The sequence below is a fragment of the Streptomyces sp. NBC_00029 genome (genome assembly GCF_045160505.1).
Taxonomy (GTDB): Bacteria; Actinomycetota; Actinomycetes; order Streptomycetales; family Streptomycetaceae; genus Streptomyces.
Genome location: NZ_CP108292.1, coordinates 3,602,981 through 3,658,810 on the forward strand (window position 1 = coordinate 3,602,981; position 55,830 = coordinate 3,658,810).

A 55,830-nucleotide genomic window follows, 5' to 3' on the forward strand; every position below is an offset into this window, starting at 1 on the left:
GGCGACCCAGCTGTTCGGCGAGCCGCTGCTGTTCAACGGCGGGGCGGGCGCGACGGGCGGCTCGGACCACCAGTTCCAGACGCTCGGGCTGTACCTGTACGAGCAGGGCTGGGTGAACCTGCACCTGGGGCGGGCCTCGGCGATCGCGTGGGCGATGTTCCTGATCCTGCTGCTGATCGCGGGTGCGGCGCGGCTGCTGCGCGGACGGAAGGACTCCCGATGAGAGCACTGCGCGCGGGCCGGCTCACGTACGTGGTGCTCGCCCTGTTCACGGCCGGCTCGCTCTTCCCGCTCGTGTGGACGGCGATCGCGGCCTCCCGGAACAGTACGCGGCTGGCCCAGACCCCGCCGCCGTTCTGGTTCGGCGGGAACCTGGGGCGCAATCTCCGGGTCGCGTGGACCGACGCCAACATGGGGGAGGCCCTGCTGAACACGGTGATCGTGGCGGGCACGGTCGCCGCGGGCACCGTGTTCTTCTCCACGCTCGCCGGATTCGCCTTCGCCAAACTCCGCTTCCGCGGCAGCCGGCCGCTGCTGGCGCTGGTGATCGGGACGATGCTGATCCCGCCGCAGCTGAGCGTGGTGCCGCTCTACATGCTGATCGCGAAGCTGTCGTGGACCGACCGGCTCCAGGCGGTGATCCTGCCGACGCTGGTGGGCGCGTTCGGGGTGTTCTTCATGCGCCAGTACCTGGTGCACGCGCTGCCGATGGAGCTGATCGAGGCGGCGCGTACGGACGGGGCGAGTTCGCTGCGGGTCCTGTGGCACGTGGTGTTCCCGGCGGCCCGGCCCGCCATGGCGGTGCTGGGGATGCTGACCTTCGTCATGGCCTGGAACGACTTCTTCTGGCCGATCGTCGCGCTGACCCAGAACGGCAGCCCGACGGTGCAGGTGGCCCTGACCGGGCTGGGCCGGGGCTACATCCCCGACCAGTCGGTGATCATGGCGGGCGCGCTGCTGGGCACGCTCCCGCTCTTGGCTGTGTTCCTCGTCTTCGGCCGCCAGATCGTCGGCGGCATCATGCAAGGAGCGGTGAAGGGATGACACGAATCCCGACGAACACGAACACGAACGCGACGGCGGACCCGGTCGTGGACCCGGTCGCGGACCCGGTCGCGGACACGGTCGCGGACACGAACGCCGTCCCGGACACGGACACCGGAGCGCGGGAACTCCGGTTCCCCGACGGGTTCCTGTGGGGCACGGCCACGGCGGCCTTCCAGATCGAGGGCGCCGCCGCCCTGCGCGGCCCGTCCATCTGGGACACCTTCTGCCGTACTCCGGGCAAGGTGCACGCCGGCGACACGGGCGACGTGGCCGCCGACCACCACCGGCTGTGGCGGGAGGACGTCCGCCTGATGGCCTCGCTCGGGCTGGGCGCCTACCGGTTCTCGGTGTCCTGGCCGAGGGTGCTCGCCGGCGGGATCGGCTTCTACGACGCGCTGGTCGACGAGCTGCTCTCGTACGGGATCAAGCCCTGCGTGACCCTCTACCACTGGGACCTGCCGCAGGAGCTGGAGACCGCGGGCGGCTGGCCCGAGCGGGAGACGGCGTACGCCTTCGCCCGGTACGCCGAACAGGTCGCGGGGGCGCTGGCCGACCGGGTGGAGCTCTGGACCACCCTCAACGAGCCCTGGTGCAGCGCCTTCCTCGGCTATGCCTCGGGGGTGCACGCCCCCGGCCGCACCTCCCCCGCCGACTCCCTGCGCGCCGCCCACCACCTCAACCTGGCCCACGGGCTGGCCGCGGCGGCCCTGCCCGCCGGGACCAGGGCGGGCATCGCCCTCAACCCCAGCGCGGTACGGCCGCTGACCGGCTCGGCGGCGGACCTGGACGCGGCCCGCCGGATCGACGCCCTGGCCAACCGGGTGTTCACCGGACCGCTGCTGCACGGGGCCTACCCGCAGGACCTGTTCGAGGACACCGCCGCGGTGACGGACTGGTCGTTCGTCCGCCATGGCGACGAGGCGCTGATCCACCAGCCGCTGGACTTCCTCGGGGTGAACTACTACACCCCGGCGGTGGTCTCGGCCGCCCCCGACGGCAACGGCCCGCGCGCCGACGGGCACGGGGCCGCGGCGCACTCCCCCTGGCCGGCCGCGGACACCGTCGCCTTCCACCAACCCCCCGGCGAGCGGACCGACATGGGCTGGTCGGTCGACCCGACCGGCCTGCACGACCTGCTGATGCGCTTCACCCGCGAGGCGCCCGGACTGCCACTGATGATCACCGAGAACGGCGCGGCGTACGCCACCGGTCTGCACGACCCGGAGCGCATCGGCTACCTGGAGGGCCACCTCGCGGCCGTGCACCGCGCCCTGGCGGACGGCGCCCCGGTCGAGGGCTACTTCCTCTGGTCGCTGATGGACAACTTCGAGTGGTCCTACGGCTACGGCAAGCGCTTCGGCATCGTGCACGTCGACTACGAGACCCAGGTCCGCACCCCGCGTTCCAGCGCCCACTGGTACGCCCGCCTGGCCCGGAAGGGAGGCTTCCTCACCTACGGGGACGAGGTGCTCTAGGTCCTGTCGTCAAAGTAGCGCCGGTCGGGCCCTCGGTGTCCGGCGCCGTGCATCGCAAGGCGGAGGGGCGCCCGAGTACTGGACGTACTCGGGCGCCCCGACAACGCGGCGAGGTGCGGTGCCGGGCGCCGCGGGCCAGGCGGGACTTCGACGACAGGACCTGGGCCGGGTGGCCGGGCGGGCTCAGCGGAAGGCCGGGGCCGAGCGGGCCGCCCAGTCCGCGAAGGGGCGGGGCGCCCGGCCGAGGATCTGCCGCACGGCCGGGCTCGGTTCCCTTTCGGCAGGCAGGGGTTCGCCGAGGATCCCGAGCGTGCCCTCCACGACCGGCTCGGGCATGAAGGCCAGCATCTGGGCGCGGGCCTCCTCCCGGGTCTGTTCGACGAAGCGGACGGGCTCGCCCAGGGCGGCGCCGATCGCCCCGGCGCGCTCCCTCGGGGTGACCGGGGCGGGCCCGGTGAGCTCGTAGGTCCGGCCCGCGTGGCCCGGCTCCCGCAGAACGGCGGCCGCCACTTCGGCGACGTCCGCCGGATCGACGACCGGGAGCCCGACGTCCGCGAAGGGTGCGGCGGCCGTGCGCGTCGTACGGATGCTCTCGGCCCAGGCGTAGGCGTTGGAGCCGAGGCCGCCGGAGCGCAGGACCGTCCACTCCAGGCCGCTGCGGCGGACGGCGTCCTCGAACCGCGCGGGGTGGGCGTAGACCTCCGGGCGGGTTCCGGCGCCCTGGGAGGAGAGCAGGACGACCCGGCGGATCCCGGCGGCGGCCGCGCGTTCGAGGATGCTCTGCGGGTCCTCTCCGGCGACGAGCAGGAACAGTGCGCCGGCCCCGTCCAGCGCGGGGGCGATGCTCTGCGGCTCGGCGAGGTCGCCGAGGTGGTGGCGGATCCCTTCGGGCAGCAGCCCCGGCCGCCGGGAGACGGCGGTGACCGCATCACCGCCGTCGGCGAGGATCCGGATGAGTTCCCGTCCCACGTTCCCGGTCGCACCCGTCACTACGATCACGACGACCCCCCTTGATCGACTCCCTCACCTGAGGGCCACCGGAGATGACGATGCACACAGGTGACGGGACATCCCCCGGCCGCACCACGCCCCCGCGCCCCCTGAATGTGGAGTCCCTCTTCCCCGGGCTCGCCGCGCACCGCCGCACCGCGACCCGGCTCCACCCGCGCCCCGGGACGCCCGGTCCGCACGACAGCCACGTCGGCGGGCCGCTGCTGTGGCCGGCCGGCGAACCGTGGCCGGTGTGCACGACCCCGCACCGCCGCGCCCCCGGACCGGAACCACTGCCGCTGCTCGCCCTGGCCCAGCTCCGCACGCAGGACGTGCCCGACCTGCCGGCCGGGCCGGACGGCTGCGATCTGCTCCAGGTCTTCTGGTGCCCCTTCGACGCCCACGGGCCCACCGGATACGGCATGTACGTGCACCTGCGGTGGCGCCGGGCGGCGGAGGTCCGCTCGGTGGCGGCGGACCAGCCGAGGCCCCCGGCCGTCGGCTTCGACGGGTATCTGCCCGAGCCGTGCGTCCTGCACCCGGAGCAGGTCACCGAGTACCCGTACATCGAACTGCTCACCGGGGAGCTGGGGGCGGCGGTCGAGGAGTGGGAGGACGCCCAGGAGGAGGCCGCCTACGAGACCGAGGAGGAAGCCCGGGAAGAGGACGAGGAGGACGGCGGGGAGGACCGGCCGCCGACCTACCAGAGCGATCTGTCCGTCGCCCCGGGCTGGAAGGCCGGCGGGCACGCCGCCTGGAACCTCACCGGGCCGGGCGCCATGGACTGCGACGCCTGCGGGAGCCCGATGGAGCTGCTGCTGACCGTCGCGACGAACGAGTGGCACGCCGACAGCAGGAGCTGGATCCCGCTGGAGGACGGGCCGCGGAACCCGACCGGCGTGGTCGTCGGCAACCACGGCAGGCTCAACGTCTTCGCCTGCCCCGGCGATCCGGCCCACCCGCACGGCTTCAGCGTGCAGTAGGACTTCCGGGGCGCGGGTCCCCGTACTAGCGTCCCCGGGCAACGGGCAACGCAGTGCGCCGGAGACACGGGTGGGTCGGCGTGCGGATGGAGGCTGTCCGTGACCCTGCCCGTTTCCGCGCCCCCGCGCCCGCCCGCCGGTTTCCGCGCCGTGCTCGCACTCGGCGGTACCGCGCTGCCCCTCTACGCGTTCCTCGCCCGGCTCCCCGCCGCTCTGTGCCCCATCGGAACGCTCCTGCTCATCAACGCCCGCGACGGCATCGGGGACGCCGGCACGGTGGCCGCCGCGCTCTGGCTCGGCCAGGCCCTCGGCGGCCCCGTCATCGGCCGGCTCGCCGACCGGCGCGGCCACCGCCCGGTGCTGCTCCTCGCCTGCGGTGCGAACGCCGCCGTGCTGTGCGCCCTCGTCGCGGCCGTCCTCGGCGGTCTGCCGCTGACCGCCCGCATCGCGCTCGCCGTCGCGGCCGGCCTCACCGTCCCGCAGGTCGGCCCGCTGGCCAGGGCCCGTTGGGCGCGGCTGGCCGGCGCGGACCGCAAGCTGCTCGGCTCGGCCCTGTCCTTCGACACCACCCTGGACGAGGTCGGGTTCATGGTCGGCCCCGCACTGGCCGGCATCCTGGCCGTCACCGTGCACCCGGCCTCGGCGCTCGTCCTCGCCGCCGCGCTCATCCTGGTGTTCGGCACCCTCTTCGCGGTGCATCCGACCGCTCCGGGCCCGGTCGCCCCGGCCCCGGGCGCACGGGCCGGCGTACGGCTGTGGTCGCCCGGGCTGGTCCTGCTGTGCGTACTGGCCGTCCTGCAGGGGGCCGCGTGGAGCGGGGCCAACACGGGGGTCAACGCGCTCGCCGAATCCCTCGGCGAGGCGGGCGCGGCCGGGCTGGTGTGGGCCGCCATGGCCGTGACCAGCTCGGTCGCCGGCTTCGTCACGGTCGCCCGGCCGGGGTCGGCGGACCTGACCGTACGGCTGCGGTGGACGATCGCCGCCCAGGCCGTCCTCACCCTGCCGCTGCTGGTGGTCTCCGGGCTCTGGGGGGCCGCCCTCGCCGTCGCGGGGATCGGACTGGCCGTGGCCCCGCACCTGATCGCGCTGTTCGGGCTGGTGGAGAGGACCGGGCCGGCCGAGCGGATGGGCGAGGCCATGACGGTGGCCGGCAGTGGCCTGATCCTCGGTCAGGCGCTGGCGGCGGCCGCCTCCGGACCACTGGCGGACGCCTACGGACACCGGGCGGCGTTCGCCGTTTCGTGCGCGGCGGTCACCGCCTCCGCCGTGCTGGCGATGGCCACGGCGAGGACGACGGCGTACGGGAAGGGCCGCTAGCCGGGCACGTCAGGAGGAGGACCGCATCGCCGCCAGGCCCTTGGCCAGGTCCTCGGCGTTCATCACGGGGGCGACCTCGACCTCGGCGTTGAACTGCAGGAACAGGTCCTCCATCAGCGCCGGCATGTGCGAGCTGTCCTGGAGGTCGAAGACGATCCAGCAGGAACGCACGCCCTCGTGCAGGCCGAAGTAGGCCGCCTCCGGCTTCAGCTTCTCCATCAGCTGCTTCATCCCCTGGGGCAGCGCGCCGGTCTTGATGCCCTCGTTGGTGGCGGCCGTGTCCATGTGCGCCCTGAGCATGACTCTCATGCGTGGCTCCTTCCGTCACGCCCACCCTCGGCGCGGTCCGGGGGCGCGGCAACATTTGCGCCCCCGTCCGGGCCGGTTCATCGCACGGCCGGCGGACGGCACGGCGGAAGCGCCCGGCCGAAGCGCCAGGACCTCCCGGAGTGCGGTCAGGCGCGCGGTCGGGCGCCCTGGATGTGGAAGTTGAAGTCGGCGTGCCCGAGCCGGCCCATCAGCGTCAGCCAGACCGGCAGCAGCATCTCGACGCCGCGCGCGGTCTCGATCCCGCCGAGGTCCAGGATGCAGTCCGGCGGCCACCCGAAGGACTGCAACAGCTCGCGCACGCTGCTCTTGGCGTCCTCGTCGTCCCCGGACAGGAAGACGTGGTGGTCGCCGGGCACCCGGGCCGGATCGACCATCACCGCGCAGTTCATGGTGTTCAGCGTCTTGACCACCCGCGCGCCCGGGAAGGTCCGCTGGATCAGCTCGCCGAGGCTGTCGCTGTTGGCGGGGTCGAGCACGGGCGGCCACCCGCCGGAGAAGTCGAGCGGATTGGCGAGGTCGATGAGCACCTTGCCGTCCAGGTGCCCGGCGCCCGCCGCGGTCAGCACCTCGATGCTGACCCGGCCGCCCGTGGCGTTGACGAGGACCTCGCCCGAGCGGGCCGCCTCGGCGAAGGTCGCCAGCCCCGCCCGGGGATGCCCGGCCTGCCAGGCGGCGTACGGCTCGACCGGGGCCCCGCTGCCCGCCGGTCCGGTGCGGGCCAGGGTGGCGGCGGGGTCACGGGTGCCGAGGACCACGTCGTGCCCGAGGGAGAGGAGCCGTTCGGCCAGCGTCCGGCCCACCGCCCCGGTGCCGAGGACTGCGTAGCGCATTGCGGAAGTCCTTTCGCTCGCGGGCCCGGTCAGCCCTGCAGTCCGATGTCGCGGAAGAACCGGTAGCCCTTCGGGGCGTCCGGGAGGAACCAGTGGAAGCCCTCCTCCAGGAAGACCGCCAGCAGGCTCACGGCGATGACCAGGCCCAGGAACCACAGCGCGCCCAGGCCCGCCGTGCGCAGCGCGCCCGGCCGGACCGCGGGGACGGCGCGGTCGGTCGTCGCGTGGGCGAAGGCCAGGGCGATGCCGATGGCGACCACCGACACCTGGAAGAGGATCCACGCCCAGACGTACAGGTGCAGGCCGAACACCTCGCTCCCGTACCCCTTGTCCCCCGGCAGGATGTGCAGCATGGTCTGCCGCCAGGACGCGAAGGAGCCCCCGATCGACGCGACCAGGGACAGGCCCCAGCCCGTCATGTAGGCGCGGCCCGTCACCGTGCCGCTGATCAGCGCCGCGCGGATGATGTACGCCGCGCCCAGGGCGGCCAGCAGCATGAACATCCGCTGCGCGACGCACAGCGGGGACGGGACGTCCCCCGCGCCGAACTGCTGGTAGAGGCCGCCCAGGACGACACCCGTCCAGCCGACGGCGAAGGAGCAGGCGAACCAGTACTGGACGCGGCCCAGCAGGCCGCTCTCCGGCGGGGCGTCCGGCACGAGGCTGTGCATCGTCGCGGCCACGGTCAGTAGCTCAGTTTCAGGGCGAGACCGCTGGTGATGTGGTGCGCCGTCAGCAGGGTGACGGCGATCAGCACCGCCCACCACGCTCCGAGCACGACCATCCGGGACGCGCCCCGGTACAGGGCGATCAGCGTGGCGAGGAGCCCGCCGAAGATCAGGGTGTCCATGCCGCGGACCGTACCGAGACGGCGACATCACGCCTGCGAGGCGCGCCCCCGGTTACGTCGGTTGCCGCGTCGGCCGCGGCCGGCGCGGCCCGCTCCGGGCCCGCCGAGGGTCCGGCCGTCCAGGCCGATCCAGACCCGGACCTCGGTCCCGCCGAGCACCGAGCGCCCCAGCCGTACGTCGCCGCCGGTCGACTCCGCGACCCGGCGCACGATGTCCAGGCCCAGGCCCGTCGACCCGTCGCGGCCGCCGTCGTTGCCGCGGCGCAGGGCGGCGTCCGGGTCCTCGATGCCGGGACCCGCGTCCGAGACGAGCACGATCACCGCGTCGCCCGCGTCGTGCACGTCCACCGCGAAGGGGGTGCCCTCGGGGGTGTGCCGGAAGACGTTGCCGAGCATGGCGTCGAGGGCGGCGGCGAGCTCGGGCCGCGCCACGGGGATCCGTACCGTACGGTCCACCCCGGCGAGCCGGACCTCGCGGCCCTCGTCCTCCGCGAGCGCCGACCAGAAGCCCATCCGGTCGCGGATCACCTCGGAGGCGTCGCAGCCCGCGCCGGCCCCGGCGCCCGGGCCGGTGGCGGGGCGCTGCTCCCGGGCCGTGCGGATGATCGTGTCGACCTCGCGCTCCAGCTGCTCCACGGCCGCCCGGGTCTGTTCGGCGGCCGGACCGTCCCCGAGCGAGGCCGTGTTGAGCCGCAGCACGGTCAGCGGGGTCCGCAGCCGGTGCGAGAGGTCGGCGGCCAGTTCCCGCTCGTTGGCGAGGAGTTCGACGACCTGGTCCGCCATCGCGTTGAACGCGACGGCCGCGGACCGGAGTTCCTTCGGCCCGTCCTCGGGCACCCGGGCGCCGAGCCTGCCCTCACCGAGCTGGTGGGCCGCGTCCGCGAGCCGTTCGGCGGGCCGGACCAGCCGGGCGCCGAGCCGGTCGGCGACCCCGACCGAGCCGATGATCAGTGCCAGCCCGACGCCCGCGAGCACCAGCCATGCGGTCCCGACGCCGTTGCTGACTTCGCTCTCGGGTACGAAGATCTCCACCACGGCGATGTCGCCGGACCCGAGCGCGGTCGGCTGGAGGAGCGCCGAGCCCCCGCCCGCCACCTTGGCCGTCGTGGCCCGCCCCATCCGCCGGGTCTCCGCGACGGTGTGCTCCCCGGCCCGGCTCTCGCCGATGTTCACCGGCGGGCTGTCGCCGATCGCGGGCACGTGGACGGCCATCCGCCGGGCGGCGCCCATCTGGGTGGACTCCACCGCCTTCTGCAGCTGCACGGGGTCGGTGGTGATGGACAGCGTCGGCCCGATGGTGGCGGCCTGCCGTTCGGCGTTGGAGAAGGCACGGTCGCTGGCCATTTCCTGGACGACGAGCCCGAGGGGTACGGCGAAGGCGACGACCACCATGGCCGTCACCGCGAGGCACACCTTGACCAGGGCCCATCTCATCGCGCGCTCACCGGGGCGGCTCCAGCTTGACCCCGACCCCCCGCAGCGTGTGCAGGTAGCGCGGCCGGGCGGCGGTCTCGCCGAGTTTGCGGCGCAGCCAGGACAGGTGGACGTCGATGGTCTGGTCGTCCCCGTACGACTGCTGCCAGACCTCGGCGAGCAGTTCCCGCCGGGCCACGACCACCCCGGGGCGCCCGGCGAGGAAGGCCAGCAGATCGAACTCCCGCCGGGTGAGGTCCAGTACGGCGCCGTCGAGCTCGGCCTGGCGGCGCAGCGGGTCGATGGCGAGCCCGCCGACGCGCAGGACGCGCGAGGGCGGCTCGGCCCCGGCAGCGGCCCGGGAGCGGCGCAGCACGGCGGCCATCCGGGCGGAGAGGTGTTCCACCGAGAAGGGCTTGGTCAGGTAGTCGTCGGCGCCGTCGTTGAGCAGCCGGACGATCTCGGCCTCGTCGTCGCGCGCGGTCGCGATGATCACGGGTACGTCGGTGATGCCGCGCAGCATCTTGAGCGCCTCCGACCCGTCCAGGTCGGGCAGTCCGAGGTCGAGGATGACCACGTCGAAGCGGTGGTGCGCGACCTCGCGCAGGGCCTCCAGGGCCGTGCCGACGCTCCGCACGGTGTGCGAGGCCTCGGTCAGGTGCCGGATGAGGGCGGAACGTACGAACTGGTCGTCCTCGACCACGAGCACACTTGCCATGGCCCGCACGGTAGTCCATCCGGGCGACCCAGCGGGGTGTCGGGCCACACTTGGGGCGGGTGGTGCAGTATGTGCCCTGATGCGACGAGGACTTCTTCATGCCATGGCTTGGACGCTGGCGACCGGGGCGGCGGTGACGCTGTCGTGGTGGGGCGTGCACACCGTCATGTCGGGGACGGCCTACGATCCACCGCTCGCTGTGCCCCTGGCCACCAAGCCGCTGTCCTCCTCGACGCACGAGGCGAAGGCGTCCCCGACCCCGTCGGCGTCCGCCTCCCCGTCGCCCTCCGGGTCGGCCGGGCCGGACCCGTCGCCGACCGCCGGGGCGACCCCCGGGACGTCGCAGAAGCCCTCGCCCTCCGCCGGCACGGACCGGCCGGCGGAGGGCGGGGCCTCGGACTCGGGCAAGGTGCAGGCCTATCCGGTGTCCGGCGGCCGGGTCACCCTCTCGCTGGGCGCGTCCACAGCCGAGCTGGTCTCGGCCACCCCGGCGGCCGGGTGGCGGATGCAGGTGTGGAAGCAGGACTACCTGATCCGCGTCACCTTCACCCGGGACGGCCAGGAGGTCTCGGTGTTCTGCACCTGGTACAACCACCCGCCGCTGGTGGAGATCGTCGACCCCTGAGGCCGCCCCTCGGAGCGTTCCGGCCTAGGCCGGAACGGTGCCGACCAGCACGAACTCGTTGTACGGGAAGACCTTGCCCATCGGGCGGGGGAAGGGGAAGGAGTAGGTCCGCCGGACGGCGATCCCCGCCTTGCCTGCGTGGCCGCGCAGCTCCTCGAAGCCGACCCAGCGGACGTGGGTGGCGTCGGTCTTGTAGCCGAGCTCCTGCGGGGTGATCATGACGACCGAGCCGCCCGGCCGGACCAGCGGAAGGTACTGCTCCAGCAGCGAGCCCGCGGTCTCCTCGTCGATGTGCTCCAGCACGTGCGCGATCAGCAGGCTGTCGAAGGATCCGGGCCCGCAGTCCGGGGCGGCGGCCAGCTCGTCGGGGGTGAAGGCGTTCAGTCCGCGCTCACGGCAGGTCTGCACCGAGTGCGGATTGTGGTCGACGCCGACGCTGTCGGGTCCGCAGTTGAGCAGGTTGCGCCCCAGCCCGCAGCCGACGTCCAGGACCCGGCCCAGCTGCAGCCGCTGCAGGTTCCACCGGTAGGGGGCCTGCGTGGGCACGAACCGCTTGATCCCGGACTGCTCCAGGCGGGCCAGCCGCTTGGTGTAGTCGGAGGAGGCGGTGCTGGGGGTGGACGGGCTGCCCGAGGTCGGAGCACCGGAGGTTGCGGGGGAATCAGACATTGCTTTTGCCGTCTCCTGAACGCGTCGTAGAAGGGGCGAACCTCCCAGGGGCTTACAGGCTACGCAGAGCGGCCGCTCACCGGGAGTCCTCCGGCGATCTTTATCTGCGAGAGCCCCGTCCGTACCGGGCCGGCTACCGGAAGACCGAGGGCGGCGGCTGCGGCGAGGCCACCGCAGAGGCGTCCGCGACCGGTGCGGCACCGCCCGCGAAATCGGCCAGCGCCCGGCCGTGCTCGACCCGGCCCGGGTGCGGATCGCTCGCGACCCGGCGGGTGAATTCCGCCACGGGCAGCTCACGGTCGGCAGCCACCAGGACGGCATTGCCGAAACGTTTCCCTCGCCAGACTACCGGGTCGGCCGCCAGCGCCAGCTCCGTGAACCGGGACGCGGCCGTCGCGATCTGCCCCCGCAGATGGGTCAGCGGCGGACCGTCCGCCAGGTTCGCCACATACCACCCGGTGGGCGCCAGCGCACGGCGTACGTCGTCCAGGAACTCGGTGCTCGTCAGGTGCGCCGGGGTACGGGCCCCGCTGAACACGTCCGCGATCACCAGGTCCGCCCAGCCGTCCGGGACCTTGGCCAGCCCCGCCCGCGCGTCCACCGCCCGGACCCGGACCCGCGCCTGCGGATCCAGCGGCAGGTGCTCCCGTACGAAGGCCACCAGGGCGGCGTCGATCTCCACGATCTGCTGGGTGGAGCGAGGACGGGAGGCGGCGGTGTAGCGGGCGAGGGTGAAGGCGCCGCCGCCCAGGTGCAGCACGTTCAGGGGCTGCCGGGCGGGCGCGACGAGATCGATCAGATGACCGATCCGCCGCTGGTACGCGAAGTCCAGGTACCCGGGATCACCCAGGTCCACGTGCGACTGCGGAGCTCCGTCGATCAGCAGGGTCCAGGCCCCGGCCCGCTCCCGGTCCGGCTCCAGCTCCGCCCGGCCGCCGTCCACCTGCCCGACGACCGCCTCGGCGCTGCCGCGTCCGCGCTGCTTGCCCTTGTTCCTGTCCTTGCCTGCCACCACCCCATTGTGACGGGCGGCGGCACACCCCGACGGTTTCAGCGGCAGTTGTCCGCGGCCTCGATCAGCCGGGCCGCCTCGCCGAGCGCCGCGCGCAGCACCTCCGGATCGGTGACCGGCCCGACGGCTTCCGGCGGGAGCAGCCAGCCGGTGGCGCCCGCGTTGGGCAAGATCCCGTCGCCGAGGCGCAGCCCCCGCCCGTTGGTCTGCGTACACGCGCTGCCCGGCAGGTCCCAGGCGTCCGCGGTGCCGGACGGGACGAGGAAGCCGAGGGTGTCGCCGGATCCGTCGTGCAGGACGGGCCCGACCCCACCGGCCTGGCTGGCGGCGCGGCGGATGATGTCCACCGCCTCCAGCCCCTGCCGGGTAGGAACGGTCACCAGGTCCAGGTCCGGGGCCGCGCCGGGCTCGGACGCGGTATTCGTTCCAGTGCTCTCCATGCCGCCCTCCACCAAGGGAACCCCTCCTCGATCCGTATCCGCATGGGTTCAACGCACGGGAACGTCAACGGGTGCGGTGGCAAGACGCCGCAAAGGATGGCAGTTCATGGCGGATCGCGGGTGAGATATCCGTTTTGTAGCCAAACATCGCATGAACACCCTGTCACTGGCGGTACGTTCATGCGCGCCGGACCCCACGTCACAGCCCCGGTGCAGCGTTCCTTGCCAGAGAGGCCACGTCCATGGCGGCGTTCCCCCACTCACCCAACTCCACGTTCCGGCGGCTGCGCGGGCAGCACTCCCCGGCCGAGTTCGCTGCCCTGGTGCGCAGGGCCGCGAAGGAAATCGGAGAAACGGTTTCCTGCGATGCGCGCTACATCGGCCGCGTCGAGTCCGGCGAGATCCGCTGCCCCAACTACGCCTACGAGCGCGTCTTCCTCCACATGTTCCCCGGCCGCGCCCTGGCCGATCTCGGCTTCTCCCCCCGCGAGAGCGTCCGAGGCCGCTCGGCCCACCGCGATCCCGCCCCCTTCTCCGTGCCCACCCCCCGATCCCCTTCCGGTTCCAGTTCCAGTTCCAAGGAGAGCGACGTGTTGCGTCGCGCGTTCATGGCGGGCGGCTCCGCGACCGTGGCGGCCGCCACGCTCAGCCTCACCCTGCTCGGCGACACCCGCCGGATCCCCTCCCGCGCCGGCGAGTCCGAGGCCGCCGCCGTCGAGGACGCGGTACGCCAGATCCGCCTGCTGGACGACCGGCACGGCGCCGATGCCCTGTACCGGCGGGCCGCCGAACCCCTGCGCACCGCCTACGCACTGCTCGACGCGGGAGCCACCCGGCAGTCCACCGAGGACCGGCTGCACTCGGGCGCCGGCGAACTGGCCGTCTCCGTCGGCTGGTTGGCCCACGACTCCGGCCGCTTCGACGACGCCCGCTCGCACTACGCGGAAGCCCTGGCGACGGCCCGGGTGGCCCGGGACGCAGGCCTGGAGGCGCACGCCTTCAGCAACATGGCCTTCCTGGCCCGGGACTGCGGCCGCTCCCGCGAGGCGGTACGGGCCGCCCAGGCGGGCCGCCGCGCCGCCCGCTCCCTCGGTTCCCCGCGGCTGCTGTCGCTGCTCGCGCTGCGGGAGGCCGGCGGGTGGGCGGGGCTGGGCGACCGCAAGGCCTGTGAGGAGTCGCTGACCCGGGCGCACACGGAATTCTCCCGGGGCGAGTCGGACGACGACCCCGAGTGGATGTCCTTCTTCGGGCAGGCGGAGCTGGAATCCCTGGAGGCGCGGTGCTGGTCGGCGCTCGGCGAGCACGCCCGCGCGGCGCGGCACGCCCGCCGCGCGGCCGACCTCCAGGACCCGCACTTCGCCCGGAACGTGGCCCTCTACACCGCCGAGCTGGCCGGTGACCTGGCCCGCGCGGGTGCCCCTGACGAGGCCGCGTGGGCGGGGGGCCGCGTACTGGACCTCCTGGCCGAGGTCCAGTCCACCCGCATCCGCTCGATGCTGGCGGAAACGGCCGCCGCCCTCGTCCCCCACCAGCGCTCCCCCCGCGTCTCCACATTCCTGACCCGCGCGGCCCGCCCGGGCCCGGGGGGCGCCTGAACGCCGGTGCCCTGCGGGTGGCTCGGCGGTGCCCGTCTGCGCGGGCCTGTCCCGGCCCGGGGGGCGCCTGTGCCCTGCGGGCGGGCTCGGCGGTAGCGGCGCGGCCGCGTTCCGCCTCGGGCCGCGCCTCAAGCGCCGGCGGGGCTGGTGGTGTGGGGCGGTGCCCCGCACGAGAGTCTCCTCGGCCAATGCCCTGCGGCGCGGGCTGTCCCGCCTCGGGCCGCGCCTCAAACGCCGGCGAGGCTCGGTGGTGTGGGGCGGTGCCCCGCACGAGAGTCTCCTCGGCTCGGCGCACGCGGGCCCGTCACGGACAGGCGGCCGCGGTCGCGCGCTCGTCCTCCGGGGACCCTCCTACGTGTCCCCACCCCACGGCAGACCTTCGGCAGTGCCAGCCGTTCCCCCCGTGGGCCTCTCCGGCGGAGGGCAGGGGGGACGTGGCGGGGTGTCCCCGCAGGACGAGCCCGCAACCCAGGCCATACAGCTGGACCCCCGCCGCAGGCGCGAGCCGAGGAGATGCCCCGGCACGGCACCACGAACCGACCCAGCCGACAAACCCGCACACCCCAGCCCCGCCGGCGATTGAGGCGCAGCCCGCGGCAGAACCCGGCCGAGCAGCCCGCAGGGCAGAGTCGCCGCCCGCCGCACACCGCCGAGCACCCGGCACGGACACCGCCGAGCCGCCCGCAGGGCACCCGGCGCAGCCCGCGGCAGAACCCGGCCGAGCAGCCCGCAGGGCAGAGGCGCGGCCCGAGCCGCACACCGCCGAGCAGCCCGCGCATCCCAGCCCCGCCGGCGATTGAGGCGCGGCCCGAGGCAGAACCCGGCCGAGCCGCACACTGCCGAGGCGCCCGCACCCCCCAGCCCCGCCGGCGTTTGAGGCGCAGCCCGAGGCGAGGGCGGCCCGAGCCGCACATCGCCGAGCCGCCCGCAGGGCACCCGGCGCAGCCCGCGGCAGAACCCGGCCGAGCAGCCCGCAGGGCAGATGCGCGGCCCGCCGCACACCGCCGAGCACCCGGCACGGACACCGCCGAAGCCCAGTGCTAAACGTCCAGGTGGCCCGTGTCGTTCCAGCGTTCCAGGGCCGGCGCGCCGTACGCCCAGCCCAGGACCGACAGGGAGGTCGGTTCCAGGCGGATCCTGGCGCCGAAGGAGGGTTCGAGGCCGAGCCAGCGCGCGGCCAGCGTGCGCAGGATGTGGCCGTGCGCGAAGACCAGGACGTCGCGCTCCGCCGAGCGGGCCCAGGCGACCACCTCGTCCGCGCGGGCCGCGACGTCGGCGACGGACTCACCGCCCGGAACGCCGTCGCGCCAGATCAGCCACCCGGGCCGGACCGCCTGGATCTCGGCCGGGGTCATGCCCTCGTAGTCGCCGTAGTCCCATTCCATCAGCGTGTCCCACGGCTCGGCCCGGGCGCCGAAGCCCGCCAGGTCGCAGCTCTCGCTCGCGCGGACCAGCGGGCTGGTGCGGACCTCCACGCCGGGCAGTGCCCGCCACGGGTCGCGCGCCAGCCGCTCGCCGAGCAGCTTCGCGCCCTGCTTGCCCTCCTCCAGCATCGGCACATCCGTGCGTCCGGTGTGCTTGCCGAGCTGGGACCACGCCGTCTGGCCGTGGCGGGCCAGCAGGATGCGGGGGGCCATGTGTTCTTCTCCCGGTTCGTGATTCCCTCGTCCGTCCATCATCCATCACGCGAACACGGGCCCGCGCCCGCCCGCATCCGACCCCGCGCGCCCCGCCCGCACCCGCCCCCACCGCCGGTTTTCGCGCTAAGTCCACGATTGTCAGTGGCGGATGGGACACTTCCGCGGGTGAGCTCCTACCCGCCCAGCAGCCCCGCGCAGCCGACGTCGCTGCGGCAGCGGCTCGCCGGTCTGCGCGGCCCCGCCGTGCCGCCCCGCCCGCTCGACGCCCGGGCACTGGCGGCCCTCGCCGCCAATCCCGGCTGCGGCAGACGCGCCCTGCTCGACGGCGCCGGCGTGGACAAGACGGCCCTCGCCACGGCGCTCGGCTCCCCCGCCTCGTTCGGGCAGTCGCAGTTCGCCATAGTCCGCGGGAACTCCTTCGAGGCCAAGGTCAAGGGCGACGGCGGGACCGAGCTGCTGCGGCTGGTCCACGCGCACCTCGCGCCCGCGGCCGAGCCCCCCGGTCCCGGCGCCCGCGTCCCCGACCTCGCCGCGGCCGGGCCCGAGGGCCGTGCCGCCCGGACCGCGCTGGCCCTGCGCGAGGCCACCTCGGCGAAGGACTGGACGCTGCTGGACCACCCGATGCTGGCGCTGGAGGTGGCCGGCACCCCGGCGTACCTGGAGCCCGACGCCGTCGTCGTCCACCCCGACGGCCGCTGGACCGTCGTGGAGATCAAGTCGTTCCCGATGATCGACGGCGCCGCCGACGCGGCGAAGGTGGGCGCCGCCGCCCGCCAGGCCGCCGTGTACGTGCTGGCCCTGGAGAAGACCGCCGAGAAGCTGCCCCGCGCCGAGGTCGGGCACACGGTGCTGCTGGTCTGCCCCAAGGACTTCTCGAACCTGCCGACCGCCTCCCCCGTCGACATCCGCCGCGAACGTTCCGTGACCCGCCGCCAGCTGGACCGGCTGACCCGTGTGGAGGAGCTGGCCGCCGCGCTGCCCGAGGGCGTCAGCTTCGATCCGGCGACCCGGACCGCCGAGGAGCTCGCCCTGGCGGTGTCCGCGGTGGACGCCTCCTACGCCCCGGAGTGCCTGGCCGCCTGCGAGCTCGCCTTCCACTGCCGTGACCGGGCCCGCGCCGCCGACCACGTCACCGCGCTGGGCCGGTCCGTGCGCGGTGAGCTGGGCGCGCTGACCACCGTCGAGGCCGCCCTCGAGGCGGCCGCCGGGGCCGGCTGCGCCGGGGATCCGACCGCCGCCGCACTGAACCGCGCCGCCCGGCTGCGCGCCGAGGCCCTGGAACTGGCCGCCGCCCGTCCGCCGCACCACGCTCCGGAGACCCCCGCATGCCCCTGCTGAGCACCCTGGCCCGGCTGGAGGCCGTACGCGCGGGCCGCGCCCAGCCGCTCGCGACCGTGCGGCACCGCCATCTGAGCGAGCGCCCGATGGTCCTCGTGCCGCTGACCACGGCCGGTGAGGCGGGCGCCCCGCTGGGCGCCATGGTGGGCACCGACCGGCACGAGCCGCGGGTGTTCGTGATACCCCAGCCGCGCGACCGCGACCGGCGCTGGGCCTTCCTGGCGGACCTCGCGGTCCAGGTGCTGGCCCACATCGACGCGTACGCGGACGCCGTGGAGCCTGCCGAGCGCAGCGAGACCGACCCGGAGACGGGCAAGCGGGTCAAGGTGGAGACCGAGCTGTGCGTGGATGCGCCGCAGCTGATCGTGCCGAGCCGGGCGGGCATCGAGTACGTACGGCTGCTGGGCCGGTCGATGCGGTTCCGGCGCACGGCCGAGGAGGACCCGGACAATCCGTATCCGGCGCCCTCGCAGGTGCCGATGCTCGGCCGCTGGTTCACCCACCTCGGTGAGCGCTCGCGGGTGCCGGGCTCCTCGATGCTGCTCTCGGCCACCGATCTGCTGTCGCGGCACTGGGCCACCGGCCAGAGCAATCTGGAGGACCAGCACCTGGGTGCGCTCCTGGGCTGGATCGATCCGCCGGAGGGCCGGTCGGGCGCCGAGGAGGCCCACCGGGCCGAGCTGGGCCGCGACAAGGACGGCCAGCTGCTGTGTCCGCCCGCCGGTCCGGCCACCGACCCGGCCTTCGACAACAAGCTGCTGGCCCCGGCGATCGCGCGCTACGACGCGGCGCGCGCGGCCCCGGCGGCCGGGCCCGGGGACGACGAGGAGCGGGTCCGGGCCGCCGAGCGGGAAGTTCACCGGCTGGTGGCGTCCCAGCTGTCGGGCACCTGGCGGATGACGTGGGAGGCGATCGACCTGCTGCGCACCCTGCCGCCGGGCGAGCGCGCGGAGGAGCGCTGGACGCGTGACCGCTGGTCGTACACCGGCCACCGGGACCGGGTACGGGCGGGCGAGCCGCCTCAGCCTCGCCGCGACGACGCGGTGACGGCGGCCCAGAAGCTGGCCACGCGGGAGACCGAGCAGGTGCGGCTCGATGCCCAGGAGGCGCTGGACGACCCGCTGGTGATGGCGGGCCGGCGTCTCGCGGGCGAGGCCTTCGCCGGTGAGGTGACCGACGTGGTCATGGAGTGGACGGAGTCGAAGCGGCCGAGCCCCCGCCCGCTGGTGACGGTGGCGACGGAGGACCGGCCGCAGCTCGCGGACGGGGGCGGCGCGAAGGTGTTCCGCTCGCTGGACGGGCGTCCGCAGAGCGCCCGGTTCGTACGCTTCGAGGAGGACGGGCAGGTGGTGCTGCGGCTCCTGGACAAGATGGGCCGCGGCCGGGATCCCGAGCCGGGTTCGGTGCCGGAGAAGGGCGACCGGGTCTGCTGGACGCTCTTCGAGCACGACGCGCGCGGCGGTCCGAAGCTCCCGGAGCCCGAGCAGACCCCGTGGACGCACGGCGGCCCGCCCGGGAGCGCGGGCGCCCTTCCCCTGCCCGACACCGTGACCGACGAGGACCTGCTGTGACCACGACCGCACCCTTCGATCCGGGTGCGGCGGCCGCCCGGGCGACCGCAGCGATCCTGGCCGACACCCTGCACGGGTCCGAGCGGGGGGTGGTCGTCGACTCCCCGCCCGGGGCCGGCAAGTCCACTCTCGTGGTCCGCGCGGCCCGGGAGCTGGCGGCCGCCGGCCGCCGGCTGATGGTGGTGGCGCAGACGAACGCGCAGGTCGACGACCTGGTGCTGCGTCTTGCCGACAAGGATCCGGGGCTGAAGGTGGGCCGGCTGCACAGCAGTGACGGCGATGCCTACGATCCGGCGCTGCGCGAGCTGCCCTCGGTCACCCTGTCGGCCAAGCCGGGGGATCTGGCGGAGCTGCCGATCACGATCTCGACGGCTGCGAAGTGGGCGTTCGTCAAGGACGTCGAGCCGTGGCAGCACGCCATCGTCGACGAGGCGTACCAGATGCGTTCGGACGCGCTGCTGGCCGTGGCCGGGCTGTTCGAGCGGGCGCTGTTCGTGGGCGACCCGGGGCAGCTGGACCCCTTCAGCGTGGTGGGCGCGGAGCAGTGGGCGGGCCTGTCCTACGATCCCTCCGCCTCGGCGGTGAGCACCCTGCTCGCGCACAATCCGCAACTGCCGCAGCACCGGCTGCCGGTGTCCTGGCGGCTCCCGGCGACGGCGGCTCCGCTGGTCTCCCGCGCCTTCTACCCGTACACGCAGTTCCGCAGCGGTACGGGCCCGGGCGAGCGGCGGCTGTCGTACGGGGTGCCGTCGGACGGGTCGGGTCCGGACCGGGTGCTGGACGAGGCGGCGGAGGCGGGCTGGGGTCTGCTGGAGCTGCCCGCGCGGCACACTCCGCGCACGGATCCGGAGGCGGTGGGGGCGGTGGCCCTGGTGGTCCGCCGGGCCCTCGACCGCGGGGCGGTGACCTCCGACGAGCAGTCCCCGGGTCCGGCTCCGCTGACGGCGGACCGGATCGCGGTCGGCACGGCCCACCGCGACCAGGCGTCGGCGGTGCGCTCGGCGCTGGCCTCGCTGGGGGTCACGGGGGTGACGGTGGACACGGCGAACCGGCTCCAGGGCCGCGAGTACGACCTCACCGTGGTCCTGCACCCCTTGTCGGGCCGGCCGGACGCGACGGCGTTCCACCTGGAGACGGGCCGCCTGTGCGTCCTGGCCTCCCGGCACCGGCACGCGTGCGTGGTGGTGGCCCGGGCGGGGATAGCGGAACTGCTGGACGACCATCCCTCGACGGAACCGGTCCAGCTGGGGGTGACGGTGAAGTTCCCGGACGGCTGGGAGGCGAACCATTCGGTGCTGGCCCATCTGGCCGAGCACCGGGTGTCCTGGCGGCCCTAGGTCTCGTCGATCAGGCTGGAGCCCGTCCGCCGGCTCCGAGGCCCCGCTGTCGTGCGCCGGATCAGCTCTTGCGCCGGGCGCCCAGCCGTTCGCGGAGCACCTCGCCGACCTCGGCGAGGGTGTGCAGCTGCTGTGGCGTCAGGATGTCGATGAGGTGGCGGCGTACGGATTCGACGTGGAGCGGGGCGGCCTGCGTGATCATGGTGACGCCGGCCGTGGTGAGGACGACCTCCGCACCGCGGCCGTCGGAGGCCACTTCCTCGCGGCGGACGATGCCGCGTTGCTCCATACGGGTGAGCTGGTGGGACAGCCGGCTGCGTGACCAGCGCATCAGCTCGGCCAGTGCGCTGATGCGCATGCGGTGGCCGTCCGTGGAGCCGAGGACCGAGAGCACGTCGTAGTCGGCTTCGGAGAGTCCGCTGTCCTGGTTGAGATCGCGTGCGATCTCCGCGTTGACCAGCGGGAACATCCGCCGCCACGCATACCAGGCGTCCTGTTCGGACTCGGTGAGCCAGCGGGGCCCGGGCTCCGTTGCGGGGGTCATGCCCGCCACTGTAGCCACGTCGGTGACACATCACTTATCTGGTTGACATGTCACCCAGATCCTGGATTCTATTAGGTGACACATCAACAACCACGCCGACCGAAAGTGCTCACCATGACCCGGCCGACCCGCCTGCACGTCATCTCCGCCGCCACCCGCCCCACCTCCTCCGGCCGCCCCCTCGCCCAGTGGGTCACCGAGCAGGCCCGCGAGCGCGACGGCTTCGACGTCACCCCCGTCGACCTCGCCGAGATCGCCCTGCCCTTCCTCGACGAACCCGAATACGCCTCCACCGGCAATTACGCCCATCAGCACACCCGCGACTGGAGCGCCCTGGTCGACTCGGCCGACGCCTTCCTCTTCGTCCTGCCGATGTACAACGGCGGCTTCACCGCCCCCTTCAAGAACGCCATCGACTTCCTCTACAACGAGTGGAAGGGCAAGGCGGTCGGCATCGTCAGCTACAGCGCCGGCCCCACCGGCGGCGCCCCGGCCGCGGAGATGCTGCTGCCCGTCCTCACCCGGCTCGGCATGCTGCCCGCCGAGCGCTCCGTCGCGATCCCCGGCATCCCCAAGCTGATCGGACCCGAGGGCTTCCGGGCGCCGGAGCCGCTCGCGGGCGAGCTCGCAGGCGTCCTGGACGACGTGGCCGAGCTGGCGGCCCGGCGCTCCGAGGAGGCCGTCACGGTGTGAGCGCGTGAGGCGTGCGACTGACAGCCGGTCAGCACGATGCGGACCGGGCAGGGCGCGCCGCACACGGCCGCCCGGCGATCCCGGTCCGCGCCTCGTCGCGTTCGAACGCGCGCGGCCGCCCGGCGACGGGTCCGGCGGCCCCCGATCCGCGGCCGGGCAGCCCGGGATCCCGGCGCGGACACCGGCGCCGGCCGGCCATCCGTGCGACTCCCCCGTCACCGAAACCGCCGGCCTTCTCCTGCATCCCACGGGCCGTACAGGTGTTCCCGCCCGTCGCGCAGGGGTCTTGCGCGGCGTTGGACAATGGACGGTGGCCCGGAATCAATTCGCACGCGCAACAGGAGGACACGCATGGCAGAGCCCGAGCGGACCGAGCGGCGGCTGCGGCCGGCGCCGCTGCTCTTCGAGCCCTCGGAGTCCGTGGCGGACCCGGAGCACTTCTTCGACCTGGAGTCGATCGAGGACCCGCGCGAGCTGCTGGCCCGCGCGACCGAGCTGACGCTGGCCTTCCGGGCCGCGCAGGAGCGGGCGGTGGAGTTCCAGGCCCTGGCGGCGGCCCAGCTGGCCGATCCGCGGCGGTTCGACCGGCTCTCGCCGGCGCTGATCGCCGAGCAGGCGGAGTGGACCGAGGACTACGCCCTCAAGATGATCGAATTCGGCGAGACCCTCCAGCGCGGCACCGGCACCGACCTCACGTAGAGGTGTCCGCGCACGGCGAATCGGCATATGCGGGGCGCAACATACTCCAGCGGCACCCTCCCTGTCCCGATTTTCGTGACTCCGGGGAGCTGAATCGCTACGGCGGGTAGACCTTGGCATATGACGACGCTGACGACGGCTCCTCTCCGCACCGCGCCCGCCACCCACGTCACCCCGCAGGGCGCAGCCTGGCTCACCTCCGCCTCCGCCCACCCGCGGCACACGCTCGCACTGTGGGAGGCGCGGCCGGGGCTGCCCGCCACGCTGCCCTGCGGGGATCCCTTCGACGTCGTCAACGTCCCGCTCGTGCTCGGGCGGCGCATCCTGGACCTGCTCTGGGCCGAGGGCCCCGGCTCCGGGCCGGTCGCCGTGCACCGCGGCCGGATGCTGCTGTTCGCCGCGCCCGGCACCGCGCACCGGCTGCCCGCCCTGCTGGCGTGGGAGGAGTGGGGAGGCTCCCGCACGGCCCCGGCGCCGCTCTGCCACGGCCGCGGCGACGCCGTCACCGTGCCGCCACTGGCCGCCACGCCCGGGCCCTCCCGGTGGCTCGTGGCGCCCGACGCGCGCCGGCCCCGGCTCCCCGGGCCGGAAGCCCTGCTCTGGGCCTTCGTACGGGCGTCCCGCACCCCCGCACCGACCGGACCTGGGGATATCGATTTTTCGTTCCGCGGATCCTCCTGCTAATGTCTTCCTCGTCAGCAAGCGCCGCTAGCTCAGTTGGTTAGAGCAGCTGACTCTTAATCAGCGGGTCCGGGGTTCGAGTCCCTGGCGGCGCACAGACGGAAGAAGGCCCCCACGCGAGTGGGGGCCTTCTTCGTTGTGCCGTGGCACGCCACGGTCATCCCGCGGTCACGTGGTGATCTTCACCGTGTACGCGCCGGACCGGGTGCGGTCCGCCACCTCGATGGTGATCCGCTCCCCCGGCACGGTGTACGTCTCGCCCACCTCCAGCGGCGCGTCCGCCAGCGGCGGGTACACCGAACGGTCCCAGCACGCCTCCGTCGACGGGTGCGCGTCCAGCACCTCGATGGGGCCGCCGCCCGACGAGGCCTCGTTGCGCACCCGGTAGACCAGGACGCCTTCCGTGCAGGTGTCCCCGTCGTTGCCGGCGGAGCCGCGGGCCTCGACGGCGATCGCGCTGCCGGGGCCCGTACGGATCACCGCGAGCCGGGTGCCGCCGGTCCCGCCGCTCGGCGGGGCCTGGGCCAGCGGCTGGAGGGTGTGCATCGAGGATCCCGACTGCACGCAGTCCACCTGGGAGGAGTCCAGCCAGCCGAGCTTCCACTTGTGCCAGGCGAACAGGTCCGGGGCCATGCCGAACTGGCTGCCCATGACGTCCCAGTCCCCGACGTACGTGTCCCAGTCGCCCTTGCCGTCCGTGGGCCGGTGGTAGAGGTCGGGCAGGTCGAAAACGTGCCCGGTCTCGTGGGCCAGGACGTTCCGGTCCGGCGGGTGGCGCTCGAAGACGGTGACGATCCGCCGCAGTTCCGTGCCGTCCGCGACGATCGGGTTCTCGAAGTTGACGACCTTCGTGGCGTCGGAGTCCACGCCGGGTGCGTCCGGGTCGGCGACGAAGTAGACGATGTCGTACTTGCGGAAGTCCACCCGGGCGTCGGCGGTGGCGACCGCGTCCCGCAGGTAGGCCGCCCTGTCCCCGGCGGCCCAGTCCCGCCTTATCCCGTACGCGGTGGACGGCTTGGGCATCTGCATCCACTGCTTCTGCGGGTGCGGGGCGAGCCGGAAGCGCCCGTACGAGGCCTGCTCGAAGAATTCGCTGGTGGCGGGAAAGTAGTCGCCGACGATCTCCTCGGTCGTCAGGGCGCTGCGGTGGTCGGGGAAGGAGAGGAAGACCATGACCGCGTCGAGTGTGCGCTCGGGTTTGGGGTAGGCGCCGTTCCAGGTGTCCAGGCCGAGGGAGTGGTGCGCCGCGGTACGGGTCAGCGCGCAGGGTCCGGCCCCGGAATCGGCCACCGCGGGACCCGCGACGAGCGACATGGCGGCGAGCGCCGTCAGGGAGGTGAGCGCCGCGGCGGTACTTCGGACGCGGGAGCGGTCCACTCCCCCGGGTGTCTGCTGTCGCGCCACATCGACCTCCGGTGGTGGATTCGTGCCTGTTCATCCACCTTGAGGCGATTGTCTTACTAATGCCCAGTTCCGCTGCCCCACATGAGTGAGGAACACTTCAAGCCGCTGACCCTCGAACTTCACGCACCTGCCTACAGAACGTCACGACCGATCACCTGAGATCAGCAGGAGCACTCGCATGCTCAGAGCCGCGCAGAAACGATCGCCCCGCCATCGGCCGCCGAACCGTCATCACGCCGAACCACCCCGTCTCAACCGGTGGCGCCGCTGGATAGGGCCTCCCGGCAGCCTCTATGATCGGCACACTTTCCTGCGCGGACACTCACGAACACTGCGGGAGCCAACGGTGAGCGGAACCTCAGAAGGAACCGGTTCGGCGGCCGACAGCATCCGATCGGCCATTACGGAGCGTCACCCGGCAGTGCCGGCAGTGCCGTCGACTTCGGCCATCCCGGCCGCCACGGGGTCGCCGCACCGCGCCGAGTCCGAGCTGCGCGACTACCGGGCCGCCTTCAACGCGGCCCACCTCGCGATGGCCGTCGTGGACCGCGAGGGCTACGTGGTCGCCGCCAACCAGGCCTTCGCCGGACTGCTCGGCAGGGAGCCCCACACGCTCGTCCACCGGTGCGCCGCCGACCTGGTGGACCTGGCCGCGGAGGCCCGCACCTGGGCCGCGTACCAGGAGGTGCTCCGCGGCCGCCAGGCCCGGCTGCGCTGCACCCGCCGCCTCAAACACCCCGACGGGCACTCGCTCTGGACCGAGGTCACCCTCGGGCCCGTCCCCGGCACCGGGGACGTCCTGCTGTCCGTGGCCGACATCAGCGACCGCCGCGATCTCCAGGCCCGGCTCCGGCACCTCCAGATGCACGACCCGGTCACACGGCTGCCCAACCGTGCGCTGTTCTTCGAGCGGCTCTCCGGCGCCCTGGAGGCCTCCTCGTACGAGCACGGCGGCGGCACCGGCCGGATCGGCCTGGTCTATCTGGACCTCGACGGGTTCAAGGCCGTCAACGACACCCTCGGCCACCGCGTCGGGGACCGGCTGCTGACCGCCGTCGCCGCCCGGCTGACGCAGTGCGCCGACCAGTCCGGCTACGGGCGCACCGGCGGCCACCTGGTCGCCCGCCTCGGCGGCGACGAATTCGCCCTGCTGGTCGAGGACTCCACCGGTACCGAGCAGCTCGCGGACCTGGCGCGGAGCGTGCTGGCCGCCGTACAGGAACCCTTCGACCTGGCCGGGCAGCGGCTGTCGGTCTCCGCCTCGATCGGGGTCGTGGAGCGGGCGACGGCCGGTACCTCGGCGACCGGTCTGATGCAGGCGGCCGACACGACCCTCTACTGGGCCAAGGCGGACGGCAAGGCCCGCTGGACCCTCTTCGATCCGGAGCGCAACGCGCACCGCATGACCCGTCAGGCGCTCTCCTCCACGCTCCGGCCGGCCGTGGAGCGGGGCGAATTCGAGCTGGAGTACCAGCCGCTGGTGGACCTGGAGAGCGGGGCGGTGCGCGGGGTCGAGGCCCTGGTGCGCTGGAACCACCCGCAATTCGGCACACTCACGCCGAATCGGTTCATCGGGATCGCGGAAGAGGACGGCTCCATCGTCCAGTTGGGGCAGTGGGTCCTGCGGACCGCGTGCCGGCAGGCGCGGCGCTGGCAGATCGAACAGCCCAGCGACGCCCCGGTCTTCGTGTCCGTCAACGTCGCCGTCCGGCAGGTCTGGGACTCCGACCTCGTGGGCGACGTCGCGGAGATCCTGGCCGAGACGGGCCTGGCCCCGCAGCTGCTGCAGCTGGAACTGACCGAGTCGGCGGTGATGGGCTCGGCCGGCCGCCCGCTGCAGGCCCTCCAGGCGCTGAGCGACATGGGCGTGCGGATCGCCATCGACGACTTCGGCACCGGCTACTCGAACCTCGCCTACCTCAGCAGGCTCCCTGTATCAGTTCTGAAACTGGACGGTTCCTTCGTGCGCGGATTCCGCTACGAGGAGGGCGCGCACCCGAACCCGGCCGACGAGACCATCGTCGAGGCCCTGGTGCAGCTGGCGCACCGGCTCGGCCTGACGGTGACCGCGGAGTGCGTGGAGACCGCGGGACAGGCCGCACGGCTGCGGCGCGTGGGCTGCGACACCGGCCAGGGCTGGCTCTATTCGCGCGCGGTGGCCCCGGAACGGATCGCCGAGATGATCGGCACCCGCCCGGGTGCCGAACACCCCTGTTAGCCGATTCCACTTGGCCGTTCCGAGGGCTTAAAGGGGCCCTTTCACCGTTGGACAGGCCGGGACCCCGCTGTGACGATCTTCGAGCGAAGACGTTCGTCAACTTCCGTGATCTGTGGGGGAATCCAGCATGAAGCTCACCCGTTCCGCGCTCGCCCTGACCGTAGGCGCGCTGGCCCCGGCGCTGCTGCTCGCCACTCCGGCCCTCGCCGCCGGCCCGGCGGCCGCCGCTCCGGCCAAGGTGGCGGCGGTGACGGCCGGGGAGTCGCCGTACGACACCATGTCGGATGCCGACCTGCGCGTGGAGGTCGCCCGCATCCTGGCCACCAACCCGGGCAAGGGCGTCACCCGCGCGGCCAACAAGGCCCTCGACGGCACCACCGAGGACGTGCGCACCTTCCTGAAGACCGGCTACGCGATCGCGCAGGACGAGGACAACAAGGTCGCCATTCTCCGGATCCTTGCCGGCAAGCCGGGCAAGGGCGTGACCCGCGAGGCCAACAGGGCCCTCGACGGCACCCCGGCCGACCGCGTCGCCTTCCTGGCCACCGGCCTCGCCAAGGCCCAGGACGAGGACAACAAGGTCGCGATCCTGCGGATCCTGCACACCAACCCGGTCACCGGAAAGGGCGTCAAGCGCGAGGCGAACAAGGCCCTCGACGGCACCCCGGCGGACCGTACCGCCTTCCTGAAGACCGGCTTGCGTCTGGCCCAGGCCGAGGACGACCGCGTGGATGTCGCACGCATCCTCGCCCGCCCGGGCATCAGCGCGGCCCTGGACGCGGAGTGCCAGAGGCTGCTGGACGGCGGCACCCCGGAGGAGCTCCGGTACTTCATCACGGTCGGCCAGTACCAGTTCTGACCGTGGTGACGGAGTCCGCCCCCGCCTGGCCGCCGGGGGCGGAGCGCGTTGTCAGAGGCTCCGGACGAAGGCGGTGAATGCCTCGGGGGCGACGGTGAAGGCGGGCCCGTCGGGGTTCTTGGAGTCCCGGACGGCCACCTTGCAGGGCTGTGTGGCCACCTCGACGCAGCAGCCGCCGGTGTTCCCGCTGTACGAGGCCTTGCGCCAGGCGGCAGCGCCGAGCGGGGCGCACTCGACGCATTCGCCACCGTTGGTACCGCTGTAGGACGACTTACGCCACTGCACGCTCATCAGGTCCACACTTGTCCCCATAGCGTTCCTCCATTACGCGTGCGATCAGAAGGGCCGACTCCTCCGGCGAGAGGGCTGCGGCCTGCAGCCGAGCGTATCCGACGGAACGCTCCCTGATCACTTGCGGATTGGCCGTCATATGGCCCGAGTCATAGCTCTCCGCGTAGAAGAGATCGGGATCGCCATCGAAACGGAGGAGAGTGAACGACCCCATCATCCCGCTGTGTTCGCCGGTCGAAAAGGGGAGCACCTGGATCTGGATCCATGGCCGGTCGACGAAGGTCAGCAGATGGGCCAGTTGCTCCCGCATGACCTCGTTGCCGCCGACGTTCCGATGCAGCAGCGCCTCGTCCAGCACTACCAGCAGCACCGGTGGGACCTCACGGGCCAGTATGCGCTGGCGGTCCATGCGAGCCGCCACGATCTCGTTCACCCTGTCCGGGTACTCCACGGCCAGCAACGCCTTTGCGTACGCCTCTGTCTGGAGCAGTCCGTGGACCAACTGAGCCTGGAACGTGGAGATGAACGTCGCCCGGGCCTCCATCTCCGCGTACGCCTGGAACCACACCGGCAACACGCTCCTCAGGACCAGCCCCACCAGGCGGGAGAAGTGCCCGTCGGTGCCCAGGGCCGCGTCCACGCGTTCTGAGAAGTCCCGGGTCGGGACCCGCTTGCCGTTCTCGATCATGCCGATCAGGGAGCCCGTGCAGAAGATGATCGCGCCCAACTGAGCCTGCTTGAGGCCCGCTTCCTCTCTCAGTCGGCGCAGCTCGTAGCTGTAGTAGTCCAGCGGCGAGGCACTGGGATCGATGTCGCGGGCCTGAACCATGAGACGGCACCTCCAAGCGGAGAACGAGCTTGTCGCCGAGCGTAGCGATGCCGACACGCGGCGGTGCCGCGAATCCCGCAACCATGTCACACACCTCCGCCCCACCCCCGGGAGAGTGGGGGCAGGGCGGAGGCGTCGCTCGGCGCGGGGTGGGGGGAGATCAGCAGGCGCCGAGGTCCTTCCAGACACCCCACTCACCCGTGGTGCCCGGGGTCTCGTTCTGCGTCCACCACTGGGCCTTGTACTTGCGGCCGTTGTGCGCGACCTCGTTGCCGGCCGTGTAGACCGTGCCCGCGACGTACGCCGGCGTCGAGCCGCAGCCCGTCGGCGGGGTGGTCGGGGGCGTGGTCGGCGGGGTCGTGGGCGGAGTGGTCGGAGGCGTCGTCGGCGGGGTGGTCGGCGGGACCGTGGTGCCGCCGAGGGCGTCCGAGATCTGGTTCAGCAGGGTCGTGTTGTTGTCCAGGCCGAGCAGGGAGTACATCATCGCGCCGGCCAGGCCGCGCTGCTTGCCGTAGTCGACCCGGGCCTGGATGGACTTCTGGTTCAGGCCGGTGAAGAACTCGCCGTCCTTGTAGAAGTACGAGGCCTTGGCCTGGTCGTCCCAGAAGGTGGTCGCCGGGTTGTCGACGAGGCCGCCGAGCTCCTTGTAGTTGGCGATGCCCGCCTGCTGGCTGGTGGGCCGGGCGCCGGAGGCGCCGGTCGCGGACTGGGCGAGGCCGTTGTTCGCCCCGGCGGGGACGCCCTTCCAGCCGCGGTAGTAGAACTCGTAGCCCAGCGTCAGCTTGTTGGCGGGGAAGCCGCCGGTGATGCCGTAGGCCGGGTTGCCGTCGATCCAGGAGTCGATGGCGTTGTCGATGCTGTACTTCTGGGTGCCCGGCGCGATCGGGTCGGTCGGGTCGCCCGCCGGGGAGTAGAGCGGGGACTGGTGGTACGTCGGGCCGTCGCTGTCCCAGGCGCCGTGCATGTCGTACGTCATGATGTTCGCGTAGTCGAGGTACGCGCCGATCTTGTCCGTCTCGATGTACTTGATCTTGTCCTGGCCGGCCGGGAGGGCCGAGGTCAGCATGTACTTCTTGCCGCCGTTGGCCTGGCCGTAGGCGTCGAGCTGCTCGCGGAACTCCTTGAGCAGGAGCGTGAAGTTCTGCTTGTCCTCGGGGGCGTAGTGGTTGCCGAGGTGGCCGCCGGACGAGCCCGGGTACTCCCAGTCGATGTCGATGCCGTCGAAGATGCCCGCGGCGACGCCCTGGCCGCCGTAGCCGCCCTCGACCGGCAGGTTGCCCTTGATGTACTGGTCGATGCAGGAGGACACGAGCTTCTTGCGGGAGGCGTCGGTCTTCGCCGCGTCGCTGAAGTACTTGGAGTAGGTCCAGCCGCCCAGCGAGATGTTGATCTTCAGGTGGGGGTACTTGGCCTTCAGCTGCTTGAACTGGTTGAAGACGCCGACGATCGGCTGGTCCCACTTGTCGGCGACCCCGCTGACGCTGTCCGCGGCGCTGAAGGACTTCTGGTAGTCGGCATACGAGTCGCCCGCGCCGTCACCGGCGTTGGGGTTGTTGTCGTCGCCCGCCGCCTTGTTCGCCTCGAAACAGGTGAGGTTGGTGGGGTGGATGTTGCCGAAGGAGTAGTTGATGACATCCAGCTTGCCCGCTATGCCGCGGGTGTCGAGGTGCTTGGGGTAGAAGGCGTTGCCGTACACGCTCCACTGGTCGTAGTAGGCGATACGGACGCCGCCCGCCGCGGCGCCGGCCGAGGCGTCGGCGGCCTGGGCCGTGCCGAGTCCCGCGAAGGAGGCCAGCGCTCCGGCTGCCAGCGCGGCCGTGGCGGCGGCAGCGATGAGGGGTTTACGGATGTGCATGAACTGTCTCCGTGGGGGTGGGAGGGGCGGTCAAGCGGTTCGGGTGAGAGCAGTGATAGCGATCTCTGCATGACCGCGTCAATGGTTCGGACCAAAGAAGGACTAGACCACTCCGGCGATATTTCCCCAAGTCAGAGACCTGAGCGCACATCAGAAACCGCTCGCCACCCCGGGTGACGAGCGGTTTAAGGCTGCCTTCAGGCAGCTCCGCGCAAGGTTTCGGCAATGAACCAGCTAAACCCCGTTCGCACGCCGTCAATCGGCGGCGGGCGCCTCCTCGGGCATGCCGTACGCATCTGCGACGAGCGCGTACGAGCGCAACCGGGCCGACCCGCTGTGGGCGTTGGAGGTCAGCATCAGTTCGTCGGCACCCGTTCGACCGGCCAGGTCGTCCAGCCCCGTGCGGACCTCGTCGGGGGTGCCGTGCACGACGTTCGCGAGCCAGCCGTCCACGAACTCCCGCTCCGGCGGGGAGAAGTCGTACGCCGCCGCCTCCTCGGGGGTCGGGATCAGGCCGGGCCGTCCGGTGCGCAGGCGCAGCATCGACAGGGCGCCCGTCAGTACCTGGGCGCGGGCCTGCCCGTCGGTGTCGGCGGCGAGCGCCGAGACGCCGATGGCGGCGTAGGGGGCGTCCAGGACAGCCGAGGGGCGGAAGCTCTGGCGGTAGAGGTCGAGCGCGGGGACGGTCCCGGCCGCCGAGAAGTGGTGGGCGTAGGCGAAGGGCAGGCCGAGCTCTCCGGCGAGGCGGGCGCTGAAGCCGGAGGAGCCGAGCAGCCACAGCGGCGGCCGTCCGGCGGGGCCCTGGACGGGGCCCGGTACGGCGTGCACGCGGGCGTACGGATGCCCGTCGGGGAAGTCGTCGTCGAGGAAGCGGGTCAGCTCCGCGAGCCGCCGGGGGAACTCGTCCGCGGCCTCGTCGAGCCGCCCGGGTCCGCGCAGCGCGGCGGCCGTCCGGCCGTCGGTGCCGGGGGCGCGGCCGAGTCCGAGGTCGATGCGGCCCGGGGCCATCGCCTCCAGGGTGCCGAACTGCTCGGCGACGGCCAGCGGGGCGTGGTTGGGCAGCATGACCCCGCCGGAGCCGAGCCGGATGCGGGAGGTGTGCGCGGCGAGGTGGGCCAGGATCACGGCGGGCGAGGAACTGGCGACGCCGGGCATGGAGTGGTGTTCGGCGACCCAGTGGCGGTGGTATCCGCGGGCCTCGGCGAGGCGGGCGATCTCCACGCTGGTACGGAGGGAGGCGTGGGCGGTGCTTCCCGCGCCGACGGTGACGAGGTCCAGCACCGAGAGCGGTACGGTCGCCCGGCCGTGGGCTGCGCCGCGGATCCCGTGCGGATTCCGGTTCCGGTCCGCCTCCCCGTTCGAGGCCCCGCTCGTACCGCCCCGCGGGTCGTCCCCTGCGTCACTCATCGTTGCTCCCGTTTCGCTCTCCTGTGTGCACGACATCAGTGCGACACCGTACGAAGAACTCGAACCGTGGACGGCCACCGGGCATTCCCGGTGCCAGGAGGCGGAGCGCATGACCTTGGCATATGCCACTGGAGTAGATCCAGGCAGATGGACCTGATTGAGCCATCAATCTCCTCAACAGGCGCTCCACATGGGCCTCTTGATGGCTATCGTGGTAGGGCAAGCGGTAACAACCTGCTAGGGGGAAACCGTGGCGCTGAAGCCCGAGCCGACCGCGCCGTTCCACTCGGTGCAGTACGCACTACGCGTACTCGAAACGATCGCACGTCACACCGGTGGTGTGACGGACGTGCAGATCGCGCGTGAGACCGGCCTGCCCGCAGTCCATCTCGCCCCGATGCTGCTCATGCTGCGCCGGGAGGGATACGTCCTGCAGGTGTCCGACGGTGCTTACGCCATAGGGGATTCCCTCGTCCTGCTCGGTTCGGGCATCGACCGGCAGCAGGCACTCACGGACAAGCTCCAGGAAACCCTGGACCGGCTGCGCGACTCGGTCGGCGCGGCCGTCTACATCAGCCGGTACGTGGACGGCGAGGTCCGGATCACGCAGTTCGCGGACAGTCCCCGCACCCCGAAGGTGCACGAGTGGGTCGACTTCCGCTCCGCCGCGCACGCCAGCGCGGTCGGCAAGTGCCTGCTGACCCAGCTCGACCTGAATGGGCGGCGCGACCATCTGTCCCGGCACAAGATCGCCCGGCTCACGTCGAAGACGATCGTGAACGAGCGGATCCTGTTCTCCAAGCTGGACGCCCAGCCGGCCACCGTGCCGATGCTCGACCTGCAGGAATACGCGGTGGGCACGGTCTGCGCGGCGGTTCCGATCACGGCCGGGGCCTCGGTGGGCTGCCTGGCGCTGTCGATGCCGGTCGAGCACGCACACCGGCTGCGGGCCGCGGCGGACACCCTGAACCGGAAGGCCGCGCCGCTGCTGCTGTCGCTCACGCTCTAGGACGGGCGGGGCCGACGGGGCGGGCCGGCTGGGGCGGGCCCACCGGCCCGGAAAACACTTCGGGCGGTTCCCGGTGACCCGGAAACCGCCCGAAGGACAGGTGCGCCGCCAGGGACTCGAACCCCGGACCCGCTGATTAAGAGTCAGCTGCTCTAACCAACTGAGCTAGCGGCGCCTGCTGACAGAGAAAATACTACCCGGTCCTCAGGGGTGCTCAAAACCATTACCCGCGGAGGTGCGCGGGGCCCCGGGGCGGCGCCCCGGGAGCGGCGGTCAGCGGGCCAGGAGGTCCGTACGGCCGTGGGACTCGTACGCCGCGAGCAGGGCGGCCAGGGCGGCGGAGTCCAGGCGGTGGTAGCCCCCGGCGGGGGCGCCGTGCCAGACCGGGTCCTCGCAGCGGAAGCCCTCGCGACGCAGGGCGGCCCGGTGGATCTTGTTCGTCGCCGTGGTCGGCATGGAAGCCACGATCCGGACGTAGCGCGGGGCCATCTTCGTGCCCAGGTCCGGCTGGCGGGAGAGGAAGGCCCCGAAGGCCTCCGGGGAGAACACCGCGCCCTCCCGGAGGGCGAGCGCCGTCATGACCTGGTCCCCCGCCGCCTCGTCCGGGACGGCGTAGACGGCGACCGCCGCCGCGTCCTGCCAGCGGGCCAGGATGTTCTCGATCATCGCGGCGGCCAGGTTCTCGCTGTCGACCCGGAGCCGGTCGTCGGTGCGGCCCGCGAAGTAGAGGAAGCCCGCCGCGTCACGGAAGAAGAGGTCCCCGGTCCAGTACCAGCCGTCGCGGGTGCGGTCGGCCTCCGCGTCCGGGTTGCGCCAGTACCCCTCGAAGAGGCTGCGGCCCCGGTTGACCAGCTCGCCGATCGCCTCCGAGCCGTTGAGCAGGCGGCCGTCCGGCGCCAGGACCGCGGGCGGGCACGGCTCACCGGTGGCCGGGTCGATGACCGCCAGGTCGTCCCCCGCGCCCGCCCGGCCCAGGGCGCCCGGCGGGGTGTCCGGGGTGCGCTGGACGGAGGCGCCGCCCTCCGTGGCGCCGTAGCCCTCCACCAGCCGGACGCCGAAGCGCTCGGCGAAGCGGGCCGCGTCCACCGCCCCGGCCTCGGTGCCGAAGCCGAGCCGAAGGGTGTGGCTGCGGTCGTCGGGGCGGGGCTCGGTGGCCAGGAGGTACTGGATCGCCCGCCCGACGTAGGTGAAGTACGTCGCCCCGTAGGCCCGTACGTCGTCCAGGAACGCGGAGGCCGAGAAGCGGCGGCGCAGGGCCACGGCGGCCCCGCCGACGAGCGCCGGCAGCCAGTCGGCGATGACGGCATTGCCGTGGAAGAGCGGCATGCAGATGTAGTGGACGTCGTCCGGGGTGACGGAGAACTGGCGGGCCAGCGCGGATCCGGCGGCCGCGAGCCGGCCCTGGGTGCAGATGGCGGCCTTGGGGGCGCCGGTGGAGCCGGAGGTGAAGTAGAGCAGGAGGCGGGAGTCGGGGGCCGGGGTGCGCAGGGCGGCTTCGCCGGGCTCGGCTGCGGCGTAGGGGGCGAGGAGGGCCTCGTACTCCTCGGTTCCGGTGACCAGGATGCGTACGCCGGGCAGGTCGAGGCCGCGCAGCAGCGGCAGGTGGGCGGGCTCGGTGATCAGCATCCGGCAGTCGGTGTGCAGGATGTCGCGGGCCAGCTCGGGGCCGCGCCGGGTGGGGTTGATCCCGGCGACGGCGGCCCCGGCGAGGGCCGCCGCGCCGAGCCAGAACGGGAACTCGGGCGTGTTGTCGAGCAGGATCCCGAGGTGCGGTTCGGCCCCCGGAGGCATGAGGTCGACGAGGAGCGCGGCGCGCGCGGCGGCCTCCTGGGCGGTCCGGTGGCGGGTGAGGAGGCCGTCCTCGTGTTTCAGCCCGGGCCGGTGATCGCCCCATTGGCGCGCTATGAGCTCCGCGACGGTGTCGGGTGCAGTCGTCGTCCGCATGCCGCCGGAGGGTAGCTGACGTAGCGTCAGAACTGAACGTCGGAGCAGGCGTAGAAGGCCATCGGGGTGTCGTTGACGGTCCAGACGGCCAGGATCAGGTGCCGGCCCGACTTGCCGCTGGGCATGGCTCCCTGGTGGACGGTGGTCATGGCGGGGCGGGCGCCGTTGTAGGCGACGGTGAGGAAGGGCTGCGGTTCGAGGTCGGCGCGGGTGAGGGCCCTGGTGCCGGTCCAGCCGTTCTTGGTGACGTAGTACTTGAAGTCGGTGGTGGAGTGGTTGGCGGTGAACTGCCACCGGAAGCCGTAGCTCTGCCCGCTGGTCACCTTGGTGGTGGGCCAGGCGCCGCCGCGGGCGTTGTCGAGCTCGGAGAACTGCGGGAGTCCGCCGGAACATATCTTGCCGTCGGCGGGGCCGGCGGCCGGGAACCCCTTGAAGCCCTCGACGCTCTGCGGCTCCCACTGGATCGCCCCGCAGTCGGAGACGGTGCGGTTGGCGCAGAGCTTCTGGCGGCTGATCGGAGTGTCGGTGTAGCCGTGGCTGCTGGCGCTGGGGGCGCCGAGGAGGGTGATTCCGGCGACGAGGCCGAGGCCGAGCGTGGCGACGCCGGCCCGTTTGGGCATGCGGATGGGACGCATGATGCTCCTTGAACGTGGGGGGAGTTCGGTGAGCGCGCGCGTGTGGGGATTCAGGTCTAGACCAAGTCCCAGATTATTGAGGAGAGTTGGCCATGTCCATACCAATGGGAAAACGGGTGGTCCGGTCACTTCCGGCCACCCGTTCCCGTACCGCTGGACTACCGCCGACTGGCGCTGAATCACCGCCGGACCGCTGCCGGACCCCCCTGCCGCTCCCCTACTCCGAGCGGCCCGTGTAGAAGGCGACCGTGAGGTCCTTCACCAGCGCCTTGCGCTCATAGTCGTCGAGCTCGACCAGCCCGCGCGAGGTCAGCCGGTGGACGGTGTCGTCCACCGCGTCCACCACCGACGTCAGCACGGTGTCCCGGTGCTTGGCGTCGATCGCCGCGACCCGGCGGCGGCGCATGGCGTCGGCCACCTCGGCCGCGTACTCGATCCGCGTCGGCTGGGCCGAGAACACCTCGATACCGACGGCCTCGGTCTCGGCCGCCAGCATCCGGGTCAGCGCGTCACCGACGGCCTCGGCGTCGCGCAGGGTCGGGGCGTCCTCGTGGAAGGCGTCCGCGGGCAGCTGCGACAGCACGCGGGCCATCGCCGACTCGACCTGCTCGGCGAGGTACTCGGTGTGGTCCTCGACGGCGAGGGTGGCCCGTGCGGTGTCCCTGACCTGCCAGACGACCTGGACGACGACCTGGAGGGCGAGACCGCCCGAGTCCACGGCGGGCATCGGGTCGCTGCGCCAGTGACGCAGCCGTACGTCGACCCTGCGGCGGAGCAGGAGGGGGCTCACCCAGGTCAGGCCGGTACGGCGGACCGTGCCGCGGTAGCGGCCGAAGAGGGTGAGCACCCAGGCGTGCCCGGTGCGGGCCCGGCCGAGCCCGCCGAGCGCGACGAGGGCGACGATGCCGAGGAAGGCGAGCGGGGGCCAGTGGGTGGCGCGCAGGCCTTGGTAGGCGCGGGGGGCCGCGCCGAAGGCGGCCACGAAGGGGGCGGGGACGACCCCTGCCCGCCAGAGCACGGCCACGCAGCCGGCCAGGGCCATCCCGCCGACGACCACGCCGACCCAGCCGGGCAGCACCGGGCCGCGGTGCTCGCGGAGCCGGTCGTCGCCGCGGGGGACGCGGCGGCCGGGGGCGGGCCGGGAGGCGCGGGCGGCGGGTGCGGTGGCCGCGGAGACGGGCCCGGGCGCGGCCGCGGTCGGGCGCGGCCGCGTGCTGCGGAACGGGAGGTGTACCGGCACCTCGACGACCGAGGTGCCCCGGTGGGCTCCGGCGCGGGGGAGCTCCGGCGCGCCGCCCTCGTCCAGGCCGCGCGCCACCGCCCGGGCGACGATCTCGACCGGTCCGGGCCCGGGGACGCCGGAGAGCGGCGCGGCCGCGTCCACCGGTTCGGGCGCGGTGCCGATGGCGGTGCCGGTGCGGGTGCCCGTGTCGGGTGCGGCTTCGGGTGCGGCTTCGGGTGCGGGCACGGCGACGGCTTCGGCTTCGGCTTCGGCTTCAGCTTCGACATCGGCTCGGGCGTCGGCCTCCGCTTCGGCTCGGGCGTCGGCCACGGCCTCGGCCTGCGCCTGCGCCTGTGCCTCCGCCCCCGCCTCCGCCTCGACCGTGGTTTCCGGTGCGCGGCGGGCCTCGGCCTCGGCGGTGCGCAGGCGCAGGGTGGCCACTCCGGTGTGGGCCTCCGCTTCCTGCGGGTGCGGGATGTCCAGGGAGGCGGTGGCCGGGAGGCCGGCGCCCTGGTCCCCCTCGTCGTACGGGTGGGCCCGGGCGGCCGGCACCTCCCACCCGTGCGGCAGCTCGGGGCCGGGGCGTGCGGCCTGGGACGCGGCCCAGCCGAAGGAGGTCTCGGCGGCGACCGCGTGCTCGGCAGCGGCGGCGCTGCCCACCAGGGCCGGCGGGGGGCCGGGCTCGGTCGCCTCGCGCGGCGCGGCGACGGCCACCGCCACGGCCGCGTGTTCCTGCGCCGGCTCCGCGGCCCACACCGGCTGAGCGGCGGGAGCCGGGGCAGGTGCCGGGGCGGGCGCCTGGGCGGGCGCCTGGGCGGGAGCGGGGGCCGGCGCGGGATCGGCCGCCCGGACCGCCACCGGGGCGGCCAGCGGCGGCACTCGGAAGGTGCCCGTCGTCGAGGTGGTGCGCGTGGGGAACATCGTTACCTCCGTCATGCGAACAGCCGGCGCCAGGTTTCCGGGCCCGGGTAGCCGTTGGCCGAGGCGCCGGTCCAGCCCTGCGCACGCTGGAACGCCTCGACGTTGCGGCGGTCGGCCTCGCTCCAGCGCAGGCCCGGACCGGATGTGTAGTACTTGCCGAAGCCCTTCTTCACCAGCTGCCGGCCGAGGGCCCTGATGGCCTCGTGCGACATGCCCGGACGGAACACCGCGGCACCCGGGAAGGCCCGTACCCCGCCCGGTCCCGGCGCGCCCGCCACCGTCGGCGGGATGTTCTTGCCCTGCTTCTCGACCAGCAGCTTCCAGGTGTGCGTGCCCGGGATGCCGTCGGCGTCCGCACCCGTCCAGCCCTGTGCGCGCTGGAAGGCGGCGGTGGCGAGCTTGTCGTGCTCGCTCCACGTCCGGTCGGCCACCCCCTTGGGGTAGAAGCGGTACGCGCCGCGCTCGATCAGCATCCGGCCGAGCTGGGCCACGTGGTCGTTCGTGGCGCCGGGGCCGAACTTGTCCGCGCCCGGGAAGGTCTTCGCGTCCCCCGGCTTGGGGCCGGCCGCGGGCGGCTCGGCGCCCGGGGCCTCGGGCAGGATCCCGCCCGGCACCCCGTTGAACCGGTACGGGACGTACTTCGTCGCGTTCGCCCAGTACCCGTAGGGCGTGGCCAGCTTCCGCGTGTTCGGGCGCGTCTGCTCGTAGGCGACGTAGTGCGTGTGCGTCTCGTCGACCCAGCCACCGAAGATGACCACGTGCGAGCCGTTGTTGGGGTCCGCCAGGTTGTGGAAGAGCAGCATGTCCCCCGGCAGCAGCTCATCCTTGGTGATCTTGGTGGCGAACTTGTCGAGGCTGCCGGTCCACTCGTTCGTACCGAGGTTCCAGACCATGGAGACGTAGCCCGAGCAGTCCTGCCGGTACCCGTCCGTCCAGTACTCGGACATGCTGTACGGGACCTTGGCGTCGAGCCACAGCTTCGCCCGGTTGATGATCGTCGCGCGGTCGATGCGGCGCACGGTGCCCGGCGTGGCCGGAGCGCCGGGCTGTCCCACCGGACCGCCCTTGGGGCCGTGCAGCGGGGTCCGGGCGCCCTGCGGGGAGCCCGGGTCGTCCAGTGCCACCGGCCCCGGAGCAGGGGTGGTGACGGCCATCGCGGTCATGCTCCCGCCGCCCAGGACGACTCCCGCGGCGGTGGCCAGCACCAGCGCCCGGCGGGCTCCGCGTGCGGCCGGGTGCCCCCCGTCCCGGAGCGGTATGGCCCGCGCCCGGGCGAGGGCGCGGCGGCGCTGGGCGCAGCCCCGGCACGCACAGTCGCCCGCGGGCTCGTACTCCTCGAAACCGGGCATCGGCATCTGCACATGCGTCGGAGGCTGCATCGTCATGCGGTTCCGTCCACTCCCCTGCTCGTCCACTCGTCCACTGGTCGGCGGGAGCCGCACCTGATAGAGCATCAGATGCGGCACGCGCAGACATATCGTGCACGATAAACCCCCCAAACATGGGTTAATCGGACAAGGTGGGCGTGGCTGGTCACGGGCACCCCCGGACGTGGGGTAGAGTTTTCTCTGTCAGCAAGCGCCGCTAGCTCAGTTGGTTAGAGCAGCTGACTCTTAATCAGCGGGTCCGGGGTTCGAGTCCCTGGCGGCGCACAGACGGAGGAAGCCCCCCGCAGCGAAAGCTGCGGGGGGCTTCCTCGTTTCCGGTCCGACCCGAGCAAGTTCGCTCAGGCCTGCTCAGGCCTGCTCAGGCCTGCTCGTATCTGCTCAGGCTGCGGTGCCCGGTTCGCCCGGGCGGGCTCCCACACCCGTCAGGTAGGCGGAGACCACCACGTTCGCCGTGTACTCCTTGGCCGCCTTGTCGTACGTGCCGCCGCAGGTCACCAGCCTCAGCTCCGCACGGCCGCGCACCCGCTGGCCGTAGGCCTTGTGCGCGTCGAAGGCCGCGCGCTCGTAGACCCGTACGTCCTCGACCGTGAACTCGGCGACCGAACCGTCCGCCCGCACCACCCGTACCTTGTCGCCCGGCTGCGCCGAGCTCAGGCCGTAGAACACGGCCGGCTTCGAGCGGGTGTCCACGTGCCCCACCATCAGCGCCGCCCCGGCCGTCCCCGGCTGGGTGCCCCGGCCCCACCAGCCCACCGTGCCCGGCTGATCGTACGGGGGCGGGTCGATCGCTCCGTCCTTGTCCAGGTCCCGGGAGATCACCGGAGCCTGGATGCCTATGGAGGGCACGTCGACGCGCTGGGGCAGGGACCCGGCCAGCGGCGCGTGCGCGGCCGGCAGCCCCCGGCCCACCGTGCCGCCCGCCGGACCCGCGGGCGGGGCGGGCGGCACGGTGAGCTGGCGGCCCCACAGCCACAGGCCGAGCACCAGCACCGCCCAGGCGGCGAAGGTCAGCAGCCGGCCGCCGGAGGAGGCCCTGTCCTCACTCACCGCCCTCACTCACCGCTGCGGCGGCGGCGCAGGGCCAGCGCCCGGCCCGCCACGGCCAGGGTGGCCACCGCGGCGAGGATGGCGCCGATCACCGTGTGCGGCAGCCCCGGGCCGTCGGCATCGTGGTCCTTCTTGGCCGAATCCGCCGCGAGTTCGGCGGCCATGCCGCCGCCGCCCGCGTGGACCGGCCAGATGGGACTGGGGTGGTGCGAGGGGCGGTACTGGGAGATCTGGACCGAGCCGCTGATCTTCTCGTGGCCGTCGCACATCACCCGGACGGAGTGCCAGCCCGGCGAGACGTGCGAGCTGATCATCGCGTCGCCGTAGAGCGGGCTGCGGCCGCCGTCCCGGCCGTAGAGGTCGACGTCCGACACGAAGGCGGCGGACTTGGCCGATCCGCGGTTGCCGTCACAACCCTGGACGCGCAGCTTGACCTGCGCTCCGGGGTGAGCCGGATTCGGGTCGACTGTGATGCTGCCGCGGTCTCCGCGGCCACCGCGGTCCTCCTCGCCCGCGAGGGCGATCGGCGCGGTCACCGCCGAGAATGCCGCCAGGGTGACGGCCATCACGGTGGCGCGGACAGCGATCGGAACACTGCGCATGATGAACCTCCTCGACAAGGAGATTCACGCGCGCCGCGCCGCCGCGCATCCGGAGCGGCGCCGTACGTGTCGGCCGTACGCCCCAAACGCGGTAGGCCCGTTCGGCCGTACGCCACACGCGACGGGCGGTGCGCGTCAGACCAGGTCGACCAGGTCCGCGATCGAGGCGACCGTCTTCGTCGGGCGGAACGGGAACTTCTCCGTGTCCTTCTCGGTGGTCAGACCGGTGAGGACGAGGAAGGTCTGCATGCCCGCCTCCAGACCGGCCAGCACGTCGGTGTCCATCCGGTCGCCGATCATCGCGCTGGTCTCCGAGTGCGCGCCGATGGCGTTCAGGCCGGTCCGCATCATCAGCGGGTTCGGCTTGCCGGCGAAGTACGGCTTCTTGCCCGTCGCCTTGGTGATCAGTGCGGCGACCGCGCCGGTGGCCGGGAGCGGGCCCTCGGTGGAGGGGCCGGTCTCGTCGGGGTTGGTGCAGATGAAGCGCGCGCCCGCGTTGATCAGCCGGACCGCCTTGGTCATCGCCTCGAAGCTGTACGTCCGGGTCTCGCCGAGGACCACGTAGTCGGGCTCGTGGTCGGTCAGGATGTAGCCGATGTCGTGCAGGGCGGTGGTCAGACCGGCCTCACCGATGACGTAGGCCGTGCCGCCCGGCCGCTGGTCGTCGAGGAACTTCGCGGTGGCCAGCGCCGAGGTCCAGATGTTCTCGACGGGAACGTCCAGGCCCATCCGGTGCAGCCGGGCCTGGAGGTCGCGGGGGGTGTAGATCGAGTTGTTGGTCAGCACCAGGAAGGGCTTGCCGGACTCGCGCAGCCGCTTGATGAAGGCATCGGCGCCAGGGATCGGGGTGCCCTCGTGGATGAGGACCCCGTCCATGTCGGTGAGCCAGGATTCGATCGGCTTGCGCTCTGCCACGGGACTGTTCTCCGCTCTCGGTGACCTGCGACCTCTGGTCTGTACCACCCTATCCGGGCCGGGCTGCGGACGTCCCTGCCGTCCACAGCCCGGACCACGGGGGGCGATCAGCCGGGGCGGATCAGCCGAGGCGGACGTCGTCGACGGTCCAGTACCAGTTGTTGTCACCGCTGTAGCGGAAGCGGATCTGGACGTCGGTGGCGCCGGCCGGGACCTGGAGGGCGAGGGACTCGGACCTGGCGACGGCGTCGGCGGTGTAGGACTTCACCACGGTCGGGGCGGCGCCGTCGTAGGAGACCAGGACCTGGGCGGTCTGGCCGGCCTCCTGGCGGTAGTGGGTCCGGAAGGTCAGATTCCGCGTACTGCCTCCGGTGACCGCCCACTTGGGAGTGATGAGGGTGGAGTCGAAGGTGCCGGTGTGGCTCTTGTCGTCCCACTCGTCGGAGTCGGCGACGGCGAAGACGTCACGGGAGCGGACGTTCAGCTCGCGCCACTGGTCGCGCTGCGACTGGCTCCAGAACTCGTCGGTGGCGAAGGCCCAGCCGGCCCACTCGGTGACACCGCCAGTGCCCATCTTCGAGTTGTCGACGGACCAGCCGGCGGGCGGGGTGTGCGTGAAGCCCTTCACGCCGGCCGGGATGCCCGTCTCGTCCACGCGGGCCCGGAGGTTCGGGCGCAGCGTGTCGAAGGGGTCGCCGTCCGGGGCGTTCAGCGGTACGCCGTCGAGGCCGGGGGCGCCGACGCCGACCTGCGCGAGCGCGGTGGCGGCGACGTCGACCAGCTTCACGTCCTCGCGTACCGAGCCGGCCGGGATTCCCGCGCCCCTGGCGATGACGAAGGTGCCGCGCTCCTGGATGGTGGAGCCGCCGTGGCCGCCGGAGTCGGTGTGGCCGTGGTCGGTGGTGACCAGGACCTTCCAGTTCTCCTGGGCGTACGTCGGGCGGTTCTGGACCGCGGTGAGGAGCCGGCCGACCAGGACGTCGACGCGGGCGACGGTGTCGAGGTACTGCTGGCTGGCGGCGCCGTAGGAGTGACCGGCCGCGTCGATCTCGCCGAGGTAGACGAAGGCGGCGTCCGGGTTCCGGTCGCGCAGTTCGGCCTCGGCCGCGGCGGCGATCTTCGGGTCCTCGTTGCGGTAGCCGTCGCGGTCCCCCTTGAGGGAGAGTCGTTTGTCCACCTTCGGGGAGAAGATCGGGCCGTTCTGGTCGGTGGAGGTGATGGGCTCCCAGTCGGCGGCCGCGTACGTGTTGAGCTCCGGCCGGGCGTTCTCGATGCGGGTCAGGAAGTCCGGGTGGGCGGTGTAGTTCTTGCCGGTGAAGGAGTTGTCCTTCACGCCGTGCTTGTCGGGCCAGACGCCGGTGGCGATGGTGGACCAGCCGGGGCCGGAGGAAGTGGCGGCCATGGGGCTCGCGTAGAGGGTGCTGCGGGCGGTCAGTCCCTGGGCCATCAGGCCGTTCAGGTTCGGCGCGTTCGCGGCCTTGACGCGGTCCAGGACCGCGCCGTCGATGCCGATGACGAGGACCTTGTCGGTGTTGGCCGCCGCGCCGGCGGCGCCTGCGGGGGTGGCCGCCACGGTGGCGGCGATCAGGGCGGAGGTGACGGCGGTCGCGGCGACGGCACGACGTCCGGGCAGAACAGGGGACACGTACTCCTCCTGGGAGCAAGTGAGCGGCGGACGGAGCGGGGGCATTGCGCAGGTGCCGGGTCCGGGCCGAGGGTGAGGTCCTCGGTCCAGACCGGTTATGCAAGCGTCACTCTGCCGTTCCTGGGTGGCCAGGAAGTAACCGGTCAGCTTCCGGTTGCCGACTTCCACGCATCGACGTAACCGGTGAGGTTCTTGCCGATGTCGGCCCAGTCCGGCTCGAAGATCTCCACACCCGTCATGATCCTGGTGAGCTCGACGGCGTTGGCGTCGGTCGGCTTGACGTCGGTGCGCGCCGGGAAGCCGCCCCCGACCCCGCTGACCAGCTGCTGGGCCTGCTCGCTGAGCAGGTGGTCGAGGAGCTTCCTGCCGTTCTCGGTGTGGGGGGCCTTGTCGACGAGGCCGGCCGCGTACGGCAGGGCGAAGCTGGTGGGCCTGCCGCCCTCCTTCGCCGGGAACCAGATGCCGAGGTTCGGCATGGACCTGGACTGCGCGAAGTTCATCTGCACGTCGCCGTTGGCCACGAGCAGCTCGCCCTTGTCGGTCTTGGGCGCGAGCTTGCTGGTGGAGGAGGACGGGCCGACGTTGTTGGCCTGGAGCTTCTTCAGGTACTCCATCGCCGGCTCCTTGCCGCCGAAGTCGTGCATCGACTTGATGAGCACGGCGGTGCCGTCGCCCGCGACGCCCGGGGTGGAGTACTGCAGCTTTCCCTTGTACTTGGCGTCCAGCAGCTCCTCCCAGGTCCTGGGCGCCTCGGCGAGCTCCTTCTTGTTGTAGACGAAGCCGAAGTAGTTCTTGACGACCGAGGTCCACCTGCCGTCGGGGGACTTGTCCGCGCCGTTGACCTTGTCGGAGCCCTGCGGCACGTAGGACTGGAGCAGGCCCTTGCCGTCGGCCTGCTGGATGAAGGGCGGCAGGGTGATCAGTACGTCGGCCTGGGTGTTGGTCCTCTCGCGGACGGCGCGCTGCACCATCTCGCCGGAGCCGCCCTCGACGTACTTGACCTCGATGCCGGTCTTCCTGGTGAAGTCGGCGAAGACCTTGTCGTACCAGCCGTCGCCCTTCTCGCTCTTGAGGCCGTCGGCGCTGTAGACGGTGACGACCTTCTCGCCGGCCCGGGAGTCGGCGGAGGGCGAGCCTCCGCAGGCGGTGAGGGGGGCGGCGAGGGCGAGGCTGCCGGTGAGGACGAGGGCGGTGCGGAGGAATCTCTTGCCGGTCATGGAACTTCCTTACGGGGAAAGGGAGTCGGCGGGGGTGGGGTGGGCGTACGGGGTTCAGCGGTAGGAGGCCCTGGTGCGAACGCGGGAGACGGCCAGCAGGACCAGCAGGGTGGTGGCCATCAGGACCACGGCGACGGCGGAGCCGCTGAAGAGCGAACCGCGGTCGGTGGCGGTGAAGATGCGGACGGGCAGGGGCATCCAGTCCGGCGGGTAGAGCATCATCGTGGCGCTCAGCTCGCCCATGGACAGGGCGAAGCAGAGACCGGCCGCGGCCGTGAGGGACGGCAGTAGGAGGGGGAGCCTGACCCGCCACAGGACGTACGCGGGACGGGCGCCCAGGGAGGCCGCCGCCTGCTCGTACGCGGGGTCGAGTCGTACGATCGCCGCCGAGACCGACTGGTGGGCGAACGCCGTGACGAGGACCGTGTGCGCCAGGACGACGATCGAGCCGGTGCCGTTGAGCAGGACGGGCGGCCGGCTGAAGGCGACGAGCACGGCGAGGCCGACGACCACGGACGGCACGGCGACGGGCAGCATGAACAGCGCGTCCAGCAGTCGCCTGCCCCGCTTGCGCAGCGCGGCGCCGGCCAGCGCGGCCCAGGTGCCGACGGTGAGCGCGAGGAGGCTGGCGGCGACGGCGGTGACCAGGCTGGTGGTGAGGGCCCGGAGGGATTCGCCGCGCACGGCGGCGGCGTAGTTCGCGGTGGTCGGGCCGGAGGGGAGGGCCCCGGACCAGTGTGTGGAGAAGGACGCGGCCACCACGACGAGCAGGGGCAGGGCGAACAGCGGAAGGAAGAGGAGGCCGAAGAGGCCCCAGGCGGCCCAGCGGCCGCTCTTGCTACGCACCAGCACGCTTGCCCACCACCCGGTAGAGACCGAAGAGTCCGACGGAGATCGCGATGTTGACGACGGCGACCACGCAGGCGGCCGGGTAGTCGGATTCGAGGATGGCCTTGCCGTAGATGAGCATCGGGAGGGTCGTGACGTCCTTGGCGCCGGTGAACAGGACGATCCCGAACTCGTTGAGGCACATGACCAGCACGAGGCTGCCGCCGGCGGCGAGCGCGGGGAGGGCCTCGGGCAGGATCACCTGCCGGACGATCCGGGCGGGCCGGGCGCCGAGGCCGGCGGCGACCTCCAGCTGGGCGGTGTCCAGCTGGGAGAAGGCGGCGAGCAGCGGGCGCATCACGAAGGGCGTGAAGTACGTGATCTCCGCGAGCAGGACGCCCCAGGGAGTGGTGAGGAAGTGGAAGGGCCCCTCGGCGGCGCCGGTGAGGCCGGTGACCAGGCCGTTGGCCATGCCGACGGTCCCGTAGAGGAAGAGGAGGGCGAGGGTGATGAGGAAGGAGGGGAAGGAGAGGAAGACGTCGATGAACCTGGCGACGGCGCGGGCCCCGGGGAAGGGCACGAAGGCGATGACGAGCGCGAGCGCGAAGCCGAGGACGAGACAGCCGGCGGTGGCTCCGACGGCCAGCCATACGGTGGTGCCGAGGGCCTCGCGGAAGCTCTGCGAGGCGAAGACGGAGGCGTACGCGTCGAAGGCGCCGCCGCCGTTCTCGGGGGTGAGGGACTGCTGGACGACCAGCGCGAGGGGATACAGGAACACCAGCGCAAGCACGACCACGGGCGGCAGAGCCCACAGACTGCCCGGCACGCGCAGCCGGTCCAGCCCCGCCGGCGTGTGAGGCGCGGGGTCCCGATCTTTCAGCCCCGCCGGCGTGTGAGGCGCGGAGCCCTGCCCTCCCAGCCCCGCCGGCGATTGAGGCGCGGGGTCCGGGGCGGAGCCCCGTGGGGGTTCGGCCCGGAGCGGGCCGACGGCCGTACGGGGCGCGGCCCGCCGCGAGGCGTCAGGCACGGGACACCCCCGCCCCCAGCAGCACCGCGTCCCGCGGCTCGAAGTGCAGGGTGACCCGGTCCCCCGGCGCCGGAGTCTCCCGCAGCTCGGGGAGGTCCGCCTTCACCCGGTGGCCGCCGATGTCCACGTACAGCCGGTGCGTCGAGCCGCGCCACTGGACCTCGGCGAGGGTGCCGCTCAGCGCGTTGGGGCCGGCCCCGAGGCCGAGCAGGTGCGGCCGTACGCACAGGGTGGCCGTCGAGCCCGGCGCCGCGCGCCCGCGGTCGAGGGCCAGCGTCCGGCCCTCGAAGACCGCGCCGCGCTCGGCCACCGTCACCGGCAGCAGGTTCGCGTTGCCGACGAACGAGGCGGTGAACTCGGTGCGCGGGGCCCGGTACAGCTCCTGCGGGGTCCCGCAGTCCTGCAGCCGGGCCCGGTCCATGACGGCGATCCGGTCGGCCAGGGTGAGCGCCTCCACCTGGTCGTGGGTGACGTACAGAATCGATACGTCGGGCAGTTCGCGGTGCAGCCGGGCCAGTTCGGCGAGCATCCCGGAGCGCAGCTGCGCGTCGAGCGCGGAGAGCGGCTCGTCGAGCAGGAGCACGCCGGGGCGGATCGCGAGGGCCCGGGCGATGGCCACGCGCTGCTGCTGGCCGCCGGAGAGCTCGCGCGGGTGGCGCTTCGCGTAGGCGGCCATGCCGGTCATCTCCAGGGCCTCGGCGACGCGCCCCGGGATCTCGGCCCTTGCGGCCTTCTGGGCCTTGAGGCCGAAGGCGACGTTGTCCTCGACCCGCATGTGCGGGAAGAGCGCGTACTGCTGGACGACCATGCCGATGCCGCGCTTGTGCGGCGGGAGCGCGGTGACGTCGCGGCCGCCGATCAGCACCCGGCCGGCGAGGGGCCGTACGAAGCCGGCGACGGCGCGCAGGGCCGTGGTCTTGCCCGAGCCGGAGGGGCCGAGCAGGGCCATCACCTCGCCCGGTTCGACGGTCAGGTCCAGGGAGTCCAGGACGGTGTTGCCGCCGTAGGCGACGCTGACCCCGTCGAAGCGGATCCCGCTCACGGTGACTCCACGAGGAGGGAGGGGAGTTCGGCGACGGAGGCCAGGACGTGGGTCGCGCCGTGCTGCACGAGCGCGGCGCGGTCGTGGGCGCCGGTGAGGACGCCCGCCACGATCCCGGCGCCGGCGCGGCGGCCGCTGAGCATGTCGTAGGCGGTGTCGCCCGCGACCACGACGTCGCTCACGTCGGCCACGGCGCCGGTGCGCAGGAACGCGGTCAGCACCATGTCCGGGTAGGGGCGGCCGCGGCCGCCCGCGTCGGCGGGGCAGAGGGTGAGGTCGGCGAGGTCCTGCCAGCCGAGGGCGTCGAGGATGGCGTCCTGGGTGACCCGGGCGAACCCGGTGGTCAGGGCGACGGTGCGGCCGTCGGCGCGGAGCTGCTCGATCGCGGCTCGGGCGCCGGGGAGCGGGGTGACGAGACCGCTGTCGACGAGTTCCCCGTAGGCCTCCTCGAAGGCGGAGTTGGCGCGCCGGGCGAGTTCCTCCGTACCGAAGAGGTGGCGGAAGACGGAGATCTTGGACTCGCCCATGGTGTCGAGGACGTACTGGAGCTTCGCGGCGTGGTCGGGGGTGCCGGGTTCGACTCCGAGGCGCTCGGCGGCCCGCCCGAAGGCGCGCTCGACGAGGCCACCGTCGGAGACGGTGGTGCCGGCCATGTCGAGGACGATCAGCTTGTGCGCGGTGTTCAGGTCGTTCATCTGACTTACCAGCCCAGTTCGTTCGCGGTGGTCTCGGCTATGGCGGGCGAGCAGGTCATGCCGCGACCGCCGGGTCCGGTCACCAGCCAGACGCCGTTCGCCACTTGCCGGCGGTCGACGACGCGGGTGGTGTCGGTGCACTGGGCGTACACGCCCGCCCAGCGGTGGCGGATCCTCGGCAGCGGGCGGCCCAGGAAGGACTCGGCCACGGCGGCGACGTGCTCGTAGGGGTCTTCGAGGGTGTCGAAGGCGAAGGGGTGCTCGTACTCGTGGGTGTCGCCGATGGTCAGTCCGCCGTCCCGGCGCTGGACCATCAGCAGCTGCATGCTGTGCTCGGCGGCGACCGGCGCCTGCTCCTGCCCGGCGTTGAGGGCGTCGAGGGCGGGGGACTTGTAGGCCGGGTAGTAGCGGAAGCTGTCGGCGTCCGCGACCGAGGTGGTGAGGCGTTCGCCGAGCGGGTCGGTCTGCATCATCTGGAGGCGGACGCGGCGCACGGGCAGGTCGGGGACCAGTTCGCGGACCAGCCCGGACAGCCAGGCGCCGGTGGCGAGGACGACCGCGTCGCCGCGGTGGACGTCGCCGTGGTCGTCGCGGACGGCCGCGGGGCCGACCACCTCGCGGACCTCGCGACCGGTGAGGAAGGTGTAGCGGCCGGCGGCGCGCGTGCGCAGAGCTTCGCGCAGGTGGAGCTGTGCGGTGCGCGGCTCGACGGCCGCGTCCCGTTCGCACCACAGCGCGGCCTCGAACGCGCCGCGCAGGGCCGGGTTGATCCCGCGCGCCTCGGCCGCGGTGACCAGCCGGTAGCCCCGGGCGGCGGCGTCCGGGCGGGCCAGGGCCGCCTCGGCGACCGCGAGTTCGCGCGGGGTGCGGACGGGAGTGAGGGAACCGTTCGGGCGGAAGCCCAGGCCGGGCACCTCCGCGCCGATGCGCTCCCAGAGTTCGCGGGCCCGCAGGGCGGTGTCGAGTTCCTCTCCCCCGGCCCGTCCGCTGACCCAGATCTGGCCGAAATTACGCAGTGACGCGCCGCGGGCCTCCGCTTCTCGCTCGATCTGGACGACCTCGTGGCCGCGTTCCACTGCTTGCCAGGCGTGCATGGTGCCGACCACGCCGCCTCCGACGACTATGACTCTCACGGCGACAACGGTGGGTTCGTCCGGTGACCCGGGAAGGGCCGTACGGCAACGCGACGGTGAACACGCCTCGACACTTGGACTAGACCCGTTACTGTTTCGTGATGCAAGCGCGCCCCTTATGGGCCGGTACGGCAGGACATCGCTGCGCCGCTCGACGCCGTGGGCGCGGCGCGGCGCGCCGCACTGCGGTGCGGCGCTATTCGGCACGCAGACGGGTCGTGAAGCTGAACCGGTCGCCGCGGTAGAGCGAACGCACCCGTTCCAGCGGCCGGCCGTCCTGGTCCCGCGAGAAGCGGTGGATGAGCAGCATGGGGAGCGCCGGCGGGGTGCCGATCAGCAGGGCTTCGCGGGGGGTCGCCAGGACCGTCTCCAGCTTCTCGTCGGCCTCGCCGAAGGAGATGCCGAGACGGTCGCGGAGGTATCCGTAGAAGGAGGAGTCGGGCGGGAAATCGCTGTCCAGGCGAGGGGCCCGGGCCACCCGGATGTACGTGCTCTCGAGGCCCACGCGCTCGTCGTCGGCCAGCAGGACCCGCTCCAGGTGCCATACGGGCTCCCCCGGTTCGGCCCCGATGCCGGGAGCGACGTCGGGCGGGCAGGGGAACTGCTCCAGCCCGATGAGGTGACGGCCCGGACGGCGGCCCTGGCGGCGCACACCCTCCGTGTAACTGGCGAGGGAGAGCGGCTGCTCCAGCTTCGGCCCCGCGGCGACGGTCCCACGGCCGGAACGACGCAGCCGGCCCTCCAGCAGCAGCTCTCGCAGGGCCTGGCGGACGGTCTCGCGGGACACCTCGTACCGCTCGGCGAGATCGCGCTCGGTGGGCAGCGCGCCGCCCTCGCCGAGCTCGTCGAGGAGCTCGGCGATCCGGGCCTTGACGGCGTAGTACTTGGGGATGCGGCCGTGCTCGGGGATGCCGGAACGCACGGGTGAACCGGGGCGGTGGCGCTGGGTCTGTTCTTCCACGGTGGGACTCTATGCGGGGCTGCCGACGCCCCGGGGCCACGGGGCCGGGGGGTGCCCTGCCGATCGGGCCGGAGCGTTCAGCGTGCGCAGCGGCGCAGCCGGCGGGCCCCCAGCAGGAGTCCGCCGCCGGTGGCGAGCGCGGCCACGGCCCCGGCTCCGTACGCCCACTCGCGCTGGCCGGTCCGGGCGAGGGCGCCCGCCGCGACGGGATCCGCCGGGCCCTCGACGGAGAACTGGTAGCCGCCCGCCTCGCCGATCCAGTCGCCGTCGTCGCCCTTGCGCTGGACGAGGGCGGCGTCGGCGACGACCTCACCGACGGGGGCGTCGGGGGCGAAGGAGAGGCCCACCTTGACGGTCAGGGACCCGCCGGGGCCGACGGCGAAACCGGGGAAGGCGTCGCCGCCGTCGAAGACGGCGATGATCTCGTCGCGGTCGCTGCGCTCCAGGCTGACAGGGAAGGTGCCGCCCGGGGCGTCGAACTCCATGCGCAGGTGGGCGGGGCGCAGGGTGCGGGCCTTGTCGGTGAAGACGACGATCGGGTGGATGTCGGTGCACTCGGAGTTCGTGGTGTTGGTCAGGTCCAGGTACCAGGTCTGCGCCCCGGCGCCGGTGCGGTACACGGCCGGACCGCCGCGGATGCGCGCCCCGATGGGGAAGGCGGGGCTCTTCCCGTCGCCGCAGACGGCCTGGGTACGGGAGGGCAGCGCGGGCGCGGGCCGGCCGCCGCCCGCACCGATGTCCGCGACGGCGGTGGCGGGCACGGTGGCGGTGACCAGGGCCGCGGAGAGGACGGCGGTGAGGGCAAGGGCTTTGCGCAGTCGCATGGAAGACCTTCGCTGCTCGCCGGACGGGACAATGATCGGACCAGGTGACAATCCCCCCGGCCCTGCCCGCACCCTGCCACCCCTGCGCGAACCCCCGCGGGGAGCCACGCCTGAGTTGTTCTGGTTTACGCCCGATTGCCACATCGGTCAAGCCACCCACTCCAGCCCCGCGGCCCAACCCCGCCGACGCTTCAGGCGCCCTCCAGCCCCGCCGGCGTTTGAGGCGCTCTTTCAGCCCCGCCGGCGCTTGAGGCGCTCTTTCAGCCTCGCCGGCGTTTGAGGCGCGGGGGTCCGGGGGCAGCGCCCCCGGCAACGGCGCCGCACCCGGGCCACCGGGCCACCGGGCCACCGGCACACGTCACCCCGCCCGCCCGAACAACGGCGCCAGCGCCATCTCCGCCGCCCCTTCCGCCACACCCGCCCCCGCCAGCGCAACCACCGGCCGTGCCGGATCCAGCGCCCGGGCCGCGAGAACGGCTCCGACCTCGGCCACGAACACGTCCGGCGCCGCCGCCACCACGCGCCCGCCGAGCAGCACACGGTCCACATCCAGCAGCGCGACCAGATTGGCCGCGGCCTCGCCCAGGATCCGCGCCGCCTCGGAAAGCTCGCCTCGGGCCACCGCCCCCAGGCACAGCACCTCCACGCAGCCGCGCGCCCCGCACCGGCACGGCGGGCCGTCCAGCAGCAGCACCTGGTGGCCGAACTCCCCGGCCGCCGAGCGGGCACCCCGGTAGACGCCGCCGCGCAGCCACAGCCCCGCACCGAGCCCGGTCCCGACGTGCAGGTACACACAGGTGTGGGGCCCGTCGCCGGCATAGGCGTCCACACCCGGCCCGGCACCCACGCCAGCCCCGGCACTCAAGCCGACGCCCACGCCACCCCCGACATCCGCAGCGACAAAAGCACCCGCACCCACACCCGCACCGGCATCCGCATCCGCATCCGCATCCGCATCCGGCCAAGCCGCCCGGAGCCACGCCCCCGCGGCCGCCACCGCACCGGCGTTCGTGTCCTTGTCCAGCAGCACCGGCAGGCCCAGCCTGCCCTCCAGCACTCCCCGCAGCGGGAAGCTCTTCCAGCTCGGGTATCCCGTGACCCGCCCCATCGCCCCGGCCCGGTAATCGAGCGGCCCGGGCGCGGCCACTCCGACGCCCAGGAGCGGCAGCCCGGTCGGGTCCTTGACCCTCGCGACCGCCCGTACGACCGCCTCCACCGCCGCCTCCGGCCCGGCCCCGAAGTCCAGCGGGCCCCGGCTCTCGGCGACGACACGCCCCGCCAGGTCCACCCGTACCGCCCGGAGCTCGTCGCGGTCCATGTGCACGCCGACCGCGTGACGCGCCTCCGGAATCAGACGCAGCAAGGTGCGTGGCTTGCCGCCGGTGGACGCGGCGCGGCCGGCCTCGGCGATCAGCCCGTCCGCGGCGAGCCGGGCCGTGATCTTGCTGACGGCCTGCGGGGTGAGCCCCGCACGGGCCGCGAGTTCGGCGCGGCCCAGACCTGCCGGGCCCGCGCCGCGCAGCAGATCCAGCATCAGCGCCTCGTTGTGCCCGCGCAGCGCCGGCAGGTTCACCCCGCCGCGCCCGTCCCCACTCCTGCTGTTCACAAGCCCATTGTCCACCTTCCTTGCACTTTGACAACACTGTTGCCAAAGTGGTCTCCATGAGCACCTCCGCCCCCGCCTCCCCCGGCTCCCCCGCCTCCCCCGCTCCCGCCCCCCTGCGCGTCGGCCTCATCGGCTACGGACTCGCCGGTTCCGTCTTCCACGCCCCCCTCGTGGCCGCCACGGACGGGCTCGCCCTCGACACCGTCGTCACCTCCGACCCGGACCGCCAGGCCCAGGTCCGCGCGGAGTTCCCCGGTGTGCACGTCGTCCCCACCGCCGCCGAACTGTGGGACAGGGACCTCGATCTGGTCGTGATCGCCTCCCCCAACCGGACACACGTCCCGCTCGCCACCACCGCGCTCGAAGCCGGCATCCCGGTGGTCGTGGACAAGCCGCTCGCCGCCACGGCCGCCGAGGCCCGCGCGCTCGCCGACCTCGCGGAGCGCAGCGCAACCTTCCTCTCCGTCTTCCAGAACCGCCGCTGGGACAACGACTTCCTCACCCTGCGCCGCCTCCTCGCCGACGGCGAACTCGGCGAGGTCCAGCGCTTCGAGTCCCGCTTCGAGCGCTGGCGCCCGCACCTGAAGGGCGGCTGGCGCGAGTCGGGCGCCCCCGAGGAGATCGGCGGCCTGCTGTACGACCTCGGCAGCCACGTCGTGGACCAGGCGCTCGTGCTGTTCGGCCCGGCAGTACGGGTCTACGCGGAGACCGATGTGCGCCGCCCCGACGCCGAGACCGACGACGACACCTTCATCGCCCTCACCCACGCGAACGGGATCCGCTCCCACCTCTACGTCAGTGCGACCACCGCCCAGCTGGGACCGCGGATGCGCGTCCTGGGCTCCCGCGCCGGGTACGTGAAGTACGGCCTCGACCCGCAGGAGGGCGCCCTTCGGGACGGGCTGCGGCCGGACGGCGTCATGCCCTGGGGCGAGGAACCCCCGCACCTGTGGGGGCGGCTGGGCTCCGGGGAGTCCCCGCTGACCGGCGGCGGGATCCCGGTGCCGACGGAGCCGGGCGACTACCCCGCGTACTACGCGGCGGTGGAGGCCGCGCTGCGCACGGGCGGGCCGGCGCCCGTGACGGCGCTCGAGGCCGCGCACTGCCTCGACGTACTGGAGGCGGCCCGCCGGTCGTCCCAGGAGGGCGTGGTGGTGGAGATTCCCGCCACGGCGTCCGACTCCGAGTGAAATCCGCGGTACGGGCGGTGGCCCGCCTCGGCGGACCGCCGCACCTGCTCGGCGGACCGGCGTACCTGTGCCTGCTCCGGCGTCGCCGCATGCCGGCCGGGGGCTGAGCACCCCGCGCACGCACACGGAAGGGGCGGGGCCGCCGGTGGCAGCCCCGCCCCTGTCCACGCCCGTACGGGTGCCGGCTACGCGCCCTTGAACTCCTGGCGCTGGCGGCCGAGACCCTCGATCTCGACCTCCACGACGTCACCGGCCCGCAGGTAGGGCTTCGGCTCCGGCTGGCCCATGGCCACGCCGCCCGGCGTACCGGTGACGATGACATCGCCCGGGTACAGGGTCATGAAGTGGCTCAGGTACCTGACGACCTCACCGACCGGGAAGATCTGGTCCGAGGTGTTGCCGTCCTGCTTGAGCTCGCCGTTGACCCACAGCTTCACGTCCAGGACCTGCGGGTCCGGGATCTCGTCCGCGGTGACCAGCCAGGGGCCGAGCGGGGTGAAGGTCTCGCAGTTCTTGCCCTTGTCCCAGGTGCCGCCGCGCTCGATCTGGAACTCGCGCTCGGAGACGTCGTTGACCAGCACGTAGCCGCCGACGTGGGCGAGCCCCTGCTCGGCGGAGTCCAGGTAGCGGGCGGTGCTGCCGATGACGACGCCGAGCTCGGCCTCCCAGTCGGTCTTCACGCTGCCGCGCGGGATCAGCACGGTGTCGTCGGGGCCGCCCACGGTGTCCGGCGCCTTGAGGAACAGGATCGGCTCGGCCGGCGGCTCCGCGCCGATCTCGGCCGCGTGCCCGAAGTAGTTCAGGCCGATGCCCACGACCTTGCCGATGCGGCCGACCGGCGCACCGATGCGCAGGCCTTCGGCGCCCAGGACCGGCAGCTCACCGGACTCGGCCGCGTCCCGTACCCGGGTCAGCACGGAGTCGTCGGCGAGCAGGCCGCCGTCCACATCCGTGATCAGGCCGGACAGGTCACGCAGGGTCCCGTCCCGGTCGAGCAGTGCGGGACGTTCCGACCCTACGGGTCCGACACGCAGCAGCTTCATGGGCATTCTCCCGTGGTCGTGGGTGGTCGGCCCATGGGCGTGCCCAGGGCCGGCCGATGGGTTGCGGCCATCGGAGGATTTGGTCGATCCTCCAAGATGTCCACCCAATCCGCAAGACCCTGTTCACAGACTGGAACGCCCGCCTCCACGCGCCCCCGCCCCCGCCGGCTGCTCGGCCTGCCCGGCCCGCTCCGCCCGCTCCTTGCGGTACTGGAGCCAGACCCGCTCGGCCACCGTCCAGGCGGTGGTGGTCAGCAGGTAGAGCCCTGCGGCCAGCGGCACCACGGCAGCCGTGATCAGCGTCCCGAACGACAGCAGGGGCAGTACGCCGCCCAGCTTGCGCATGACCTCCTGCTGCTCGGCGCTCACCTCGGCCATCGCCCCGGCGCGGCCGGCGGCGGGGGCCCGGCCCTTCTTCGGGGCGGCGGCAGCGGCGGCGGCAGCAGCGGCGGCCGCCCGACGTCCCCGCACCGCGCTCCACGCGGCCACCACCGCGATCGCCCCGAAGAGGCCGAGGAACACCAGCCCCTGCGGCCCGAACACGCCGCCCTCGCCCAGCGCCCCGGTCCACCGGGCCCCCAGCGGCGCGGCGAAGAGCCGGTGCCCGAGCAGCTCATTGGCCTTCCCGCCCACCTCGGCGGAGGAGAACGCGTGGTACATCACGAAGAACACCGGCAGCTGCAGCAGCAGCGGCAGGCACCCCGCCACCGGAGTCGCCCCCCGGAAAGCCGCCCGGCTCAGCGGGTGCAGGGCGAGCCGTACGAGCACGGTGAACAGCACGATCGCGGCAGCGGTCGCGGATTGCGCCAGCACCGGCTCCAGGAGCCGGCCAAGCGCAGCAACAAGGTGGGTGAAAACGGACACGTGGGCCCTCCGAAGGGTCTCGTCGAACGTCGAAAGAGATGCATTTCGGCGTGACGACCCACGAGGGGCGACAACAGTGATCAGTCAGCAGAAGGCGAGAGGTACTGCGCGCCCCTACGCGGCCGTCGGGACGAGACGGCCGGGCGCCCTGGGCCGCGACCGGCCCGAGGCATCGGGATCACGCTGCGGCAGGAACGCCGTGCGCTGCTCGCGATCACGGATCGCGGTGCGTATTCGGTGCGGCGGCACGGGGCGCACGAGCCGCGCGGCGGCTGCGAGTGCCTGGGTACCCACGGCGACGGTGGCCGCGAGGGCGACCACCACGGCGCCCAGCCCGCCCTCTCCGGCGAACAGCCCGAGGAGCCCCCCGAGCAGTACGAGCGAGAGCAGCGTCCGGACGAACAGGGAGAAG

General features: G+C 73.0%; 53 protein-coding genes, 3 tRNA genes and 1 pseudogene (2 of these 57 only partly in view). 19 read left to right on the forward strand and 38 right to left on the reverse strand.

The features are described 5' to 3' along the window. The 3 genes in view from OG753_RS16940 to OG753_RS16950 are tightly spaced (each overlapping or abutting the next) and all read left to right on the forward strand, a layout consistent with a single transcriptional unit that may run on beyond the window. Window positions 1–223: the 3' portion of a carbohydrate ABC transporter permease gene (locus OG753_RS16940; protein WP_383199065.1), read on the forward strand. It extends 773 nt beyond the left edge of the window; the window shows 223 of its 996 coding nt (coding positions 774–996); its start codon lies off the left edge, out of view; the stop codon is at window positions 221–223. Continuing rightward, on the forward strand, window positions 220–1,044 hold the full coding sequence (locus tag OG753_RS16945) for a carbohydrate ABC transporter permease (RefSeq protein WP_327262613.1): 825 nt from the start codon (window positions 220–222) through the stop codon (window positions 1,042–1,044). The genes OG753_RS16940 and OG753_RS16945 overlap by 4 nt, the downstream gene beginning before the upstream one ends. Continuing rightward, window positions 1,041–2,522, forward strand: a complete 1,482-nt coding sequence (locus OG753_RS16950; protein ID WP_405789028.1) for a GH1 family beta-glucosidase — start codon at window positions 1,041–1,043, stop codon at window positions 2,520–2,522. The genes OG753_RS16945 and OG753_RS16950 overlap by 4 nt, the downstream gene beginning before the upstream one ends. 183 nt (window positions 2,523–2,705) lie before the next feature. On the opposite strand, the gene OG753_RS16955 is transcribed toward OG753_RS16950, so the two are convergent. Further along, the gene (locus OG753_RS16955; protein ID WP_405789030.1) at window positions 2,706–3,521 is read right to left on the reverse strand and encodes an SDR family oxidoreductase; all 816 of its coding nucleotides are present in this window, start codon (window positions 3,519–3,521) and stop codon (window positions 2,706–2,708) included. A 44-nt stretch (window positions 3,522–3,565) separates the two neighbouring features. On the opposite strand from OG753_RS16955, the gene OG753_RS16960 reads away from it, so the two are divergent. Next, window positions 3,566–4,495: a hypothetical protein gene (locus OG753_RS16960; protein WP_405789032.1), complete on the forward strand. Its 930-nt coding sequence runs from the start codon at window positions 3,566–3,568 to the stop codon at window positions 4,493–4,495. A gap of 99 nt (window positions 4,496–4,594) precedes the next feature. After that, complete coding sequence (locus OG753_RS16965; protein WP_327262617.1) at window positions 4,595–5,812, forward strand: MFS transporter; 1,218 nt, start codon at window positions 4,595–4,597, stop codon at window positions 5,810–5,812. A 9-nt stretch (window positions 5,813–5,821) separates the two neighbouring features. Here the strand turns inward: OG753_RS16965 and OG753_RS16970 are convergent, their stop codons facing one another. From OG753_RS16970 to OG753_RS16995, 6 genes are all read right to left on the reverse strand, one after another. After that, window positions 5,822–6,121, reverse strand: coding sequence for a DUF3303 family protein (locus tag OG753_RS16970; RefSeq protein ID WP_327262618.1), 300 nt, complete (start codon window positions 6,119–6,121; stop codon window positions 5,822–5,824). Window positions 6,122–6,267: 146 nt separating this feature from the next. Further along, window positions 6,268–6,972, reverse strand: coding sequence for an NAD(P)-binding domain-containing protein (locus tag OG753_RS16975; protein ID WP_327262619.1), 705 nt, complete (start codon window positions 6,970–6,972; stop codon window positions 6,268–6,270). 29 nt (window positions 6,973–7,001) lie between these two features. Beyond that, a complete protein-coding gene (locus tag OG753_RS16980; protein ID WP_405789035.1) occupies window positions 7,002–7,655 on the reverse strand; it encodes a hypothetical protein in 654 nt (217 codons plus the stop codon). A gap of 2 nt (window positions 7,656–7,657) precedes the next feature. Beyond that, on the reverse strand, window positions 7,658–7,822 hold the full coding sequence (locus OG753_RS16985) for a DUF5993 family protein (RefSeq protein WP_314252606.1): 165 nt from the start codon (window positions 7,820–7,822) through the stop codon (window positions 7,658–7,660). A 27-nt stretch (window positions 7,823–7,849) separates the two neighbouring features. Continuing rightward, window positions 7,850–9,256 carry a HAMP domain-containing sensor histidine kinase gene (locus tag OG753_RS16990; protein ID WP_327262621.1) on the reverse strand — a complete coding sequence of 469 codons (1,407 nt, stop codon included), beginning with the start codon at window positions 9,254–9,256 and terminating at the stop codon, window positions 7,850–7,852. Window positions 9,257–9,263: 7 nt separating this feature from the next. Then, the gene (locus OG753_RS16995; RefSeq protein WP_327262622.1) at window positions 9,264–9,953 is read right to left on the reverse strand and encodes a response regulator transcription factor; all 690 of its coding nucleotides are present in this window, start codon (window positions 9,951–9,953) and stop codon (window positions 9,264–9,266) included. A gap of 79 nt (window positions 9,954–10,032) precedes the next feature. On the opposite strand from OG753_RS16995, the gene OG753_RS17000 reads away from it, so the two are divergent. Next, complete coding sequence (locus OG753_RS17000) at window positions 10,033–10,578, forward strand: hypothetical protein (protein WP_327262623.1); 546 nt, start codon at window positions 10,033–10,035, stop codon at window positions 10,576–10,578. Window positions 10,579–10,602: 24 nt separating this feature from the next. On the opposite strand, the gene OG753_RS17005 is transcribed toward OG753_RS17000, so the two are convergent. The 3 genes from OG753_RS17005 to OG753_RS17015 all read right to left on the reverse strand — a co-directional run bounded on the left by OG753_RS17005 (window position 10,603) and on the right by OG753_RS17015 (window position 12,699). Next, the gene (locus OG753_RS17005; RefSeq protein WP_327262624.1) at window positions 10,603–11,247 is read right to left on the reverse strand and encodes a class I SAM-dependent methyltransferase; all 645 of its coding nucleotides are present in this window, start codon (window positions 11,245–11,247) and stop codon (window positions 10,603–10,605) included. Window positions 11,248–11,380: 133 nt separating this feature from the next. After that, a complete protein-coding gene (locus OG753_RS17010; protein WP_327262625.1) occupies window positions 11,381–12,259 on the reverse strand; it encodes a fused MFS/spermidine synthase in 879 nt (292 codons plus the stop codon). 38 nt (window positions 12,260–12,297) lie between these two features. Continuing rightward, window positions 12,298–12,699, reverse strand: coding sequence for a hypothetical protein (locus tag OG753_RS17015; RefSeq protein WP_405789038.1), 402 nt, complete (start codon window positions 12,697–12,699; stop codon window positions 12,298–12,300). A 242-nt stretch (window positions 12,700–12,941) separates the two neighbouring features. Here OG753_RS17015 and OG753_RS17020 point away from each other — a divergent pair, with 242 nt between their 5' ends. Continuing rightward, complete coding sequence (locus OG753_RS17020) at window positions 12,942–14,294, forward strand: tetratricopeptide repeat protein (protein WP_405789040.1); 1,353 nt, start codon at window positions 12,942–12,944, stop codon at window positions 14,292–14,294. 1,040 nt (window positions 14,295–15,334) lie between these two features. Here the strand turns inward: OG753_RS17020 and OG753_RS17025 are convergent. Beyond that, window positions 15,335–15,931: a histidine phosphatase family protein gene (locus OG753_RS17025; RefSeq protein WP_405789041.1), complete on the reverse strand. Its 597-nt coding sequence runs from the start codon at window positions 15,929–15,931 to the stop codon at window positions 15,335–15,337. A gap of 168 nt (window positions 15,932–16,099) precedes the next feature. Between OG753_RS17025 and OG753_RS17030 the strand changes: the two genes are divergently transcribed. The 3 genes from OG753_RS17030 to OG753_RS17040 are packed head-to-tail and all read left to right on the forward strand — an operon-like array spanning window position 16,100 to window position 20,180. Further along, window positions 16,100–17,272, forward strand: coding sequence for a hypothetical protein (locus OG753_RS17030; protein WP_327262629.1), 1,173 nt, complete (start codon window positions 16,100–16,102; stop codon window positions 17,270–17,272). After that, window positions 17,260–18,843, forward strand: a complete 1,584-nt coding sequence (locus OG753_RS17035) for a hypothetical protein (RefSeq protein WP_327262630.1) — start codon at window positions 17,260–17,262, stop codon at window positions 18,841–18,843. The genes OG753_RS17030 and OG753_RS17035 overlap by 13 nt, the downstream gene beginning before the upstream one ends. Beyond that, entirely contained in the window at window positions 18,840–20,180 is a 1,341-nt protein-coding gene (locus tag OG753_RS17040) for an AAA domain-containing protein (protein WP_327262631.1), read from the forward strand. Before OG753_RS17035 ends, OG753_RS17040 begins: the two co-directional genes overlap by 4 nt. A 61-nt stretch (window positions 20,181–20,241) precedes the next feature. Here OG753_RS17040 and OG753_RS17045 read toward each other — a convergent pair whose 3' ends face one another. After that, the gene (locus tag OG753_RS17045) at window positions 20,242–20,724 is read right to left on the reverse strand and encodes a MarR family winged helix-turn-helix transcriptional regulator (RefSeq protein WP_327262632.1); all 483 of its coding nucleotides are present in this window, start codon (window positions 20,722–20,724) and stop codon (window positions 20,242–20,244) included. A 114-nt stretch (window positions 20,725–20,838) separates the two neighbouring features. On the opposite strand from OG753_RS17045, the gene OG753_RS17050 reads away from it, so the two are divergent. The 4 genes and pseudogenes from OG753_RS17050 (at window position 20,839) to OG753_RS17065 (ending at window position 22,892) form a co-directional block, all read left to right on the forward strand. Further along, complete coding sequence (locus OG753_RS17050; protein WP_405789044.1) at window positions 20,839–21,417, forward strand: NADPH-dependent FMN reductase; 579 nt, start codon at window positions 20,839–20,841, stop codon at window positions 21,415–21,417. Between the two features lie 351 nt (window positions 21,418–21,768). Then, window positions 21,769–22,116 carry a hypothetical protein gene (locus OG753_RS17055; RefSeq protein WP_327262634.1) on the forward strand — a complete coding sequence of 116 codons (348 nt, stop codon included), beginning with the start codon at window positions 21,769–21,771 and terminating at the stop codon, window positions 22,114–22,116. A 120-nt stretch (window positions 22,117–22,236) separates the two neighbouring features. Then, window positions 22,237–22,828: pseudogene (locus tag OG753_RS17060) on the forward strand (bifunctional DNA primase/polymerase). Further along, a tRNA-Lys gene (locus OG753_RS17065) sits at window positions 22,819–22,892 on the forward strand. Before OG753_RS17060 ends, OG753_RS17065 begins: the two are co-directional and overlap by 10 nt. 73 nt (window positions 22,893–22,965) lie before the next feature. Here the strand turns inward: OG753_RS17065 and OG753_RS17070 are convergent. Beyond that, on the reverse strand, window positions 22,966–24,201 hold the full coding sequence (locus OG753_RS17070; RefSeq protein WP_327262635.1) for a M6 family metalloprotease domain-containing protein: 1,236 nt from the start codon (window positions 24,199–24,201) through the stop codon (window positions 22,966–22,968). A gap of 346 nt (window positions 24,202–24,547) precedes the next feature. Between OG753_RS17070 and OG753_RS17075 the strand changes: the two genes are divergently transcribed. Next, window positions 24,548–26,419, forward strand: coding sequence for a putative bifunctional diguanylate cyclase/phosphodiesterase (locus OG753_RS17075; protein ID WP_405789046.1), 1,872 nt, complete (start codon window positions 24,548–24,550; stop codon window positions 26,417–26,419). A gap of 127 nt (window positions 26,420–26,546) precedes the next feature. Further along, the gene (locus OG753_RS17080) at window positions 26,547–27,278 is read left to right on the forward strand and encodes an ALF repeat-containing protein (protein WP_405789048.1); all 732 of its coding nucleotides are present in this window, start codon (window positions 26,547–26,549) and stop codon (window positions 27,276–27,278) included. Between the two features lie 51 nt (window positions 27,279–27,329). On the opposite strand, the gene OG753_RS17085 is transcribed toward OG753_RS17080, so the two are convergent. The 4 genes from OG753_RS17085 to OG753_RS17100 form a co-directional block, all read right to left on the reverse strand. Continuing rightward, the gene (locus OG753_RS17085; protein ID WP_405789049.1) at window positions 27,330–27,569 is read right to left on the reverse strand and encodes a DUF397 domain-containing protein; all 240 of its coding nucleotides are present in this window, start codon (window positions 27,567–27,569) and stop codon (window positions 27,330–27,332) included. Further along, window positions 27,550–28,398, reverse strand: coding sequence for a helix-turn-helix transcriptional regulator (locus OG753_RS17090; RefSeq protein WP_405789051.1), 849 nt, complete (start codon window positions 28,396–28,398; stop codon window positions 27,550–27,552). The genes OG753_RS17085 and OG753_RS17090 overlap by 20 nt, the downstream gene beginning before the upstream one ends. Before the next feature lie 160 nt (window positions 28,399–28,558). Beyond that, a complete protein-coding gene (locus OG753_RS17095) occupies window positions 28,559–30,253 on the reverse strand; it encodes a glycosyl hydrolase family 18 protein (RefSeq protein ID WP_405789052.1) in 1,695 nt (564 codons plus the stop codon). 255 nt (window positions 30,254–30,508) lie between these two features. Then, window positions 30,509–31,660, reverse strand: a complete 1,152-nt coding sequence (locus tag OG753_RS17100; protein WP_405789053.1) for an LLM class flavin-dependent oxidoreductase — start codon at window positions 31,658–31,660, stop codon at window positions 30,509–30,511. A 250-nt stretch (window positions 31,661–31,910) separates the two neighbouring features. Between OG753_RS17100 and OG753_RS17105 the strand changes: the two genes are divergently transcribed. After that, entirely contained in the window at window positions 31,911–32,669 is a 759-nt protein-coding gene (locus tag OG753_RS17105) for an IclR family transcriptional regulator (protein ID WP_030718073.1), read from the forward strand. A gap of 101 nt (window positions 32,670–32,770) precedes the next feature. Here the strand turns inward: OG753_RS17105 and OG753_RS17110 are convergent. From OG753_RS17110 to OG753_RS17130, 5 genes are all read right to left on the reverse strand, one after another. Continuing rightward, window positions 32,771–32,844, reverse strand: a tRNA-Lys gene (locus tag OG753_RS17110). Window positions 32,845–32,942: 98 nt separating this feature from the next. Continuing rightward, window positions 32,943–34,613 carry an AMP-binding protein gene (locus OG753_RS17115; RefSeq protein WP_405789054.1) on the reverse strand — a complete coding sequence of 557 codons (1,671 nt, stop codon included), beginning with the start codon at window positions 34,611–34,613 and terminating at the stop codon, window positions 32,943–32,945. A gap of 26 nt (window positions 34,614–34,639) precedes the next feature. Beyond that, complete coding sequence (locus OG753_RS17120; RefSeq protein WP_383197532.1) at window positions 34,640–35,233, reverse strand: lytic polysaccharide monooxygenase; 594 nt, start codon at window positions 35,231–35,233, stop codon at window positions 34,640–34,642. A 232-nt stretch (window positions 35,234–35,465) separates the two neighbouring features. Continuing rightward, entirely contained in the window at window positions 35,466–37,391 is a 1,926-nt protein-coding gene (locus OG753_RS17125) for an SPFH domain-containing protein (RefSeq protein WP_405789055.1), read from the reverse strand. Window positions 37,392–37,402: 11 nt separating this feature from the next. Continuing rightward, entirely contained in the window at window positions 37,403–38,746 is a 1,344-nt protein-coding gene (locus tag OG753_RS17130; protein WP_405792697.1) for a peptidoglycan-binding protein, read from the reverse strand. Window positions 38,747–38,969: 223 nt separating this feature from the next. Between OG753_RS17130 and OG753_RS17135 the strand changes: the two genes are divergently transcribed. Continuing rightward, window positions 38,970–39,043, forward strand: a tRNA-Lys gene (locus OG753_RS17135). A gap of 114 nt (window positions 39,044–39,157) precedes the next feature. Here OG753_RS17135 and OG753_RS17140 read toward each other — a convergent pair. The 13 genes from OG753_RS17140 to OG753_RS17200 all read right to left on the reverse strand — a co-directional run bounded on the left by OG753_RS17140 (window position 39,158) and on the right by OG753_RS17200 (window position 52,249). Continuing rightward, window positions 39,158–39,826, reverse strand: coding sequence for a class F sortase (locus tag OG753_RS17140; protein WP_405789056.1), 669 nt, complete (start codon window positions 39,824–39,826; stop codon window positions 39,158–39,160). A gap of 5 nt (window positions 39,827–39,831) precedes the next feature. Further along, the gene (locus tag OG753_RS17145; RefSeq protein ID WP_405789058.1) at window positions 39,832–40,428 is read right to left on the reverse strand and encodes a hypothetical protein; all 597 of its coding nucleotides are present in this window, start codon (window positions 40,426–40,428) and stop codon (window positions 39,832–39,834) included. Window positions 40,429–40,563: 135 nt separating this feature from the next. Continuing rightward, the gene (locus tag OG753_RS17150; protein WP_327262645.1) at window positions 40,564–41,343 is read right to left on the reverse strand and encodes an HAD-IIA family hydrolase; all 780 of its coding nucleotides are present in this window, start codon (window positions 41,341–41,343) and stop codon (window positions 40,564–40,566) included. 121 nt (window positions 41,344–41,464) lie between these two features. Further along, entirely contained in the window at window positions 41,465–43,033 is a 1,569-nt protein-coding gene (locus tag OG753_RS17155) for an alkaline phosphatase family protein (RefSeq protein ID WP_405789060.1), read from the reverse strand. Between the two features lie 98 nt (window positions 43,034–43,131). Beyond that, window positions 43,132–44,205, reverse strand: a complete 1,074-nt coding sequence (locus OG753_RS17160; RefSeq protein ID WP_405789061.1) for a 2-aminoethylphosphonate ABC transporter substrate-binding protein — start codon at window positions 44,203–44,205, stop codon at window positions 43,132–43,134. Between the two features lie 54 nt (window positions 44,206–44,259). Continuing rightward, on the reverse strand, window positions 44,260–45,057 hold the full coding sequence (locus tag OG753_RS17165) for an ABC transporter permease subunit (RefSeq protein WP_327262648.1): 798 nt from the start codon (window positions 45,055–45,057) through the stop codon (window positions 44,260–44,262). Continuing rightward, window positions 45,044–45,952 (reverse strand): 2-aminoethylphosphonate ABC transporter permease subunit, encoded by a 909-nt coding sequence (locus OG753_RS17170; RefSeq protein WP_405792699.1) that lies wholly within the window; start codon window positions 45,950–45,952, stop codon window positions 45,044–45,046. The genes OG753_RS17165 and OG753_RS17170 overlap by 14 nt, the downstream gene beginning before the upstream one ends. Window positions 45,953–46,052: 100 nt before the next feature. Further along, complete coding sequence (locus OG753_RS17175; protein ID WP_327262649.1) at window positions 46,053–47,102, reverse strand: ABC transporter ATP-binding protein; 1,050 nt, start codon at window positions 47,100–47,102, stop codon at window positions 46,053–46,055. Further along, window positions 47,099–47,797 carry a phosphonatase-like hydrolase gene (locus OG753_RS17180; RefSeq protein ID WP_327262650.1) on the reverse strand — a complete coding sequence of 233 codons (699 nt, stop codon included), beginning with the start codon at window positions 47,795–47,797 and terminating at the stop codon, window positions 47,099–47,101. The genes OG753_RS17175 and OG753_RS17180 overlap by 4 nt, the downstream gene beginning before the upstream one ends. A 5-nt stretch (window positions 47,798–47,802) precedes the next feature. Next, a complete protein-coding gene (locus tag OG753_RS17185; RefSeq protein ID WP_327262651.1) occupies window positions 47,803–48,930 on the reverse strand; it encodes a TIGR03364 family FAD-dependent oxidoreductase in 1,128 nt (375 codons plus the stop codon). Window positions 48,931–49,126: 196 nt separating this feature from the next. Next, complete coding sequence (locus OG753_RS17190; RefSeq protein ID WP_327262652.1) at window positions 49,127–49,891, reverse strand: GntR family transcriptional regulator; 765 nt, start codon at window positions 49,889–49,891, stop codon at window positions 49,127–49,129. A 77-nt stretch (window positions 49,892–49,968) separates the two neighbouring features. Then, window positions 49,969–50,715 (reverse strand): hypothetical protein, encoded by a 747-nt coding sequence (locus tag OG753_RS17195; RefSeq protein WP_327262653.1) that lies wholly within the window; start codon window positions 50,713–50,715, stop codon window positions 49,969–49,971. 358 nt (window positions 50,716–51,073) lie between these two features. Beyond that, complete coding sequence (locus OG753_RS17200; protein WP_327266786.1) at window positions 51,074–52,249, reverse strand: ROK family transcriptional regulator; 1,176 nt, start codon at window positions 52,247–52,249, stop codon at window positions 51,074–51,076. A gap of 128 nt (window positions 52,250–52,377) precedes the next feature. Here OG753_RS17200 and OG753_RS17205 point away from each other — a divergent pair, with 128 nt between their 5' ends. Then, a complete protein-coding gene (locus OG753_RS17205; protein WP_405789065.1) occupies window positions 52,378–53,511 on the forward strand; it encodes a Gfo/Idh/MocA family oxidoreductase in 1,134 nt (377 codons plus the stop codon). Window positions 53,512–53,696: 185 nt separating this feature from the next. Here the strand turns inward: OG753_RS17205 and OG753_RS17210 are convergent, their stop codons facing one another. The 3 genes from OG753_RS17210 to OG753_RS17220 all read right to left on the reverse strand — a co-directional run. After that, the gene (locus tag OG753_RS17210) at window positions 53,697–54,554 is read right to left on the reverse strand and encodes a fumarylacetoacetate hydrolase family protein (RefSeq protein ID WP_327262655.1); all 858 of its coding nucleotides are present in this window, start codon (window positions 54,552–54,554) and stop codon (window positions 53,697–53,699) included. 123 nt (window positions 54,555–54,677) lie between these two features. Beyond that, complete coding sequence (locus tag OG753_RS17215; protein WP_405789066.1) at window positions 54,678–55,367, reverse strand: YidC/Oxa1 family membrane protein insertase; 690 nt, start codon at window positions 55,365–55,367, stop codon at window positions 54,678–54,680. 165 nt (window positions 55,368–55,532) lie between these two features. Next, window positions 55,533–55,830 carry the 3' portion of a DUF6412 domain-containing protein gene (locus OG753_RS17220; protein ID WP_405789068.1) on the reverse strand. 71 nt of this gene lie beyond the right edge of the window, so the window shows 298 of its 369 coding nt (coding positions 72–369); its start codon lies beyond the right edge, outside the window; its stop codon occupies window positions 55,533–55,535.

Bases quoted from the DNA above. Each gene is read 5' to 3' on its own strand.
- OG753_RS16945 (WP_327262613.1), top strand. From the start codon at position 220: ATGAGAGCACTGCGCGCGGGCCGGCTCACGTACGTGGTGCTCGCCCTG.
- OG753_RS16950 (WP_405789028.1), top strand. From the start codon at position 1,041: ATGACACGAATCCCGACGAACACGAACACGAACGCGACGGCGGACCCG.
- OG753_RS16960 (WP_405789032.1), top strand. From the start codon at position 3,566: ATGACGATGCACACAGGTGACGGGACATCCCCCGGCCGCACCACGCCC.
- OG753_RS16970 (WP_327262618.1), bottom strand. From the start codon at position 6,121: ATGAGAGTCATGCTCAGGGCGCACATGGACACGGCCGCCACCAACGAG.
- OG753_RS16975 (WP_327262619.1), bottom strand. From the start codon at position 6,972: ATGCGCTACGCAGTCCTCGGCACCGGGGCGGTGGGCCGGACGCTGGCC.
- OG753_RS16985 (WP_314252606.1), bottom strand. From the start codon at position 7,822: ATGGACACCCTGATCTTCGGCGGGCTCCTCGCCACGCTGATCGCCCTG.
- OG753_RS16990 (WP_327262621.1), bottom strand. From the start codon at position 9,256: ATGAGATGGGCCCTGGTCAAGGTGTGCCTCGCGGTGACGGCCATGGTG.
- OG753_RS16995 (WP_327262622.1), bottom strand. From the start codon at position 9,953: ATGGCAAGTGTGCTCGTGGTCGAGGACGACCAGTTCGTACGTTCCGCC.
- OG753_RS17000 (WP_327262623.1), top strand. From the start codon at position 10,033: ATGCGACGAGGACTTCTTCATGCCATGGCTTGGACGCTGGCGACCGGG.
- OG753_RS17005 (WP_327262624.1), bottom strand. From the start codon at position 11,247: ATGTCTGATTCCCCCGCAACCTCCGGTGCTCCGACCTCGGGCAGCCCG.
- OG753_RS17015 (WP_405789038.1), bottom strand. From the start codon at position 12,699: ATGGAGAGCACTGGAACGAATACCGCGTCCGAGCCCGGCGCGGCCCCG.
- OG753_RS17020 (WP_405789040.1), top strand. From the start codon at position 12,942: ATGGCGGCGTTCCCCCACTCACCCAACTCCACGTTCCGGCGGCTGCGC.
- OG753_RS17025 (WP_405789041.1), bottom strand. From the start codon at position 15,931: ATGGCCCCCCGCATCCTGCTGGCCCGCCACGGCCAGACGGCGTGGTCC.
- OG753_RS17035 (WP_327262630.1), top strand. From the start codon at position 17,260: ATGCCCCTGCTGAGCACCCTGGCCCGGCTGGAGGCCGTACGCGCGGGC.
- OG753_RS17045 (WP_327262632.1), bottom strand. From the start codon at position 20,724: ATGACCCCCGCAACGGAGCCCGGGCCCCGCTGGCTCACCGAGTCCGAA.
- OG753_RS17050 (WP_405789044.1), top strand. From the start codon at position 20,839: ATGACCCGGCCGACCCGCCTGCACGTCATCTCCGCCGCCACCCGCCCC.
- OG753_RS17055 (WP_327262634.1), top strand. From the start codon at position 21,769: ATGGCAGAGCCCGAGCGGACCGAGCGGCGGCTGCGGCCGGCGCCGCTG.
- OG753_RS17080 (WP_405789048.1), top strand. From the start codon at position 26,547: ATGAAGCTCACCCGTTCCGCGCTCGCCCTGACCGTAGGCGCGCTGGCC.
- OG753_RS17085 (WP_405789049.1), bottom strand. From the start codon at position 27,569: ATGAGCGTGCAGTGGCGTAAGTCGTCCTACAGCGGTACCAACGGTGGC.
- OG753_RS17090 (WP_405789051.1), bottom strand. From the start codon at position 28,398: ATGGTTCAGGCCCGCGACATCGATCCCAGTGCCTCGCCGCTGGACTAC.
- OG753_RS17095 (WP_405789052.1), bottom strand. From the start codon at position 30,253: ATGCACATCCGTAAACCCCTCATCGCTGCCGCCGCCACGGCCGCGCTG.
- OG753_RS17100 (WP_405789053.1), bottom strand. From the start codon at position 31,660: ATGAGTGACGCAGGGGACGACCCGCGGGGCGGTACGAGCGGGGCCTCG.
- OG753_RS17115 (WP_405789054.1), bottom strand. From the start codon at position 34,613: ATGCGGACGACGACTGCACCCGACACCGTCGCGGAGCTCATAGCGCGC.
- OG753_RS17120 (WP_383197532.1), bottom strand. From the start codon at position 35,233: ATGCCCAAACGGGCCGGCGTCGCCACGCTCGGCCTCGGCCTCGTCGCC.
- OG753_RS17125 (WP_405789055.1), bottom strand. From the start codon at position 37,391: ATGTTCCCCACGCGCACCACCTCGACGACGGGCACCTTCCGAGTGCCG.
- OG753_RS17130 (WP_405792697.1), bottom strand. From the start codon at position 38,746: ATGCCGATGCCCGGTTTCGAGGAGTACGAGCCCGCGGGCGACTGTGCG.
- OG753_RS17145 (WP_405789058.1), bottom strand. From the start codon at position 40,428: ATGCGCAGTGTTCCGATCGCTGTCCGCGCCACCGTGATGGCCGTCACC.
- OG753_RS17155 (WP_405789060.1), bottom strand. From the start codon at position 43,033: ATGCCCCCGCTCCGTCCGCCGCTCACTTGCTCCCAGGAGGAGTACGTG.
- OG753_RS17160 (WP_405789061.1), bottom strand. From the start codon at position 44,205: ATGACCGGCAAGAGATTCCTCCGCACCGCCCTCGTCCTCACCGGCAGC.
- OG753_RS17180 (WP_327262650.1), bottom strand. From the start codon at position 47,797: ATGAACGACCTGAACACCGCGCACAAGCTGATCGTCCTCGACATGGCC.
- OG753_RS17195 (WP_327262653.1), bottom strand. From the start codon at position 50,715: ATGCGACTGCGCAAAGCCCTTGCCCTCACCGCCGTCCTCTCCGCGGCC.
- OG753_RS17200 (WP_327266786.1), bottom strand. From the start codon at position 52,249: ATGCTGGATCTGCTGCGCGGCGCGGGCCCGGCAGGTCTGGGCCGCGCC.
- OG753_RS17205 (WP_405789065.1), top strand. From the start codon at position 52,378: ATGAGCACCTCCGCCCCCGCCTCCCCCGGCTCCCCCGCCTCCCCCGCT.
- OG753_RS17210 (WP_327262655.1), bottom strand. From the start codon at position 54,554: ATGAAGCTGCTGCGTGTCGGACCCGTAGGGTCGGAACGTCCCGCACTG.